Below are 56330 nucleotides of genomic sequence, written 5' to 3' on the forward strand. Positions count from 1 at the left end.
CGCCGCGGGCGTTCCGGCCCGGGGGGGGGGGGCCGCGCGCGCCCCCCCCCGCCCCGGGGGGCCCCGGGGGGGGGCGGGGCCCCCCCGGGGCGCCGGGCGCGCCCCCCCCCCCCCCCCCGGGAGGGGGAGGGCGCTGCGGGGGCGCTCAGCTCTCCGCCGGGGCCGTCCGCTCGGGGTGGGCGACCGGTTTGCGGGTGAACGCCTCCGGGTTGCGGGCGCGCAGGACGTAGTAGGAGGCGACGAGGAGGGCGGCCCAGATGGGGGCGCCGTACAGGGAGACCCTGTTGTCCTTGTCGATGCCCATCATGACGATGACGAGGCCGAGGAAGGCGAGGGCGAAGTAGCTGGTCCAGGGGGCGCCGGGGGCGCGGAAGGTGGAGAGCGGGAGTTCGCCGCGGTCGGCCTTGCGGCGGTAGCGGATCTGGCAGAGCAGGATCATGATCCAGGCCCACATGCCGGAGATGGTGGCGAAGGACACGACGTAGTCGAAGGCCTTGCCGGGCCACTGGTAGTTGATCCAGACGCCGACGAGCATGAGGGCGGCGGAGAAGGTGGTGCCGACGAGCGGGGTGCCGCTGCGGGTGAGGCGGGTGAAGAGGGCCGGGCCCTGTCCGTTGAGCGCGAGGTCGCGCAGCATGCGGCCGGTGGAGTACATGCCGGAGTTGCAGGAGGAGAGCGCGGCGGTCAGCACGACGAAGTTGACGATGGCGGCGCCGACGCCGAGGCCCATCTTCTGGAAGGCGGCGACGAACGGGGAGACGCCGGGCTCGAACTCGCTCCAGGGCACGACGGACAGGATCATGATCAGGGCGCCGATGTAGAAGACGGCGATGCGCCAGGGCACCGTGTTGATGGCCCTGGGCAGGGTCTTCTCCGGGTCCTTGGACTCCCCGGCGGTGACGCCGACGAGTTCGACGGCGAGGAAGGCGAACATGACGATCTGGAGCGTCATGAGGGTGCCGGAGATGCCTTCGGGGAAGAAGCCGCCGTCGCTCCACAGGTGGCTGACGGAGGCGGTGTCCCCGGCGTCGGAGAAGCCGACGGTGAGGATGCCGAGACAGATGAGGATCATGCCGACGATCGCGGTGACCTTGACCATCGAGAACCAGAACTCCAGCTCGCCGAAGAGCTTCACGGAGATGAGGTTCACGCCGTAGAGGATGACGGTGAACAGGAGCGCGGAGACCCACTGCGGGACGGCGAACCAGTACGTCATGTACTTGGCGGCGGCGGTGACCTCGGTGATGCCGGTGACGACCCAGAACAGCCAGTACGTCCAGCCGGTGACGAAGCCGAAGAAGGGGTTGAGGAACTCGCGGGCGTACTCGGAGAACGAGCCGGAGACCGGCCGGTACATGAGGAGTTCGCCCAGGGCCCGCATGATGAAGTAGATGACCAGGCCGGCGGCCGCGTAGGCCAGGATGAGGCTGGGCCCGGCCTTCGAGATCGCGGTGCCCGCGCCGAGGAAGAGGCCGGTGCCGATGGCGCCGCCGATGGCGATCATCTGGATCTGGCGGGAGCCGAGCCCACGCTGGTAGCCCTCGCCGGGTGGTGGTGAGCCGGGCGCCGTGCCGCCCTTGACGGGCTCCGGCGCGTCCTCGCCGGGTGTGTCGATCTGCGTCGAAGTCATATGGTCTGCGCCTTTCTCCATGTCGATCCGCGCAGTCGTCCCCGCGACCGCGGATCGGGTCCCGATCCCCCCGGATGGATGGAGCTGGTTGCCGGCCGGGTTCTTCCGGCCTGGGCGCCCCCGGAACGTCATGGGTGGACGCTCCGGGCGGATGAGCAGATTTACCACGCCGGAGCGGGGGATCGCCGGGAGCCGGTGTGGCGAAGTCCACGGGGAGGAGCGGAGGAAAGCGACGCGAGCGGGCAGACGCGACAGCGGCGGTGACCTGATCGTTATCCGGATTTGAGTGTCCGCTGAGCGTGCGGGCGGGCGCTCGCGCGCAGGTCAGACGCGGTCCGGGCGGACGCGGGCAGGCTGGGGGCCACCGGACGCGGGCTCCGTTTCCCGGCCGCCCACCGGCGCGTCCGCCCCAACCCGGGACGGCCGCCGTGGCGGAGCGCGGGAAGACGCACCGGCGTGTCCGCCCCATCCCGGGGAGGACGCGGACCGCTTCCCGGCCACGGCCTCGGGGCGCTGCGGGAGCCGGCATTGCGAGGGACGGGGCGAGGCGGGCACCGGCCTCCCGGCAGGGCGAGACACACGCCGGCCTCCCGGCAAGGCGCGACACACGCCGGCCTCCCGGCAGGGCGCGACGCACGTCGCCCTCCCCGCGAGGCGGTACGTCCGCCGCGCCCGCCCCGCGTCAGGTCAGGGCAGCAGCGTCTCGACGAGGGTCTCCTGGAGTCCGCCGAGCCACAGGTAGGCCATGACCATCGGTTTGCGGGGGTCGCTGTCCGGGAGGCGGTAGAGGGCGTCGGTGTCGTCCTCGGCGGTGATGTCGAGCCGGGTGCTGAGGGCGAGCCGCAGGTCGTTGAGGGTGCGCAGCCAGGTCTGGGCCGCCGGCCCCTGGACATGCAGGCGGCCGCTGCCGTCCGAGGCGGTCGGCAGGGCGTCGAGGGCGTGGACGACGGCGAGCGCGTCCTCCCGCTTCTTCGCGCGCAGGTCGTTCTCGGTGTAGCGGCGGAACTCGGCGGCCGCCTCCTTCAGCTCCTGGGTCTCCCGGTCACCGGGACCGCCGTACGCGTCGGGGAAGAGGCGGCGCAGTACGGGGTCGGAGGGCGGGGCGCTCGGACCCTCGGCGAAGAGTTCGGCGAAGGGGTCGTCGGAGGGCTCGGTGCCCGGTCCGACGAGTTCGAGGAGCTGGACGGACAGGGAGCGCAGGATGCTGATCTCCACCGGGTCCAGGGTGAGGGCCGCGCCGCCGTCCGGGGTGCGTTCGAAGAGCCCCGGCATCAGTCGCGGTCCTGCTGGAGGGTGGCCCACAGGCCGTAGCCGTGCAGGGCCTGGACGTCGCGTTCCATCTCCTCGCGCGAGCCGGAGGAGACGACGGCGCGCCCCTTGTTGTGGACGTCGAGCATCAGTTTGGTGGCCTTGTCCTTGGAGTAGCCGAAATAGGTCTGGAAGACGTAGGCCACGTAGCTCATCAGGTTGACGGGGTCGTTGTGGACCAGCGTGATCCAGGGGACGTCCGACTCGGGGACCTCGAAGACCTCGCCCTCCGCTTCGGGGCGCTCGACCTCCATCGGTGCGGGGGAGGCCGCGCGGGCCGTCGCGGGACGGGGGCGGGCGGGGGCGGGCGGGAAGGAGAGGGACGCACTCACGGTGCCCATGCTGCCACTCCGGCGGCGGGGCCGCACGAACGGCCCACCCGCCCGGATGCGGCGTGCGGATTCCGCCGATTTGAAATCGTCACTCTGACGTTAATTGGGGTAGCATCCCGTCGTATGAACACAGCGGACCTTGGCCTGCCGGTGGATGTCCCGTCGACAGCGCTCTTCACGGATCACTACGAGCTGACGATGCTCCAGGCCGCGCGGGCCTCGGGCACGGCCGACCGGCGTTCGGTCTTCGAGGTCTTCACCCGGCGGCTGCCCGAGGGGCGCCGCTACGGGGTGGTGGCCGGTACGGGCCGGGTGCTCGACGCGGTGCGCAACTTCCGCTTCGAGCCCGACATGCTGGAGTACCTGCGCGCGCACCGGGTGGTCGACGAGGCCACCGTGGACTGGCTCGCGGACTACCGCTTCTCCGGCGACATCTGGGGCTACCCGGAGGGCGAGGTGTACTTCCCCGGCTCCCCGCTGCTGCGCGTCGAGGGCACCTTCGCGGAGTGCGTGCTGCTGGAGACGGTGATCCTCTCGATCCTCAACCACGACTCGGCGATCGCCGCCGCCGCCTCGCGGATGGCCTCGGCCGCGGGTGGCCGGCCGCTCATCGAGATGGGCGCGCGCCGCACCCACGAACTGGCCGCGGTCGCCGCCTCGCGGGCCGCGTACGTCGGTGGTTTCTCGCTGACCTCGAACCTCGCGGCCGGTTTCCGCTACGGCATCCCGACGACGGGCACCAGCGCGCACGCCTTCACCCTCGTCCACGACGACGAGCGGGACGCGTTCCGCGCGCAGGTGGCCTCGCTGGGCGCGGACACGACGCTGCTGGTGGACACGTACGACGTGACGCAGGCGGTGCGGACGGCGGTCGAGGTGGCGGGGCCGGGGCTGGGCGCGGTGCGCATCGACTCGGGCGATCTGCTGCTGGTCGCGCACCGGGTGCGTCAGCAGCTCGACGAGCTGGGCGCGAAGGACACGAAGGTCGTGGTGACCTCGGACCTCGACGAGTACGCGATCGCCTCGCTGGCGGCGGCGCCGGTCGACGCGTACGGGGTGGGCACGCAGCTCGTGGTGGGCAGCGGGCACCCGACGTGCTCGATGGTCTACAAGCTGGTGGCGCGGGCCCGCTCGGCGCGGCCGGACGCCCCGCTGGAGCCGGTGGCGAAGAAGTCGCTGGGCGGCAAGACCTCGATCGGTGGCCGCAAGTGGGCGGCGCGCCGCCGCGACGAGCAGGGCGTGGCCGAGGCCGAGGTCGTCGGGACGGGCCCGGTGCCCGAGGAGCTGGCCGGTGACCTGCTGCTGGTGCGGCTGGTGAAGGACGGCGAGATCCTGGCGAGGGAGCCGCTGGACACCGTGCGCGACCGGCACCGCGCGGCCCGTGAGAGCCTGCCGCTGTCCGCGATCCAGCTCTCGCGCGGCGAGCCGGTCCTCGCGACCGAGTACCGGTGAGGCGCCGCCCGCCACCGCCGGGGGGCGGCCGGGCGCGGGCGGGCGGTGCGCACCCCTCCCGGCCGGGCCGTCGAGTGGCTACGCTCGGCAGCCGGTTCCCCCTCCCCCGCACTCCAGCCGAAGGGCACGTCTCATGCGCCGCGCGTTGATCGTCGTCGATGTCCAGAACGACTTCTGCGAAGGGGGCTCGCTCGCGGTGAGCGGTGGGGCGGACGTGGCCGCCGCGATCACCGAGCTGGTGGCGCAGGCCCCGGCCGGCTACCAGCACGTGATCGCGACCCGGGACGCGCACATCGCGCCGGGCGACCACTTCTCCGAGCACCCGGACTTCCGCCACTCGTGGCCGCCGCACTGCGTGCAGGGCACCGAGGGGGTCGGCTTCCACCCGAACTTCGCCCCGGCGGTCGCCTCGGGGGCCGTCGACGCGGTCTTCGACAAGGGCGCGTACGCGGCGGCCTACAGCGGTTTCGAGGGCGCCGACGAGAACGGGGCGAACCTCGCGGACTGGCTGCGGGCCCACGAGGTGACCGAGGTCGACGTCGTGGGCATCGCGACCGACCACTGCGTGCGGGCGACGGCGCTGGACGCGGCCCGTGAGGGTTTCCGCACCCGGGTGCTGCTGGAGCTGACGGCCGGGGTGGCCCGCGAGTCCACCGAGGAGGCGCTCAAGGAGCTGGACGCGGCCGGGGTGACGCTGACCGGGAAGCCCGTCGTGGCCTGAACGGCCTGGGCCGCCTGGACGGCCTGAAGGGCCTGGGCAGAGGCCCGGAAGGTGTCCCGGCCCCCGCTCGGGCCCCGCTCAGGCCAGGCCCGCCGGGCGCAGCAGGGCCGCTATGGGGTGCCACAGTTCGCGTACGTCGTCCGGGGCGGTGCGCCACAGCAGCCCCTCGGGGTGGTGCAGTACGGCGGTGATCTCGTCCGGGGTCGGCGGGTGGGCGTTGCCCCGGAGGTAGACGGCGCGCAGCCCGAGGTTGCGCAGCCTGGTGAGGGCGCGGGCCCGGTTCTTGGCGTGCACGAGCACGCGTACCTTGCTCTCGCCGCGGCCCTCGCCCGTGGCGCCGCCGCGGCCGCCGCCGCGTTCGCCGTGCGGGCTGGGCAGGGTCAGGGCGACGACCACGTCACCGCCCGGCAATATGCAGAATCCTGAGCCGGCCATATCGCTGTCACACCCCCGTGAGACGTCGCGTCAATAAGGACTTCACTGACGCATTGAAACGCGATCGGCCGCCGCCCGCTAGAGGGCGACGGCCGATCATGCTCTGACCTGCGGTGTTACTTCTTCAGTGTGGCCCGGTCCACGTGCACGGTGATCGTCGAGCCGCTCAGCGGCTGGCTCAGGATGGAGATCGTCGTGTTGGTGTCAGTGACCTTGACGCTGCCCGTCTTGTTCGCCGGGTCGTAGTAGGTGTTGCGGTGGTCGTCGAAGACCGGCACGCCGGCCTTGGCCTTGATCTTGGCCGCGACGCCGTTCTTGTGCAGGGTGAAGCCCGCCGACGGGTACCAGCTGAAGGCGGCGTCGTAAGGCTGGATGCGGTTGCGCATCAGGGTGCCGTCCGACCACTTCTCGGCCTTGGGGTGGGAGTCCACGGGGAGGATGAGGCCCTCACCGGGGTGGTCCGAGGTGTTGTTGTCGGCCTGGGAGGTGTCCCACTTCCAGATCACGAGTCCGGGCTGGTACGAGAAGTGCTCGACCCAGTCGGGGCGGGTGGTGGACCAGCCGAAGTTGTACGGGCCGGTCTTCAGCGTCGTGTCGTAGGACTCGTACTGGCGGTTCTCCGCGATGTAGTACTGCGCGTAGTCCTTGGTGAAGGACTCGCCGATGCGGGAGAAGCCCTTCGCGCTCCAGCCGTTGTCGCCGTTCTCGGCGTCGTCCGAGAACAGCGTGGCGCCGTCCGCGGTGATCGCGAGGTCGTCGGCCGCGAAGCCCTTCTGCGCCACGCCGCCGTCGGTGAGGTAGCGGAAGCGCAGGTCGATCTTCTTGCCCGCGTAGGCGTCCAGCGGGTAGGAGAGGTCGAGGTAGGAGCCGGAGGTGCCGCTGAGGGCCGGCTTGTCGCCGCCGTCGCGCGGGAGCGGCTTGCCGTTGGCGGTGCCGTCCAGCGGGGTCCAGTTGGCGCCGCCGTCGGTGGACGCCTCGGCGTACAGGAAGTCGTAGTTCTGCTCGATGTCCCACCAGCCCTTGAGGTTCAGGGCGGCGGTGGACTTCCCGGTGAGGTCCACGGAGCGGGTCAGGGTGTTGGACAGGTTGTCGCCGCTGCCCGACCACCACTGGCTGGAGCCGCTGACCGGCTTGACCACGGTCGTGGTCACCTGCTTCTCGGGCAGGTTGACGACGAGGCCCTGCTTGTCCTTGGTGTTGTACTCCGCGACGCCCAGCTTGTGGGTCGAGCCCTTCGCGGCGTTGGCCGTGCCGTAGTTCAGCCAGCCGAGCTGGAGCTTGTCCCAGGCGTTCATGTCGCCGGGCAGGTCGCCGATGGCGTCCTTGCCGCGGCCGAGCCAGGAGCCGGAGGACATGAGCGACCAGTAGGCGACGGAGTTGTCGTCCTTGCCGGTCGTGTCGTAGAGGTCCGGCAGACCGAGGTCGTGTCCGTACTCGTGGGCGAAGACGCCGAGGCCGCCGTTCTCCGGCTGCATCGTGTAGTCGCCGACCCAGATGCCGGTGTCACCGATCTGGGTGCCGCCCGCCTTGTTGTCGGCCGGGCCGGTGGCGCCGGCGTTGCTGCCGTACGCGTACCAGCGGTGCGCCCAGATCGCGTCCTCGCCCTGGACGCCGCCGCCCGCGGACTCGTCCTCACCGGCGTGCACGATCTGGAAGTGGTCGATGTAGCCGTCGGGCTCGTTGAAGTTGCCGTCGCCGTCGTAGTCGTAGCGGTCCCACTGGTCGTACTCGGCCAGTTCCGCCTTGATCTGCGCGGTGCTCTGCCCGGCGGCCTTGCGGTCGGCGACCCACTGGTTGACGCCGTCGCGCACGAGGTCCCACACGGTGGGGCAGGTCGAGTCGCCGCAGTAGTTCGAGCCGTAACGGGCCTCGTTGTAGGGCACCTTGACCCAGGCGGAGACCTCGCCGTCCACCGAGTAGCGGCCCGAGGACTGCTTCTCGTAGTACTTCTTGAGGGACTGGACGCTGTCCGACTTGGCGTCCGAGAAGTACAGGTCCTGGTAGTGCTTCTGGTTGAAGTCGGGGAGCCAGTCGGTGGAGTTGTCGTTCTTCCGGTCCGGCTCGGCGATCTGGTTGTGCAGCGGGCCGGGCTGGCCGCCGTACTTGGGATCGACCTGATCGCCGAACTCGGCGAGGATGGTGAAGATCTTGTCGGTCTTCTCCCGGCCCAGCTCGACGTACTTGTTCTTGCCGAGCTTCAGGACGTTCGAACCGCCGCGCGCGGTGGTCTTCTTCTCGCCCGAGAGGACCTGCTCCAGGGCCTCCTGGCGCTGGGCCTCCTGCGTCTTGCTGAAGGGGCCCTTCAGGTCGTGCTGGGCGTCCTTGTGCGCGAGCCCCGGATCGCGGCGCTCGATCTTCTGGCCGTCCTTGCTGCCCACCTGGCCGTCGGCGGCCTGTGCGACCCCGAACGTCGCGGCGGTGGCGCCTATCACCGCGGTCGCCACCGTGACGGCGGCCGCTCTGACGGCTCTCCGTTGTCTGCTCACCTGTGCGCTGTCCTCCCCGGGAACCGAGTTCCGGCCGGAGTCGACGGAGCATCAACCGCTCCTGGACGGACCGGAACACACGTGCGGTACACGTGATTCGGTATTCGACCGGAGATACGAAGGAAAAGACAGACCTTGACTTGGACCAGTCGAATAGGTTACTCACAGCAAAGTTTCAGGTCCTTTGTCGTAAAGAAACAGGAACGAGGGGTTCCGTCAGGCGGGAGGTTCCGCACGGCGCGGGGCCCCGGGCGCCGGGGCGTCCCCCGCGACGGGGGCCGTTGCGCGTCGGTTCCGCGACGTTCCGCGCCGGTCCGCGAACGGCGGACAGGCGGCGCTCGCGGGCGTGGTGAGGCGGAGTGAATCCGTGCGCCCCCTGTGCCCCCGCGCCGTCCGTCAGGTCGCGCTTACCCGCCGGGCGGCTCGGGCATGGAGCCGGAGAGAGCCGCGCCCCCGACCCCTCGTGCGGTTCCCCCTCATCCCCCGTTTGCCTCTAGGACGGTTACGCCATGCCGCGTCCGACGTACGCACAGCTTGCCTACGGCTCCGCCACCGTCGTCCTGACGACGCTCGCGACGCTGCTGCTCTCGGGTACGAGTGCGGTGATCCCGGTCGCCGTGACGGCGGTGGTCGCGCTCGCCCTCGGCGTGCTCGTCGCGGTCGTGCTCCCCCACCGGGGCGCGGCCGCGCGGCGGCACCGGGCGGACACCCCGCCCACCCCGCCCCGGCGGCGACCGGCCCCGGCCGCCGCCCCGGAGACCCGGCGTTCGGCGCACTCGCTGCACAGCTGAGCCCGCCCCGCCGGTTTCGCGGACCGCGGGCGAGGGCCGGTCAGGGCGCCAGGACGACACCACCGCCGGGTCCGGGCCCCTCCCCGTCTTCAGCGGTACGGCGAGCGCGTCCACGCGCAGCGCGCCGGAGCTGATCTCCCGGGCGGGGCAGGGCAGTTCGGCGACGGTCCCGGCGACCGTCACCGGGCCCTGTCCGCTGCCCAGGGCGGTGCGGGCGGACCGCGGCTGACGTACGGGGCCGGGCGGTGGGACCTTCCCGGGCCGCCCGGCACACCCCCGCCCCCGCCCGCTGTCACACGGACACGACGACCGTCTTCGCCGCCTTGTCGTGCAGGCCCTGCTTGTACGGCTTGTCGATGAAGCTCCAGCCGCCGCAGATCGCCGTCCACACGCAGGCGCAGCAGAAGGCGAACGGCAGCCACAGGACGGCGGCGCGGGTGAACAGCGCCTGGGTGGTGGGCGTCGCGCCGTTGTCCAGCCGCGCGACGCGCAGCTTCATGATCCGCTTGCCGGGGGTCTGGCCGCCGCGACCGGTGAGGATCACGTCGTACGCGATGTAGAGGACCGCGGCGAGCAGGGACTGGCCGAACCAGGAACCGCGGCCACCCCGGTCGGGGTTGGTCTCGGAGACGTTGAAGAGCAGGGACAGCAGGTAGACGACGATCCCGACGATCACCATGTCGATGATCCGGGCGATGACCCGCTTGCCGCTCGGCGCGAGCGGCGCCATCCCGGCGAGCGGATCGCCCCCGCCGGGGGCACCGCCGTACGGGGAGCCGGGCTCCCCGCCGTAGGGCGGCGGCGTCCCGCCGGGCGGCCCGTACGGGGAACCGGGGCCCGGCGGGTCGTAACCGGGGCCCGGCGGGTCGTACGGGGAGCCCTGGCCGTCCCCCCGGGCGCCGGGCGGCGGGTCGTAGCCCCGGCCCGCTCCGGGCTCGCCGTACGGGGAGCCCTCGCCGGGCGGCGGGTCGTACGGGGAGCCGGAGGCGCCGCCCTGGCCGGCGGGCGGCTGCCGCTTGCGGAAGGGGTCGTCGTCCGGCTCGTCGCCGGAGCCGGGCGGAGGCGGTGCGCTCGTCATGGCCCGAGTCGAGCGCGCGGGTGCCGGGCGCGCATCCGCCGGTGGGCCAGTCGGCGGCCTAACGTGCTACGAACGTGTGAGCCGCCTTGTCGTGCCAGCACTGACGCCAGGGCCGGTCGAACAGTGCCCAGACCACGCCGACCACCCCGATCAGCAGCAGCCCGGGGACGCTGAAGACGAGCCAGCGGCGCAGGGCGGCGCCGAAGGTGGGCGGTTCGTGCTCCTCGATGTCCCGCACCTGGAGCCCGAAGAGCCTCTTTCCGAGGGTGCGGCCCCATTTCGCGGTCGGCCACACGTCGTAGAGCAGGCCGAGGACGAGCAGGACACCGATCGCGGCACCGAGGTAGGCGCCGGTCGTGGAGTCGAGGAGCCACACCTCCACGGTGCGTCCCGACTGTTTCGCCGCGTCCACCTTGGCCTGCACGTGGTCGGCGGCGCGGCCGGCCAGCGGGAGGACGGCGGCCCCGGTCAGGAGGCCGAGCAGGAGTCCGTCGAAGATCCGGGCGAGCAGCCTGCGGCCGGGGCTCGCGGGCCGCGCGGCGGCGCGGGCCTGGGCGGCGGCCACGAAGGGGTCGGTGGTGACCGGCTTCCACGGCACGACCCGCTCGCCGCCGTCCTGGGCGGTCTGCCCGCCGCTTCCCGCGCGCTCGGGCCCGGCGAGCGCCGACACCTGCTGCACCCAGGAGGGCCCCGGCGCGGGGGCCGGTGCCGGGGCCGGTGCGGGGGCGGGAGCCGGTGCGGGAGCGGGGGCCGGTACGGCGGCGGCCGGTGGCGTCTGACGGGGGATCGGGTCGGCGGTCTGCGGGGTGGCGGGCCGCGGGTGGACCGGTCGCGGATCGGCCGGCCGGGGGTGGACGGGCCCTGGGTGGACGGGTTCCCGGGAGAGGGGCGGTGGGTCGGCCCGGTCCTGCTCGGCGGCGCGCAGCGACATGGTGCCCTCGCCCCGTGACGTACCGCCGGTGACGGCGCGCGGGGCGCGCGGGCCGGGCGGCAGCGCGGCGGCCTCCTCGGCGCGACGCGGCGCGGGGCGCCCGGTGGCCGGCGGTCCGGCCGGCCGCCCGCCCGGGTGGACGGGTTCGACGGGTCCGGCGGGCCGGTGCAGGGCGACGGTGCCCTCGGGGCGCTGCCGGGTGTCGGGGCCCTGCGGGCGTACCGGTTCCAGCGGCGGCCGGTCCTGCCCGGTGGCGCTCTCGCGGGATTCCGCCGGACGGGGGACGCGGCGCTCGGGCGTGCGATCGCCGTCCGGTGCCGTGTGGGGGTAGGGCCGCGGGGTGGAGCCCCAGGAGACGCGCTGCTCGGCGTCCGCGCCGTACCCGGGCTGGTCCTCGACGTCGACGCCCCAGGTGGGGGCGGGTCCGAAACCGCCGGGCGGTACGGCGGGGGCGGCGTGCTGCCCCTGCGACTCGGGGCCGAACTGGCGCGGCCCGTCCTCGCTCTGCGGCCCGTCGAAGAACAGGGGCCCGGTCTCTTCCGGAGCGGCCGCCCGCGGGGCGGGCGCGGGGGCGGGGCGCGGGTATCCGGGCGGCGGGGTGAGCGGGGCGCCGTCGGCGGGGGCGGGGCGGCTGGTGCCGGGGACCCAGCCGGTGCCGCCCCAGTAGCGGACGTACCCGGGGATGGAGGGGTCCGGGTAGTAGCCCTCTGGTGGACTGGGGTCGCCTGCTGCCGAAGTGGGGGCGCTCATGATCCGCTCGTCCCGTATCTGCTCGGTGAGTGGGGTGAGGTCCACATTTACCAGAACAGGGGCCCGGCGCGGGCGGGTCCGGCCGGACCGGGGGCAATACCGGCGGTTGATGAAGAAAACCCGGCGAACCCGCGTAATGCTTGCCCCAGACCGCCCTCTCCCCCTGTACGGGCCTGCTGTGGGGCCGTCTTGAGGACAAGGAACAGAGGTAGCCGTGTCGCACTCCGAGGTGGAACGTGAACTCGAACTCAAGCTGGTGCTGTCGCCCGAGCGCAGTGTCGCGGTACCGGCGCTGCTGACGTACCGGACGGCCGATCCGTACGCGGTGCACATCGTGTTCCACCTGGGCTCGGAGCGTCCGGTGGCGTGGACCTTCGCCCGGGAGCTGCTGGTGGAGGGGGTGTTCCGGCCGTGCGGGCACGGGGACGTGCGGGTGTGGCCGACGAAGGTGGCGGGCCGTGAGGTCGTGCTGATGGCGCTGACCTCCCCGGACGGGGACGCGCTGCTGGAGGCTCCGGCGCTGCCCGTGACGGCCTGGCTGGAGCGCACCCTGCGGATCGTCCCGCCCGGTACGGAGGCCGAACACCTCGGTATCGAGGACGGCTTGCGTCACCTGCTGTCCCCGATGCCGGTGGACGACCTGTGGCTGGGCGACCCGTGGCCCTCGGACGAGTCGGCCGAGGGCGAGTGAGGGGCGGGGGCCGGTTGGGGCGCCGGCTGCGGGGCCGTCCGACGGGCGCCGGCCACGGGCCCGGGTGGTTCAGAAGACCTTGCCGGGGTTGAGGAGGCCGAGCGGGTCGAAGGTGCGTTTGATGCCCCGGTGCAGTTCGAGGGCGACGGGGCCGAGTTCGCGCGCCAGCCAGTCCTTCTTCAGCAGCCCGACGCCGTGTTCGCCGGTGATGGTGCCGCCGAGTTCGAGACCGAGGGCCATGATCTCGTCGAAGGAGGCGCGGGCCCGTGCGGTCTCCTCGGGGTCGGTGGCGTCGAAGCACACGGTGGGGTGGGTGTTGCCGTCCCCGGCGTGCGCACACACGCCGATGGTCAGGGCGTACTTGCGGGCGACGCGGTCGATGCCTTCGAGCATCTCGCCGAGCCGGGAGCGCGGTACGCACACGTCGTCGATCATGGTGGTGCCCTTGACCGCTTCGAGCGCGGTGAGGGCCAGCCGCCGTGCCTGGAGCAGGAGTTCGGACTCGGCGGCGGTGTCGGCGGGGACGACTTCGGTGGCTCCGGCGGCGCGGCACAGGGCGGCGACGGCGGCGAGGTCGGCGGCCGGGTCCGGGGTGTCGAAGGCGGCGAGCAGGAGGGCCTCGGTGGTCTCGGGCAGGCCCATGCGGGACAGCTCGTTGACGGCGCGGACGGTGGTGCGGTCCATGAGTTCGAGCAGGGAGGGCACGTGGCCTTCGGCGGTGATCGCGCACACGGCCTCGCAGGCGGCCGAGGCGGAGGGGAACTCGGCGGCGAGCACGAGCTGCCGGGGCGGGGCGGGTTTGAGGGCGAGGACGGCGCGGACGACGACGCCGAGGCTGCCCTCGGAGCCGACGAACAGGTGGGTGAGGTCGTATCCGGCGACGCCCTTGGCGGTGCGGCGGCCGGTGCGCAGGAGGCGGCCGTCGGCGAGGACGACGTCGAGGCCGAGGACGTACTCGGCGGTGACGCCGTACTTGACGCAGCACAGCCCGCCGGAGGCGGTGCCGATGTTCCCGCCGATCGTGCACGTCTCCCGGCTGGAGGGGTCGGGCGGGTAGTACAGCCCCCGGGCGGCGACGGCGCGGGCGAGGTCGGCGTTGACGACACCGGGTTCCACGACGGCGACCCGGTCGACCGGGTCGATCTCCAGGACGCGGTCCATCCGGACGAGGGACAGCACGACGCAGCCCTCGTCGGCGTTGGCCGCTCCGGACAGCCCGCTGCGTCCGCCCTGCGGTACGACGGGCACGCGCAGCGCGGTGGCGGTGCGCATGACGTGCTGGACCTGTTCGACGGTGCGGGGCAGGACGACGACGGCGGGTGCCCCGGCGGGGCAGAAGCTCGCCATGTCGTGGGCGTATCCGGCGAGTACGTCGGGGTCGGTGAGCACGGCGTGCGCGGGCAGCCCGGCGCGCAGGGCGGCGTGCAGTGCGGCGGGGTCGGTGGGGTGGGTCCGCTGCTCCCTGGTCTGCGTCATGATCCCAGCGTGGCACCGGGGCGGGGCGCTGGGAAGCGGTGTGCGGCACCGGGGGCCGGTGCCGCACACGCTCGCGGCGGTCCGGGTGTCACAGGTTGCCGCGGCGCTCCTGCTCGCGTTCGATCGCCTCGAACAGGGCCTTGAAGTTGCCCTTCCCGAAGCCCATGGAGCCGTGACGTTCGATGAGTTCGAAGAACACGGTGGGCTTGTCCTGGACCGGCTTGGTGAAGATCTGGAGCAGGTAGCCGTCCTCGTCGCGGTCCACGAGGAGCTTGAGTTCCTGGAGGGTTTCGAGCGGGACGCGGGTCTCGCCGGCCCACTCGCCCAGCGTCTCGTAGTACGAGTCGGGGGTGTCGAGGAACGCGACGCCGTTCTCCCGCATGGTGCGCACGGTGCGCACGATGTCGTTGGTGGCGAGCGCGATGTGCTGGACCCCGGCGCCGCCGTAGAACTCCAGGTACTCGTCGATCTGCGACTTCTTCTTGGAGACGGCGGGCTCGTTGATGGGGAACTTGACCTTGAGGTGGCCGTCGGCGACGACCTTCGACATGAGGGCGGAGTACTCGGTGGCGATGTCGTCGCCGACGAACTCCTTCATGTTGGTGAAGCCCATGACCTCGTTGTAGAAGGTCACCCACTCGTTCATCCGGCCGAGTTCGACGTTGCCGACGCAGTGGTCGATGGCCTGGAAGACGCGCTGGCGCGGCGCGACGACCGGCTCCGCGGCGACGAAGCCGGGCAGGTAGGGGCCGTCGTAGCCGGTGCGCTCCACGAGGGTGTGGCGGGTCTCGCCGTAGGTGGCGATGGCGGCGGTGACGACGGTGCCGTGCTCGTCCTTGGACTCCTGGGGCTCGGCCAGCGAGCGGGCGCCGTGCGCGAGGGCGTAGGCGTGGGCGGCGCGGGCGTCGGGCACCTCGATGGCGAGGTCGACGACGCCGTCCCCGTGGGCGGCGACGTGCTGTTCGAGGAAACGGCCCCAGTCGGTGGACGCCTTGACGACGGAGGTCAGGACGAAGCGGGCGCCGCCCGACTCCAGGACGTAGGTGGCGGTCTCGCGGCTGCCGTTCTCGGGCCCGGAGTAGGCCACGAGGGTCATGCCGAAGGCGGTCGAGTAGTAGTGGGCGGCCTGCTTCGCGTTGCCGACGGCGAAGACGACGGCGTCCATGCCCTTGACGGGGAACGGGTCGGCCGCGCGGGCGGTGGCGGGGTCGGTCGTCAGGGGGGTCTCGGAGCTGTGCGTCGGGGTAGCTGCCATGGCCGCAGAGTCCCGCCGTTTCGCAGGGTGTGCAAGAGTTGCGGATTTCGCTGGGCATCTTGTACAGCCGGACGGGCGCATGGCTGAATGCCCTGTACAGCGTGACCACCGGACACGACGGGCGAGGGGGCCGGGGGCGTGCCGGCCCCGGTGCGGGCCTGCACGCCCGGAGGCGGACCGTGCCGAAAAAGGGGGCTCTTCCTGGTGATCGACGAACTCGACGGCCGGTTGCTCGTCCTGCTCGACCAGGAGCCGCGGATCGGGGTGCTGGAGGTCTCGCGGCGGCTGGGGGTGGCGCGGGGCACGGCGCAGGCGCGGCTGGACCGGTTGCTGGCCCGGGGGGTGATCCGCGGTTTCGGCCCGCAGGTCGATCCGGCGGCGCTGGGCTATCCGGTGACGGCCTTCGCGACGCTGGAGATCAAACAGGGCCGGGGCGGACAGGTCAGGGCGCATCTGGCGCGGGTGCCCGAGGTGCTGGAGCTGCACACGATCACGGGTCAGGGCGACATGCTGTGCCGGCTCGTGGCTCGCTCGAACGGCGATCTCCAGCGGGTGATCGACCGGGTTGTGGGTTTTGACGGCATCGTCCGGGCCGCCACCTCGATCGTCATGGAGAACCCGGTGCCGCTGCGGGTGATCCCGCTGGTGCGGCAGGCGGCACGGCCGGGCCCGGCGCACGAGGACGGGAGCGGCCGGGGGGCGTACGGGCAGGAGGGCGGCGGGCCCCCGGGCTGAGCCGTCCGGCGGTGGCCGGGGAGTCAGGAGCGTACGGACGTGGATTTCTGGACCTACCTCGGCAACCGGCACGAGCAGTTGCTCAACGACGCGTACCAGCACGCGAGCGTCGTGTTCCCGTGCGTGGTCCTGGCCACGGCGATCGGGGTGCTGACCGGGATCGTGACGTACCGCAGCGCGTGGGCGGGCGGCCTCGCCACGACGACGACCTCGACGATCCTCACGGTGCCCTCGCTCGCGATGATCGGCCTGCTCATCCCGGTCGTGGGCCTGGGCGTCGCGCCCACGGTGGTGGCGCTCGTGCTGTACGGGCTGCTGCCGGTCGGGCGCAACGCGATCGTGGGGCTGCGCGGGGTCGACGCGACGCTCGTGGACGCCGCGCGGGGCATCGGGATGTCGCGGGCCTCGCTGTTGCTGCGGGTGGAGCTGCCGCTGGCCTGGCCGCCGATCCTGACGGGCATCCGGGTGTCCACGCAGATGCTGATGGGGATCGCGGCGATCGCCGCGTTCGCCTCGGGTCCGGGGCTCGGCAACGAGATCTTCCGCGGCATCAGGACCCGCACGACGTGGCCCGGGACTGGCTGGTCGAGGTGGGCTTCGTGACGGAGGGGCGGGACTGAGCCGGCCCCGGGACAGGGGATGCAAAGATATTTTGCAAAAAACCCTTGCAGAGATTCTTTGCACCTCTTAGTCTTCCCGTATGCCGAAGGACAGCACCGAGAACACCGAGCACCGGCCCGCCGGGGGGAAGGGCGGCACGGACCGCCCCTCCCCCCGGGTCCTCAACGAACGCTCCCTGCGGGGACTGGCGCACCCACTGCGTATCCAGCTGCTCAACGCGCTGCGCCGCAACGGCCCCGCGACCGCCTCCCAGCTCGGCAAGCGGCTGGGCGAGTCGAGCGGCGCGACCAGCTACCACCTGCGCCAGCTCGCCGAGTTCGGCTTCGTGGAGGACGCGCCGGAGCACGGCAAGGGGCGGGAGCGGTGGTGGAGGGCGGTCGAGGGGGGCATCACCTACGACGGCCGGCTGGTGAACCAGCGGGACCCGGAGATCCGGGGAGCGGCCGACGTCCTCATGCACGAGGTCGCCGCCGAGCACTACCGGGAACTGACCGGCTGGATCGCGGACCGCGCGCAGTGGACGGAGGAGTGGGCCGAGGTCGGCGACATGAGCGACATCACGCTGCGCCTCACCGCCGGCCGCCTCGCCGAACTGACCCGGAAGCTGCACGAACTGGTCGACAGCTTCGAGTCCCCGGCCCTGGCCGGGGAGGAGGGCGCGGAAGAGGTACGGGTGCACCTGCACGCCCTGCCCTTCCGCCCGGTCCCACCCGCCCGGGACTGAGCGGGGCCCGGCACCGCACGTATCGCACCGCACGTTTCGCACCGCACGTCACGCACGTCTCCGGCACGTCCACGCGCACCACGACACGGAAGGCAGCCCGCCATGACGCACCCCGACACCCACCTGTTCCTCGCCGCCCACCGCGACCGTGAGCTGCGCGCCGAGGCCGCCGACTGGGCCCGCGCCCAGGAGGCCGTACGCCACCGCGCCGGGCGCCCCGCGCTGCGTACCCGGGTCGGGTGGACTCTGGTCGACTTGGGGCTGCGTCTCGCGACCACGCCCCGCACGGCGGTGGCCGCCACCGCCCGCGCCTGAGCCCCCGGGCTCAGCAGGCGGGTACGGACCCGCCCGAGGACAGCTTGCGCAGCGAGTCGACGGTGCCCTTCAGCGTCGTCACCGGTACGAGCCGCAGCCCCTTGGGGAGTTCGGACCGGGCGTCGGAGCACTCGGCCTTCGGGACGAGGAAGACGGTGGCCCCGTCGCGGCGCGCGGCCTGTGTCTTGAGGGCGACCCCGCCGACCGCGCCGACCTTGCCGTCCGCGGTGATGGTGCCGGTGCCGGCGATGGTGCGGCCCCCGGTGAGGTCACCGCCCCCGCCGTCGCCGTCGAGCTTGTCGACGATGCCGAGGGAGAAGAGCAGTCCGGCGCTCGGGCCGCCGACGTCGGCGAGTTTCAGCGTCACCTTCACGTCGCTTTCGTCGCGCCCCAGGTAGGACAGGGCGGCGGCGGTCGCGCTGTCCTGCGACTCGCGCATGTCGGCCAGGTTGTGCTTCTCGATCTCCTTGACGTCGCCGCCCGAGGGGTACACCGAATCGCGCGGCATGACGGCGCGGTCGGTGCGGAACCAGCCGTCGAGGACGTCGCCGAGCTTGACCGTCGCGTCGGGCGAGGTCGCCAGGATCGTCGTCATACGCAGCTGCCCGGTGGTCTTCCGCTCGGGCGCCCCGCTGATGGTGATGACCCGGTCCCCGGCGTTCTTCCCCAGCACGTCGGCCGTCGTACCCGGCTGGGCCACGGCGAACGGCAGCGGGGCGAGCGCGGCCACGAGGAGCAGCGCGAGCACCGGGAGGGCGCAGAGCAGGAGAGCACGGGGGCGCGTGAGGCGGAGGGACACGCCCACAATCTAACGTGACGGGCGACGGCTCCCGCGCAGGGCATGGCTCCGCCCCCGGGGCCCCGGCCCGGCGACCCGGCCCGGATCTCCCCGCGGTCCCGGACCCGTGGACGCGCCGGGCCCGGGGTCGCGCGGTGTCTTCAGTGCAGGGCGTCGGCGACCTCGCGGGCGGCGTCCACCACGCGCTCGCCCACCCGTTCGGGGACCGAGTCGGGCAGCATGACGACGCCGACGCTGCCCTCCAGGCCCGGGACGCCGAGCAGCGGGGCGGCGGCTCCGCACGCGCCCGCGTCGAGTTCGTCCCTGGTGAGGGTGCAGGTCGGCAGGGTGCGCCCCGAGGGGGTGCGGGCGGCGAGGATCGCCCGGCCGGCCGCGCCCTGGTCGAGGGCGTGCCGGAAACCGGTGCGGTAGGCGACGTGGAAGTCGGTCCAGGTCGGTTCGACGACGGCGACGGCGAGCGCGTCGCTGCCGTCGACGAGGGTGAGGTGGGCGGTGGCCCCGATGTCCTCGGCGAGGGAGCGCAGCGCGGGCAGCGCGGCCTCCCTGACCAGGGGGTGGACCTGCCGGCCGAGGCCGAGCACGCCGAGCCCGACTCTGGCCCGGCCGCCGAGGTCACGGCGTATCAGCATGTGCTGCTCAAGGGTGGCGAGCAGGCGGTAGACGACCGTACGGTTGACGCCGAGCCGGGCGGACAGCTCGGTCACGGTGAGGCCGTGGTCGGTTTCTGCGAGCAGTTTGAGGACTCTGAGCCCTCGGTCGAGCGTCTGAGAAGTCTCCGCGGTCACGACGCCCACTCCTTCGGATGAGGTGCGGCGGCCTCCCGGTGCGGCGGACGTGCCGCCGGTCCCGTCCGGCGACGCCCGTCAGCGGCCGCCGGTCTGTCGCACCGGCTGCGCTCCGGGGCCACGCTGCCACGGGGCGTGTGCGTTGCCCGGACACTAGCGAGCGAGTCCGCTCAGCGGAAGTCTGCGTCCAGTATCCGGGCAGTAACGGAGGTGAACCGTCCGTATTGCCCGGAGACGGGGTCGGGAACGCGGGCGCGCGGGCCTCTTCGAAGAGCGCTTCCCGTGCGCCGCCGCCCGCCGTGCGCCGCGTGGATCACCGCCCGCCCGCGCCGCGTGGATCACCGCCCGCCCGCGTCGCGTGGGGCCCGGTCGTGGGACCGGGCCCGCGGGCGGTCACTTCATCCGGGTGGCCCACTCGCGGACCTTGTCGATGCGCTGGCGGATCTGCCCCGCCGTGGCCTCGGCGCTCGGCGGGCCCCCGCACACGCGGCGCAGTTCGGTGTGGATGACGCCGTGCGGCTTCCCGCTCTGGTGGACGTAGGCGCCGACCAGCGTGTTGAGCTGCTTGCGCAGTTCGAGCATCTCCTTGTGGGAGACGACGGGGCGGCGCTCGGCCGGCAGTTCGAGGAGGTCGGCCTCCTCGGCGGGCTTCTTACGGCTGCCCGCGATCTGCTTGGCCTGCCGCTTCTGGAGGAGTATCTGCACCTGATCGGGTTCCAGCAGGCCGGGGATGCCGAGGTACTCCTGCTCCTCCTCGCTGCCCGCGTGGGCCTGCATCCCGAACTCGGCGCCGTCGAACAGGACCCGGTCGAAGACCGCCTCGGACTCCAGGGCCTCGAAGGCGAACTCCTCCTGCTCCCCGGTGTCCTCGTCCTCCTGCTTGTTCGCCTCGTCCATCTCCTTCTCGGACTCGGCGTACGGGTCCTCCTCGCCCTCCTTCCTCGGCTTGTCGAGGACGTGGTCGCGCTCGATCTCCAGCTCGTTGGCGTGGGTGAGCAGGTCCGGGACGGTGGGCAGGAACACGGAGGCGGTCTCGCCGCGCCTGCGGGAGCGCACGAAACGGCCGACGGCCTGTGCGAAGAACAGCGGGGTGGAGATCGTCGTGGCGTACACGCCGACGGCCAGGCGCGGGACGTCGACGCCTTCGGACACCATGCGCACCGCGACCATCCAGCGGTCCTCGCTCGCGCTGAAGTCGTCGATGCGCTTCGAGGCGCCGGTGTCGTCGGACAGGACGACGGTCGCCTTCGTGCCGGTGATCTCGCGGATCAGCTTGGCGTAGGCGCGGGCCTGGTCCTGGTCGGTGGCGATGACGAGGCCGCCCGCGTCCGGGATGCCCTTGCGGACCTCGCTCAGCCGCTGGTCGGCGGCGCGCAGCACGTTCGGCATCCACTCGCCGCGCGGGTCCAGCGCGGTGCGCCACGCCTGCGAGATCGCGTCCTTGGTCATGGGCTCGCCGAGCCGCGCGGCGATCTCGTCGCCCGCCTTCGTACGCCAGCGCATGTTGCCGCTGTACGAGAGGAAGATGACCGGCCGCACGACGCCGTCGCCCAGCGCGCTGCCGTAGCCGTACGTGTAGTCGGCGGCCGAGCGGCGGATGCCGTCGTTGCCCTCCTCGTACGTCACGAAGGGGATCGGGTTGGTGTCGGAGCGGAAGGGCGTCCCGGTGAGCGCGAGACGGCGGGTGGCCGGCTCGAAGGCTTCGAGGCACGCCTCGCCCCAGGACTTGGAGTCCCCGGCGTGGTGGATCTCGTCGAGGATGACGAGGGTCTTGCGCTGCTCGACGCGGTTGCGGTGCAGCATCGGGCGTACGCCGACCCCGGCGTACGTGATGGCGATGCCCTGGTACTCCTTGCTGAGCGGGCCCGCGCTGTAGTCCGGGTCGAGCTTGATCCCTATGCGCGCGGCGGCCTCGGCCCACTGCTTCTTCAGGTGCTCGGTGGGCGCGACGACGGTGACCTGCTGCACGACGTGGTGGTGCAGCAGCCACGAGGCGAGGGTCAGCGCGAACGTGGTCTTGCCGGCCCCCGGGGTCGCGACGGCGAGGAAGTCGCGGGGCTGCTCCTGGAGGTACCGGTCCATCGCGCCCTGCTGCCAGGCGCGCAGCTTCCCGGCGGTGCCCCAGGGGGCGCGCCCGGGGAAGGCGGGAGAGAGGCTGTGGGAGGAGGTGGGGGTGGTAGTCACGTTCTCCGCGTATCAGGCTCGGCTTCTGGGGACGACGAGCCACCCTACCTGTGTCCGGCGGTGCGGCCGGGGGGACTTGGCGGGGGCGGGGGCGGGTGGGAGATGGGTCACACGGCGTCCCGAAGGGACCGCAGACGGGCTGCGATCAGCTGGACGTCGTCCAGGTCTCCCGTGGCCACCTCGATGACGAGTTTGTAGGCGTCGTCCTGGTCGACCGCCAGCGTCTCCGTGCCGTTGAAGTCCAGGAACACCACCGTGCACATCCATGCCAGACGCTTGTTGCCGTCGGTCAGCGGACGGTTCACCGCCAGCGACTGGAGGAGACCGGCGGCCTTCTCGCAGAGATCGGTGTACGCCTCCACCCCGAACACCTGGGACTGCGGCCGGTGGAGGGCGGAACTCAGGAGCCCGAGATCGCGCACGGCGATCCGCGTTCCAGGACAGGCGAGCTCCGCCAGCTCCAGTGCTTCCGGGACTGTCAAGTACTTCACTACTCGCCCAGCCTTCGCAGACTGCCGCATCACGCCGAAGGCTCCCGTACCCGCGCGGCCACCCACACCCCCGCCGCCGCGACCGCCGCCATCGGCAGGAACACGGCGGCGAAGGCGGCCGGGTGGGAGCCGGTGGCGGCCCCGGCCACCGGGTGCGCCCCGCCCACCTCTCCCCCGCCGAGCGAGGCGAAGGCCGCTCCCCCGGCGGCGAGCAGCAGGACGTTGGAGAGGCCGTCCGCGATCTGGAGTCCGGCGGAGTTGGCGCCCGCCTCCTCGGGGGCGGAGAGCTGGAGCAGCAGGACGCTCGTGGAGGAGACCACCACGCCCATGCCGAAGCAGCCGAAGGCCCAGGCCACGGCCACCGTCCAGACCGGCACGGCGGGGACCAGGACGCTCGGGGCGGTGGCGACGGCCGCGGCCACGAGCACCATGCCGAGGATCATCAGGCGCGGGCGGTGGGCCTCCAGGCGCGGGCGGGACTGGAGGAAGCTGCCGAGTGCCCACGTGCTGCCGCCGAACGCGAGGGACAGCCCGGCGAGCGTCGGGGACAGTCCGCGCTCGGTCACGAGCATGAGCGGTACGAAGGACTCGGCGGCGATGAAGGACCCGGCCGCGACCCCGCGCAGCAGGACGACGGAGGGCAGTCCGCGCGCCGCGCGCCAGGTCCCCGCGGGCAGCAGTACGCGCACGGCGGGCACGAGCAGCGCGGCCCCGGCGAGGGCGGGCGGCAGGGACAGCCACCGCAGGTCCTGGGCCGCGTACTGGAGCAGTCCGGCGCCCAGCGAGATGCCGAGCGCGAAGCGGAGGCGGCGGCCGTCGGGGAGGGCCTTCCCGGCGGCGTGCGGTCCGGCGGCCCTGCGGCGTATCTGCGGCAGGGCGAGGGCGAGCGGCGGCACGACGAGTACCGGGATGCCGAGGAACACCCAGCGCCAGCCGAGGTGCTCGGTGACGGTTCCGGAGACGAGGGGCCCGACCACCGAGGGCACGACCCAGCAGGCCGCGAAGGCCGCCAGGACGGAGGGCTGGAGGCGGCGCGGGTAGGCGCGGCTCACCACGACGTACAGCGCGACGACGACCAGTCCCCCGCCCAGCCCCTGCACCGCCCGGCCGAGGACGAGAATCCACATGGTGGCGGCGGTGCCGGACAGCAGGAGCCCGGCCGCGAAGGCGCCGATGCCGACGGTGATGGGCGCGAGCGGCCCGGCGCGGTCGGCCCACTGCCCGGCCAGCACCATGCCGAACAGGCTGGTGGTGAAGTACGCGGAGAAGGCGAAGGCGTAGAGCGGCACCCCGTCGAGTTCGCGCGCGGCCACCGGCATGGCGGTGCCGACGGCGGTGGCCTCGAAGGCGATGAGCAGCACCACGGAGACGATGCCGAGGCTGAGGGCGAGGAAGCCGGGGCCGAGGACGCCGGTGCCCCGGCCGGAGGGGGCGGGACCGGAGGCGGCGGGGCCCTCGCCGCACCCGGGCACGGCGGTCTCCGCGGCCTCTTCGCCGCGCGGCTCGATCACACTCATGCGGCCAGCGTAAGTGGCACAACGGGGTTTGACCCCTGTCGTACGGAGGGCGGGGACTCGTCCCTTGGTCGTAGGGCGCGCGGCAGGAGGCCCTACGGCCCAGGGCCCCCGGGGGCCCTGGGCCTCCTGAGCGGCGGGGGTCTTGAGGGGCCGGGGCACTGGGCGGCGGACGCGGGAACGCGGGGTCCGGGCGGGCGCGGAACGGCGGGCGGCGGCCTGGACGGCGGGCCCGGGACGGCGGGCACGGGACGGCGGGCACGGGCTCGCGACTACCGGCGCCGACCGCGACGACCGGCGCCGACCGCAACGACCGGCGCGGGCCTCCCCCGTATTTCGTCGACGGCCGAAGTGTCCGCCGCCTACCTTCTGCTCATGAGATCGTCTTCCCGCGCCGCCCTGCTCGCGGCCGCCGTCACCGTCGTGCTGTGGGCCTCCGCCTTCGTCTCGATCCGCAGCGCGGGGGCCGCGTACTCCCCCGGGGCGCTCGCGCTCGGCCGGCTGCTGACCGGGGCGCTGGTCCTGGGCGCCCTCGCGCTCGTCCGCCGCACCGGGTGGCCGCCGCGCGCCGCCTGGCCCGGCATCGCCGTCTCGGGGGTGCTGTGGTTCGGCGCGTACATGGTGCTGCTCAACTGGGGTGAGCGGGAGGTCGACGCGGGGACGGCGGCGATGCTCGTCAACGTCGGGCCGTTGCTGATCGCGCTGCTCAGCGGCCGGCTGCTGGGCGAGGGGCTGTCGGGGAGGCTGCTCGCGGGGCTCGCGGTGTCCTTCTCGGGCGCCGTGGTCGTGGGGCTGTCCACCTCCGGCGGCGGGCACGCCTCGCTGCTCGGCGTCGTGCTGTGCCTGTGCTCGGCGGTCGCGTACGCGGGCGGGGTGGTCGCGCAGAAGCCGGCGCTCGCGCACGGGGGCGCGCTCCAGGTGACGGCCTCCGGGTGCCTGGTGGGCGCCGTGGTGTGCCTGCCCTTCGCGGGCGGGCTCGTGACCCAGGCGGCCCACGCCCCGCTGCCGGCCACGCTCAACATGGTCTACCTCGGCGTCTTCCCGACCGCGGTGGCCTTCACGACCTGGGCCTTCGCGCTGGCGAGGACGACGGCGGGGCGGATGGGCGCGACGACGTACGCGGTGCCCGCGCTGGTCGTGCTCATGGCGTGGGCGCTGCTCGGTGAGGTACCGGGGCCGCTGACGCTGGCCGGGGGCGTGCTGTGCCTGGCGGGCGTCGCGGTGTCGCGGCGCCGCGCGGTGCGGCCCGTGGTGCGGGGCGCCGTATGACGGGGTGGGAGATGCTCGCGGTGTTCGCGGCGGGGACCGGGGCGGGCGCGATCAACACGGTGGTCGGCTCGGGCACGCTGCTGACCTTCCCGGTCCTGCTGGCGACGGGGCTGCCGCCGGTGACGGCCACAGTGTCCAACGCGCTGGGCCTGGTCCCGGGGTCGGTGAGCGGGGCGATCGGCTACCGCTCCGAACTGGCCGGGCAGCGGCGCCGGGTGCTGCGGCTGGCCGTGGGCGCGGCGGCGGGCTCCCTCGTGGGGGCGACGCTGCTGCTGGTGCTGCCGGCCGCCGCCTTCGAGCTGATCGTGCCGGTGCTCGTCGGGCTCGCGCTGGTCCTCGTGGTGCTCCAGCCGCGGATCAGCGCGCGGGTGCGGCGGCGGGCCGCCGGGCAGGGGGAGCGGAAGGACGGTCCGCTGCTCTCGGCGGGCATCACGCTGGCCAGCGTCTACGGCGGCTACTTCGCGGCCGCCCAGGGCATCATCTACCTCTCCCTGATGGGCTCCCTGCTGGACGAGCCGCTGCAACGCCTCAACGCGGTGAAGAACGTGCTGACCGCCGTCGTCAACGGGGTGGCCGCCGTCTTCTTCCTGTTCGCCGCCGCCTTCGACTGGACGGCGGTCGCCCTCGTCGCGGCCGGTTCCGCGCTCGGCGGGCAGCTCGGGGCGCGCTACGGGCGCAGGCTCAGCCCGCGGGCGCTGCGCGTCTTCATCGTGACGGTGGGCCTCGTGGCGATCACCCAGCTCGTCCTGCGCTGAACCGGGCCGGGGCCCCGCGCGGCCGGGCGTGAACGGCGTATGTCAGTCGCGTGGCGGCGCCCGCCGGGCCCTTGTCCGCCACCACGGCCCGGCTCTACGGTCGGGGAGTCGGGAGGTTCCGGGGCGCGCGAGCGGTCCACGGGTCTTCTTCTCGGCCGTGTGCCCGAGTGGTTCAGGGGCCGGCCTGCAAAGCCGGTTACATCGGTTCGAATCCGATCACGGCCTCCGCCGCGAGGGCGGGACGCACCGAGGGGTGCGTCCCGCCCTTTCGCGTACGTCATCGCCCCCTGGAGCGCGCACGGGAGCAGACGCCTCACCCACGTGTTCATGTCCGCCGGGTACCCGCGAAACCACCGACGGACGAAGGCACTTGACGGCGCCGGAGGCTACGGGTTCGCCACCGCCTGCTGGGGCCGGATCGGGAGGCGGTTGACCAGGCGGCCGGTCGCGGCGCGGACCGCCGAGGCGATCGCGGCCGGGGAGGTCACCACGGGGACCGCGCTGACCGCCTTCGCGCCGAACGGGGCCACGACGTCGCGTTCCTCGATCAGCTCGACGATGCGGATGTCCGGGGTGTCCAGCGCCGTCGGCAGCGGGTAGCCCGTCAGGTCGGGGTGGCGCACCAGCCCGCGCGGGGTGCGCAGGTTCTCGGTGAGCGCCGTGCCCACGCCGAGCGTGACCCCGGCCTCGATACGGGACCGGAGCTGCGCGGGGTTGAGGACCCGGCCGACGTCCTGCGCGACGGCCAGTTCCACGACCCGGATCGCGCCGAGTTCGATGTCGACGTCGACGACCGCGCGGATCGCGCAGAACGCGAGGCCCACGAAGGCGTCGCCCTGACCGTCCGCGTCGAGCGGTTCGGTGGGGTGCGGGCGGCACTGCGCGGTCGCCCACAGCTCCTTGCCGTCCAGGGCCTCCGCTACGGTCGTGGACAGCACGCCGTCGTAGCTGGTGATCTTGCCGTCGGCGATCTGGAGCAGCTCCACCGACATCCCGAAGGTGGCCGCGAGCGGCTGGAGGAGCTGGGTGCGGACCATCTTCGCCGCGCGCTCCACCGCCCCGCCCGAGACCCACGTGTGCCGCCCGTGGCAGGCCGGTCCCGCGGGTGGCTGGTCGGTGTCGACGGGGGCGACCCGTACGTCCTGGATGCCCAGCGTGTCCTGCACGATCTGCCGGGCGAGCGTCGAGAAGCCCTGACCGGTCTCGACGGCGGCGCAGATGACCGTGGCCATGCCGTCGTGGACCTTGACAGTCGCGGTCGCGACCTCGTCGGCGCCCTCCGCGCCCAGCATGTGCACCATGCCCAGGCCGTAGCCGACGCCGCGCCGCACGGCGGCCGGATCGCCCGCGCCCTCGGGGCCGCCGGGCAGCAGCCACTCGTCCGCCGGGGTGTCCTTCGGCAGCGGCGGCAGCTCCGCGTCACGCACCGCCCGCAGCAGTTCGGCGACGGGGGCGGGGCAGGTCACGGACTGGCCGGTGGGCAGGAGGTCACCGGTCGACAGGGCGTTGCGCAGCCGCAGTTCGGCCGGGTCCACCCCGGTCTTCTTCGCGAGCTTGTCCATCTGCGCCTCGTACGCGGCGCACACCTGCATCGCGCCCTCGCCCCGGACGTGGCCGGAGGGCGGGTTGTTGGTGCGCACCGCCCAGCCCTCGATGAAGGCGTTCGGCACGACGTACGGGCCGCAGGCGAAGGACACGGCGGCGGCCAGGGCGTCCGCCGAACTGTCCGCGTAAGCACCGGCGTCCAGCAGGATCTGCGCCTCGACCTTGACGAGCCGGCCCTCGGCGTCGGCGTGGTGGCGGTAGCGCAGCAGGGTGGGGTGGCGGTGCGCGTGGCCGAGGAAGGACTCCTCGCGGTTCGCGGTGAGTTTGACGGGGTGGCCGGTGCGCATCGCGAGCAGACCGAGCGGCAGCGTGAAGCTCGGGTCCTCGCGGTCGGCGCTCGCCCCGGGCACCCCGGTCACCACGACCTTGACCTGATCGGGGCTGAGCCCGTAGCAGGCGGCGGCCAGTTCGCGGTCGCCGTGCGGATCGGTGGAGGCCGTGTACAGCTCGACGCCGCCGCCGGGTCTGGGCACCGCGAGCCCCGCCTCGGCGCCGATCGGCGCGGGGTCCTGGCGGCCGATGCGGTACAGCCCGTCCACGACGACCTCGCCGACCGCCTCCGGGTCGCCCGAGCGCAGCGGGATGTGCCGGATCAGGTTGCCGTCCGGGTGCAAGGGCGGCGCCTCGAAGGACTGTTCGGGGTCGGTGACCGGTTCGAGCACCTCGTACTCGACCATGATCGCCGCGACCGCCATCCGGGCCGTGTCGGGGTGGTCGGCGGCGACGGCCGCGATGGCCTCGCCGTGGTGGCGTACGAGGGTGGAGGCGAACACCGGCCGGTCGGCGACCCCGCGCCCGTAGGGCACCCCGGCGGCGGGCAGGTCCTCGTGGGTGAGGACCGCGCGCACCCCCGGCATGCGGCGGGCCTGCGAGGCGTCGACGGAGACGATGCGCGCGTGCGCGTGCGGGGAGCGCAGGACGGCCGCCCACAACAGCCCCTCGGCCCACAGGTCGGAGGCGTACGGGAAGGTGCCCTCGGTCTTGGCGCGCGCCTCGGTCGACCTCAGCGAGGTGCCGAGCCCGAAGGGTTCCGGTTCGGGGGGCGCCACCGGCTCGGGGACGCTCTCCTCGGCGGTGGCCACACCGCTGTCCTCGCTCATGCCTGCCCTCCGTCCCGGGACGCGCCGTCCTGCCCGTAGGGGCCCTGCGGGTACGCCTCGCCCTGCCCGTAGTCGTAGACCGTCCGGTCCGCGCCGTGCGGCTCGCCCGGGTAGTCGGTGCCGTGCGGCGGGGTGGTGTGGTCGGTGCCGTGCGGCGGGGTCGCCCCGGGGGGCGGCGGGTACGGCGCCACGCCGGGGCCGCCGGGGGCGGGTGCCGCGTGGTCCTGCCGGTCCTGGTACTCGTGGTGCCCCAACTGGTGGGGGATGCGCGGGTGTTCCTCGTCCGCTTCGGCGGCCTGCGCGACCGCTGCCGCCGCCTCCTCCTTCGCGGCGGCGTGCGCCTCGGCGCTCTCCTTGCGCCGCTCGGCGACCTCGTTCACCGCGTCGAGCACCCCCCGGTAGCCGGAGCAGCGGCACAGGTTGCCGCACAGCGCCTGCCGGGCCTCCAGCGTGGTGGGCGCGGGGTTGCCCTCCAGGAGGTCGTGGATCGTCATCGCCATCCCCGGCACACAGAACCCGCACTGCACCGCTCCGCTCGCGGCGAGCGCCCGCTGCACGTCGGAGGGTTCGCCGTCGCTCGCGAGCCCCTCGACGGTACGGACCTCGCTGCCGGCCGTCGTCGCGGCGGGCACCAGACAGGAGGCGACGAGCCGCCCGTCCACCTGCACCGCGCAGGCCCCGCACTCCCCCTGCGAGCAGCCGTCCTTGGCCCCGGCGAGCCCGAGCCGCTCGCGCAGTACGTACAGCAGGGACTCACCGATCCACGCCCCGCTCACCGGCCGGTCGATGCCGTTGACGGTGAGGGTGTAGGAGGACAGCGGGTGTTCGTCGGGGAGCGGGAGCGCGTTCGTGTCGGCAGCGGCGTCGGCGCCGGGCACGGACTCCGGGTCGGGCGCGGGGTCCTCGGGCGCCGACGGCCCGTGCGCGGAGTCCACGGGCGCGGCGTCCTCGGGCGCGGCGTCCTCGGGCGCGGCGTCCTCGGGCGCGGTGCTGTCCGGCTCCGGCGCGGAACCGGGTTCCGGCTCCGGCGCGGACTTGGGTTCGGACTCCTGGGCGGGCGCGGGGTCCTGGGCCGGCCCGGGGGCGCCCTCCGGCGTGTCGGCGCCGGCCGGTTCGGCGCCCTCTCGCGCCGCGGCCGGGTCCTCCTCCTCGGGGGCTTCGGGGGCTCCGGGGGCCGCGGCCTCCGGTTCCGGCTGCGTCGCCCACGGGGCGAGCGCCCCGCCCGGCAGGGTCGCGGGGGCCGTGCCCGTGCCCCACTGGGAGCTGAGCTGCGAGGGCAGCGAGGAGCCCTGGAACTCCCCGGAGTCCTCGGGCAGCCGGCCGCCCGCGACGGGGATCGTCCACTCACCGGTGACGTCGGAGGCGGCGGGGGCCTGCGGCTGCGTGTCGTACGCGGCCTCGACGGCGGGTTCCGGGGTGAAGGTCCACTGCGCGGTGGTCTGCGGCGCGGTGCCGTAGGCGGGCTCCCCGGGCGCCTCGCCCTCGGACGGCACCGGGTACCCGCCCGGGTGCGGCTCCCCGGCGTGCGGCGGGACCTGCCAGCTCCCGGTCGCCGCGGGGTCGGTACCGGCCGGCGGGATGCGCGGCGGTACGTAACCGTGGCCGGGCGCGGCGAGCGGCGCCGCGTCCATCATGTCCTCGGGCAGCCGGACGAACGCGGTCGCGTCCACGTCGTACTCGGTGCGCGGCATCGGTTCCCAGCCGCCGTGCGTGGCGGGCCCTGCGCCCTCGCCGTACGCCCCGGGGCCGGCCTCGCCGTACCCGGCGGACGGGTCCTCGGCGTAGGGCGGGCGTTCGTCCTCGCCGTAGGGCCGGGGGCCGTCCTCGCCCCGCCGCTGCTCCTCGCTCATGACAGCGCCCTCCCCAGTGCTCGACGGGCCAGTGCGGCGACGGTGCGCCGCAGATGCTGTACGGCGGGCGAGAGCGGCGGGCTGGCGCCGTCCTCGCCCGGTGGGAGGTCGGGTACGCAGGCGGCGCCGACGTACTCGCCGAACGCGGCCAGCGCCTCGGGGGCGAGGCTGCGGTCCCCGTCCCAGTCGATGAGGGAGCCGACCCAGACCTCGGCCTCCAGCGGGCGCAGCGGCATCGGCGCGATCGCGCCGACCGCGCAGCGCACCCCGCGCCGGGCCGGGTCGAGGACGAGCGCGACGGAGGCGACGGCCCGTCCGGGGCCGGTGCGCCCGGTGGCCTTGAGGAAGACCTGCGGGGCGTGCAGCAGCGGAACCCGTACGTAGCCGATGAGTTCACCGGAACGCAGCATCTCCATGCCGGTCAGCAGGTGCGAGACGGGCACCTCGCGGCGGGCGCCGCCGGGGCCCGCGATGACGACGGTGGCCTCCAGCGCGGCGAGCACCGGCAGCGCGTCACCGGAGGGCGCGGCGGTCGCGATGTTGCCGCCCAGCGTCCCGGCGTTGCGGATCTGCGGGGGGCCGGCGGCGCGGGCGGCGGCGGCGAGCGCGGGGATGAGCGCGGCGAAGTCGGGGCGGCCCATGCGGGCGTGGGTGAGTCCGGCGCCGAGCAGCGCGTGCCCGTCGAGGTACTGCCAGCCGCGGATCTCGCTGATCCGGCCGAGGCCCACGAGGGCGGCGGGGCGCAGGAGTCCGGCGTTGACGGCGGCCATGAGGTCGGTGCCGCCGGCGACGGGGACGGCGGCGGGGGTCGCGGCGAGCGCCGCGACGGCCTCGTCGAGCGTGCTGGGCAGGGTGACGGTCTCCGCCTGCGATGCCTGCGTGGTCAAAGCGGCTGCCCCTTCCCGATGCCCCCGACATGTCCCGCCCGTGGCCTGTGCTGCCGTACGGTACGTCGTCACGGGCCGGACGTGGCAACTCTGGCACATTCTCGTGGTCCCCCGGCGCCGGGGTCCGCCGGGGCGGGCCCGGCGCGCGGCCCGGTACGGGGGCGCTCCGCGCCCGGAGTGCCCCCTTCCGTACCGCGTCCGGGTACTCACACGTTCGGGGGCGCTCCCTCGATCGGGCGGCCGAGAACGCCGGGCCGGCGCTGCCAGGGGTGGGGTCCCGAGGCGGGGCGGTAGGCGACGCCGAGGGCGTCCAGACGCGCGTAGTGCGCGGTGTCCATGCGGTGTTCGAAGCCCGGCCAGTCGCGTGCGGCGGGCGCGGGCAGCGTGCTCCAGGCGACCTCGGCGAGGGCGGCGAGCCGCGGGAAGGTCTGGTAGTCGCGCCGTTCGCGACTGTCCATCACCTCGCTCCAGGAGTTGCCCTGGGTGCCGATGACGTGCCGGGCCTCCTCGGCGGTGAGCTGCGGCGGGACGGGTTCGAAGCGGTAGACGTCCTCCAGGGTGCGCACGAAGCCGATCGGCACGGGCTCGTCCTCGCCGGGGGCCTGCCGGTGGTCGAGGTAGACCTGCTGTTCGGGGCACATGACGACGTCGTGGCCGGCGCGGGCGGCGGCGATCCCGCCGGAGTAGCCGCGCCAGGAGGAGACGGTGGCGCCCGGCGCGAGGCCGCCCTCCAGGATCTCGTCCCAGCCGATGAGGCGGCGTCCGCGCGCGGTGAGCCACTGGTCGAAGTGGCCGATGAACCAGCTCTGGAGCCCGTCCTCGTCGCCCACGCCGAGTTCGGCGATCCGGGCCTGGGCGAGGGCGGAGGCCCGCCACTGGTCCTTGGGGCACTCGTCGCCGCCGACGTGCACGAAGGCCGAGGGGAACAGGTCGAGCAGTTCCTCGAACACGCCCTCGTAGAACCGCAGGACGGTGTCCGTGGGGGCGAGCACGTTGGGGTTGACGCCCCAGGTGTCCCACACGTCGAGCGCCGTGGTGTCGACGACGTCCTGGTTGCCGAGTTCGGGGTAGGCGCTGATGGCGGCCTGGGAGTGGCCGGGGATGTCGATCTCGGGGACGACGGTGACGTGCCGCTCGGCGGCGTAGGCGACGATCTCGCGGATGTCGTCCTGGGTGTAGAAACCGCCGTGCGGGGTCTCGTCCCACAGCGGGGAGGCGCGGTGCCCGCGCTTGGTGCGCCGGCGCCAGGAGGCGGCCTCGGTGAGCCTCGGGTACCGCTTGATCTCGACGCGCCAGCCCTGGTCGTCGCTGAGGTGGAAGTGCAGGACGTTGAGCTTGTGCGCGGCGAGCAGGTCGATCGTGCGCAGGACGTCGTCCTTGGGCATGAAGTGCCGTGCGACGTCGAGCAGATGGCCGCGCCAGCCGAAGCGCGGCGCGTCCTCGACGGTTCCGTACGGGAGCCGCCAGGTGTGCCCGGCGTCCAGCGGGGCGCGGCGGAACGCCTCGGGGCCCAGGAGCTGGCGCAGGGTCTGGGCGCCCCAGAAGACCCCGGCGGGTCCGCCCCCGTCGACGCGTACGCCCTCGGGCCCGGCCGTCAGGACGTAGCCCTCCGCGCCGAGCCGGGCCCCAATCCCCTCGGCGTCCACCCGCAGGCGGAGGACGGTGCCGTGTTCGCCGTCGGGCAGGCCGAGGCCGGTCGCGGCGCCCACGGTGGAGCGCAGCCAGCGGGCGGTGGCGGCGGTACCGGGCCCGGCGTCGAGCACGGTACCGCCGTCGAGCACGAGCGTCCCGGGGGTGGCGGGCGGCAGGAGGCGGAGGGGGGCGGGCAGCAGGGGTGCCGTGGTCAGGGAGGACGTCATGTGGTCTAGTCCACCAGACGACACCGGCCCGCACCAGGGGCGACCGGGGGCGGACCGCTCACCGGCCGCCCGCCCCCCGGGGGCGGCTACTTCTTGCCGCCGCCGCCCTTTCCGTCCTTGCCGCCCTTGCCGTTGTCGCCGCCGGGGCCCATGGAGTCGTAGATCTCCTTGCACATGGGACACACGGGGTACTTCTTCGGGTCGCGCCCGGGGACCCACACCTTGCCGCACAGGGCGACGACGGGGGTGCCGTCGAGGGCGCTCGCCATGATCTTGTCCTTCTGGACATAGTGGGCGTAGCGCTCGTGGTCGCCGTCCCCGTGCGAGGTCTGTGGAGTCGGCTCGACGAGGGTTCCGGTACTGCCACCGCGCTCGGGCTCAAGAGTGCTCATAAATTCCAAGGGTACCCACGCCCGCCGGGCCCGCGAAGCGCCTTCGCGAGGGCGGGCGGACAGGGCACGAGGGGCGGCGGACGCCCCTGCCTCAGTTGAGGGAGGGGTCGTCCGGGTACGTCGCGATCATGGCGAGTTCGCTGCGCTGCCGGCGCAGTACGGAGCGCCACAGGCGTGCGGGGTCGGGGGCGGAGACGTCCCCCGGTTCGGAGTCGACGACGTACCACGCGCCGTTGCCGACCTCGTTCTCCAGCTGGCCGGGGCCCCAGCCCGCGTACCCGGCGAAGACGCGCAGCGAGCCGAGGGCGGCGGCGAGCAGTTCCGGCGGGGTCTCCAGGTCGACGAGGCCGATCGCGCCGTGCACCCGGCGCCAGCCGAGCGGCAGCGAGCGGCCGGCGGCCTCGCCGGGGACGACGGCCACGCCCAGCGCCGAGTCGAGGGAGACCGGCCCGCCCTGGAAGACGACGCCCGGGGCGCCGGCCAGTTCGCCCCAGCCCTCCAGGATGTCGCCCACGCCCACCGGGGTGGGCCGGTTCAGGACCACGCCGAGGGAGCCCTCGGCGTCGTGGTCGAGCAGCAGGACCACCGCGCGCTCGAAGTTCGGGTCCGCGAGGGCCGGTGTGGCGACGAGCAGTCGCCCTGTGAGCGAGGACACCTCGGTCATGCCCGCCATGATCCCGCATGAGGGCCCCGCGCGGGGAGGGGGCCCGCGGGGGCCGTCTGCCGCAGCTCAGGGCGCACGGAGGCGTCCCCCGCGCACGGCGCGCCGACGGTGACGTACGGCGTTCGGCCCCGCACCGTTCGTGTTGTGGCCGACTCATGACGGTTTGCGGCCCAGTTGGGCAGGTAACCGACCGCCCAGGGACCATTACGCTTTCTCTCGGCCCCCTGCCCACCTCTTCGGAACGCGAGATCGATGACCGTCACCGACGATGTACTCCTTGTCCACGGCGGAACCCCGCTGGAGGGCGAGATCCGGGTCCGAGGCGCGAAGAACCTCGTGCCGAAGGCCATGGTCGCCGCGCTGCTCGGCAGCGGCCCGAGCCGGCTGGGCAACGTCCCCGACATCCGCGACGTGCGGGTGGTGCGCGGACTGCTCCAGCTGCACGGCGTGACCGTGCGCCCGGGTGACGAGCCCGGGGAACTCGTGCTCGACCCGACGCACGTGGAGAGCGCGAACGTCGCCGACATCGACGCGCACGCCGGCTCCTCGCGCATCCCGATCCTGTTCTGCGGCCCGCTGCTGCACCGGCTGGGGCACGCCTTCATCCCGGGCCTGGGCGGCTGTGACATCGGCGGGCGCCCCATCGACTTCCACTTCGACGTGCTGCGCCAGTTCGGCGCGCGCATCGAGAAGCGGGCGGACGGCCAGTACCTGGAGGCCCCGCAGCGGCTGCGCGGTACGAAGATCCGGCTGCCCTACCCCTCGGTCGGCGCGACCGAGCAGGTGCTGCTGACGGCGGTGCTCGCCGAGGGCGTCACGGTTTTGCAGAACGCGGCCGTGGAGCCGGAGATCGAGGACCTGATCTGCGTGCTCCAGAAGATGGGCGCGATCATCGCGATGGACATCGACCGGACCATCCGGATCACGGGGGTGGACAGCCTGACGGGCTACCGCCACCGCGCCGTCCCGGACCGTCTGGAGGCGGCGTCCTGGGCCTCGGCCGCGCTGGCCACCGAGGGCAACATCTACGTCCACGGCGCGCAGCAGCGCACCATGATGACCTTCCTCAACACGTACCGGAAGGTCGGCGGCGCCTTCGAGATCGACGACGAGGGCATCCGCTTCTGGCACCCGGGCGGCCAGCTCAAGTCGATCGCGCTGGAGACCGACGTGCACCCCGGTTTCCAGACCGACTGGCAGCAGCCGCTGGTCGTGGCGCTGACGCAGGCGACGGGCCTGTCGATCGTGCACGAGACGGTGTACGAGTCGCGGCTCGGGTTCACCTCGGCGCTCAACCAGATGGGCGCGCACATCCAGCTGTACCGCGAGTGCCTGGGCGGCTCCGACTGCCGCTTCGGCCAGCGCAACTTCCTGCACTCGGCCGTGGTCTCGGGCCCGACCCGCCTCCAGGGCGCCGACCTCGTGATCCCCGACCTGCGCGGCGGCTTCTCCTACCTGATCGCCGCCCTCGCGGCCCAGGGCACCTCGCGCGTCCACGGCATCGAGCTGATCAACCGCGGCTACGAGAACTTCATGGACAAACTCGTGGAACTGGGCGCGAAGGTCGAACTCCCGGGCACCTAAACCGGTCTCCCCTCCGGGGCGGCCCCGCCACCTCTGGGGCGGCCCCACCACCGCCAAAGCGGCCCCGGCCCACCGGCCCCGTCCGTCTTCCAAGCCCCTCCGGCGCTTGAGGAGCAAGGACCCAGGGGCGGAGCCCCCGAACCCCCGCACGGCCCACTCACACCCCCGCCCCCCGAAGCCCGCGGCACGCGAAAGGGCGGTCACCCACCGACAGATGGGTGACCGCCCCGGAACGCCGGCCTTACTTGCCCTTGGCCGCTTCCTTCAGCTTGGAACCCGCCGACACCTTGACGCTGTATCCGGCGGCGATCTGGATCGGCTCGCCAGTCTGCGGGTTGCGGGCCGTGCGAGCGGCACGGTGCGTGCGCTCGAAGGTCAGGAAGCCGGGGATGGTGACCTTCTCGTCGCCCTTGGCGACGATGTCACCGACCACCTCGGCGAAGGCGGCCAGCACCGCGTCGGCGTCCTTGCGGGTCACCTCGGCGCGGTCGGCCAGGGCGGCCACCAGCTCACTGCGGTTCATGTTGTGTACTCCCGTGTTCTTCTTGCCGTTGAGGCGTGAGATCGAAGCCGATGCTGCCAGGGTCCACGACGGTCCCCCGGACCCGGGTCTCCGTAAGACCCTCGCGCCCAGAGAGGCATCCTGCCCCCACCTGCGGCGGGAAAGCCAATCCGGGTCCGCCCGAGTCACACGAAAAGCGCCACTGCCTCGCTGTGGTGACGCTCTGTCCGCTCCCGGCAGCGGACCGCAGGGCTCCGGGCTTACTGCCCGCCACCCTAGAGCGCGGTCCGGGGACCCGCGATCCACGACGCGCCGGGGTACGGGTCCCGGCCCGGGGCGCTCCTTGCGAACGTACCGCCCGGACCTGCGGCTCTTGTGCCCGGGATGCCCGTCCCCACGCGGGGGGGGTGGCACGTGTCACCCCCCGCGGCCCCCGGCGCCCGGACGGGTGGCCGAGGGGTGACCGGAGAGTGACGACGTACGGTTACTGCTGCGCGGTCGCGGGCTCGGCGGAGACCCCGGCGGCCTTCGCGGCGTCCCGGACGGCCCCGGCGACGGCGCCCGCGACCTTGTCGTTGAAAACGCTCGGAATGATGTAGTTGCGGTTCAGCTCGTCGCTGGTGACGACGTCCGCGAGGGCCTCGGCCGCGGCGAGCATCATCTCGGTGTTGACGGTGCGCGACTGGGCGTCCAGGAGCCCGCGGAAGACGCCCGGGAAGACCAGGACGTTGTTGATCTGGTTCGGGAAGTCCGAGCGGCCGGTCGCGACGACGGCGGCGGTCTGGCGGGCCACCGCCGGGTCCACCTCCGGGTCGGGGTTGGCGAGCGCGAAGACGATCGCGTCGTCCGCCATGGCGGCGACGTCGTCGCCGTCCAGGACGTTCGGGGCGGAGACGCCCACGAAGACGTCGGCGCCGCGCACCGCCTCCCGCAGGGTGCCCGTGAGGTTCTCCGGGTTGGTGTTGTCGGCGATCCAGCGCAGCGGGGAGTCGGGGGCCGCGTCCACGAGGTCCTCGCGGCCCGCGTGCACGACACCGTGGATGTCGGCGACCACGGCCCGTTTGACGCCCGCGGCCAGCAGCAGCTTCAGGATGGCCGTACCGGCCGCCCCGGCGCCCGACATGACCACGCGGACGTCCCCAACGTCCTTGCCGACCACGCGCAGCGCGTTGGTGAGCGCGGCGAGCACGACGATCGCGGTGCCGTGCTGGTCGTCGTGGAAGACCGGGATGTCCAGCGCCTCGCGCAGCCGGGCCTCGATCTCGAAGCAGCGGGGCGCGGAGATGTCCTCCAGGTTGATCCCCGCGAAGCCCGGGGCGATGGCCTTGACGATCTCCACGATCGCGTCGGTGTCCTGGGTGTCCAGGCACAGCGGCCACGCGTCGATGCCCGCGAAGCGCTTGAACAGGGCCGCCTTGCCCTCCATGACGGGCAGCGCGGCCTTCGGGCCGATGTTGCCGAGCCCGAGGACGGCCGAGCCGTCGGTGACGACGGCGACGGAGTTGCGCTTGATGGTCAGCCGGCGCGCGTCCTCCGGGTTCTCGGCGATCGCCATGCAGACCCGCGCGACGCCCGGCGTGTAGACCATGGAGAGGTCGTCACGGTTGCGGATGGGGTGCTTGGACTGCATCTCGATCTTGCCGCCGAGGTGCATCAGGAACGTACGGTCGGAGACCTTGCCGAGGGTGACCCCCTCGATCGTGCGCAGTTTGCTGACGATCTCGTCCGCGTGCGCCGTGGAGGACGCGGCGATGGTGACGTCGATACGGAGCAGTTCGTGGCCCGAGGCGGTGACGTCGAGGCCGGTCACCGAGCCCCCCGAGGACTCCACGGCCGTGGTGAGCTGGGAGACCGCGGTTCCGCTCGCGGGCACCTCCAGCCGGACCGTCATCGAGTAGGAGACGCTGGGCGCCGTTGCCATGCCGACTTCCTCTGCTTTCACCTGATGTTTCAGCGCGTCCCACACCCCTGTGCGAGGGGTGGGACGCGCCGGACGTGCCTACCGATGGTCGCACCTACCGATGAGTACGTGGTAGTGCCCTCCGCACAGTCCGGCGGCCGGTCTTCACCGTGGTTGCGACAGTTTTCCCGTTTCCGCTACCCGCATCGCGGAAAAACGATTCCACTCTACGGTACGAGTGACCGGGGTCACCTGATACCCGGCGTCGTACGGCGGAGCGGCGGGAGGCCGGGGATAGCCTGCGCGCATGACGACGCACTCCCCCGCAGGCGGTGTCGCGGGCCCCGTCCGCGAGGTCCGGCTGGACCGGTACCCGGGCGCCGAGGGGGTCACCGAGCGGGACTTCGCCGTCTTCCCGGTGACCGCGCCCGCCTCGCCCGGTCCGGGCGAGGCGCTGGTGGCGCTGCGCCGGCTGGGCATGAACGCGGGACTCGCGAGCCGTATCGGCGGCCCGGACACGGCGTACGGGCCGGGGGTGCGCCTCGGCGACGTACCCGGGAGCGACGCGGTCGTGGAGGTCGTGGCCTCGCGGGACCCCGCGCTGCGCCCCGGGGACCTCGCGGTCGGCAAGGTGCCGTGGCGCACCCGTTCCGTCCTGCCCGCGAGCGCCCTGCGCAAGCTGCCCCCGGACGCGGCGGACCTGGGCCTGGAGTCCTTCCTGACCGTGCTCGGGCATGTCGGGTTCACGGCCTGGACGGGGCTCGTGCGCGTCGGGCGGGTGCGCGAGGGGGAGACCGTGTTCGTGTCGGGCGCGGCCGGCGGGGTCGGGAGCTGCGCGGTGCAGTTCGCGCGGGCGCGGGGGGCGCGGGTGATCGGCTCGGCCGGTTCGGCGCGCAAGCTCGCGCTGCTGACCGGGGTGCTGGGCGCCGAGGCGGCGTTCGACCACCACGAGGGCCCGGCGGCCGACGCGCTGCGCGCGGCCGCCCCGGGGGGAATCGACCTGTTCTTCGACAACGTCGGCGGTGAGCAGCTGGAGGCCGCGCTGGAGGTGCTGCGGTTCCGGGGGCGCGCGGTGCTGTGCGGGGCGGCCTCGCAGTACGCGCGCCGCGAGGTGCGCGGGCCCGCCAACTACGTGCGGATGATCTACCAGGAGCTGACAGTGCGCGGTTTCACGGTCACCGCGCACGAGGAGCTGCGGCCCGCCTTCGAGGAGGAGGTGGGGGCGCTCGTGCGGGACGGGGTGGTGCGCGGCGTGCACACCACGGCGGAGGGCTTCGACGCGGTGCCCGCGGCCTTCGCGGGGACGCTCGCGGGGCGCGGCCTGGGACGCACGATCGTTTCCGTGGACTGAGCGGGGACCGGGGGGCTCGCCGGTCCCCTGGGTTCCCGGCGGGGACCAGAGCGGTCCCGGCGGGGACCGGGGCACGCCGCGCGCGTCAACACGGGCCCGTCAACGCACTGTCCCCGGCCGGGTGAACCGGCCGGGGACAGTGGGACGTCAGCGACACCGGCCCGCCATGCTCGCCTCGCGGCAAGTGGGCGCTCGAAGCGCCTATGGTTGGGCCCGGGGGCTTGGATCGAGCCGGTGCCACCTCCAGGCTAACAAAGGATCCGGGCGAGGCAATTCCCGCGCGCGAGTTCGACCCTGACGGTCACCTTTCCTCCCCGGGATTCCCCCGCGCGAGGGGTTTGCGAGCGGGTTCGTCCTTGACGCGAGGCGGAGCCCGCGCTGGACGGAACGCGGCCGAACCCGGCGGAATGCGACGGATCCCGGTGGACCCCGGCGGAGGCGGAGGGGCCGCTTCTCACTCCTCGGCCGCGTCGACCGCCGCGCGCCACTCCGGGGCGAGGGCGATGCGCCTGAGCCGTCCGGTGTCCAGGGCGGGGACCTCGCGGGTGCCCGGGAGTCCGTAGGCGGCGGCGTTCAGTTCCGTCACGGCGACGCGGAGCCCGTCCGCGCGCAGGGTGTCGACGGTCCACTCGGCCGGCTTCCCGCCTTCGGGGCGGACCCGTCGGCCGACGGTGACGCGCGTGCCGTCCGCCCGCCGGCCGGCCTTCGCGAAGACCTCCTCCATCGCGGCGTCCCCCGGTTTCCACTGCTGCACGGTGACGGCCACCAGGCTCTTTCCGTGGCCGTCGTCCACCGTCACGTGGCCGAAGCCCGTGGTCCCGCCCGCGTCCGCGACGCGCAGGCCCCGCGGCACCCCGTCGCCGATGGCGCGCGCGATGCGGACACCGGAGAGCCGGCCCGGAGTGTGCGCCGCGGTGGAGGGTGCCTTCTCCAGCCGCGCCAGCAGGGGCCGCCAACTGGCCGAGGAGACGAGCTGTTCGAGCCGCCGCCGGGTGAGCGGCGGGTCCTTCCTGGTCGGGGGCGTGCTCTCCCCGGTGGAGTTGATCTCCGTCACGCCGATCCGTGTGCCGTCCCGTGCGGTCCGGAACACCGTCCAGCGCTGGACGCCCGCCGGTCGCGACTCGTCCGCCGGGGAGCGGTCGAAGTCGAGGCGCGCCCCGTCGCCCGTACGCGCGCCCTCGCACCGGCTGTGCGGGTGGTAGGCGGTGTCGGGGCACGCGGAGTAGTCCTCGGGCAGGGGCAGCGGGAGGCGGTCGAGCACGACCGCGATCCGCGCGCGCCCCTTCCCGTCGTCGTAGAGCACGGCGGCGCCGGGCGTCCGGCTCGCGGGCCCCGGCGCCCCGGACGGCCGGGAGGTGCCGCCGGCGGGCAGGAGCCCGGCCAGGTTGGCCACCGCCTCCCGGGGGGCCGGGGCCGCCTCACGCGGTTCCGGGGGCCGGGTGTCCGCTCCCCCGGAGCCGCAGCCGGACAGGAGCGCGGCCACGCACAGGGCGAGCGCCCCGAACGCGGTCGGACTCGCCGTGCGGCGCGGCGGCGACGCGGCGGACGCTCGCTGACGCACGGCGCTCCCCTGGTGATCCTCCCGGGGGCCCTGACCGGGCCCCCTTGACTCGTCCGGCTCAGGGCCGGGTGGCGGCCTCTCGCCCCTCGGCGGTGTCACGGCCGGGCGCGTATCGGGGAGATCGAGTCGTTGCCGGGGCGGCCCAGGGGGTTCCCGGCGCGGGGGCCTCGTACGGGTGCGGGCACGGGAAGGGGTGCGGGCAGGGGTGCGGGCAGGCAGGCGCACTTCGGCCTCCGGGTCACGGGGGTGTGCCTCCTGACGGAGGGTCAGAGAGTCGCCGCCTCCGGGGCTTTCGGCCCCGGAGGCGGTGCGTCCCGTACACGGGCTCCGCCCCCCGGAGGGTTCACTCCGGGCCGTGCGGCGGACCGGGCCGTTCAGTCCCTCAGCAGGTCCGGCACCCCGTACTCGTCGGGGTCGTCGCGTTCACCGGCGACGACGGTGAGCTGCTGGGTGGCGCGGGTCAGCGCGACGTACAGGACGCGCAGTCCGGCCACAGACTCCTCGGCGATCTCGGCGGGCGTGGCGACGAGCGTCGCGTCGTACTCCAGCCCCTTGGCCTCCAGGCTGCCGAGGGCGACGACGCGGTCGCCGAGACCGTCGAGCCAGCGGGCGGCCTCGGCGCGCCGGTTCATCGCGACGACGACGCCGACGGTGCCCTCGACGCGGCCGAGGAGCCGTTCGGCCTCGGCGCGGACGGTCGCGCCGAGGGAGCCGTCCCCGGGGACGACGGCGAAGCGGGGCTCGACGCCGGTGGAGCGGACCGCGCGCGGCGGCTCGCTGCCGGGCATCGCGAGGGCGAGGACGCGGGAGGCGAGATCGGCGACCTCGGAGGGGTTGCGGTAGTTGACGGTGAGCGTGAAGCGGCGGCGCGGGCGGTTGCCGAGGGCCTCGTCGCGGGCCTCGGCGGCCTCGTCGGGGTCGGGCCAGGAGGACTGCGCGGGGTCGCCGACGACCGTCCACGTCGCGTGCCGGCCCCGGCGGCCGATCATGCGCCACTGCATCGGGGTGAGGTCCTGGGCCTCGTCGACGATGACGTGCGTGTACTCGGTGCGTTCCTCGGCGAGGCGTTCCGCGCGTTCGCGGCGGCTCTCCTCGCGGCGCGGCATCAGCTCCTCCAGGCCCGTCAGTTCGTCCAGCGGGTCGTAGTCGCGCGGCTTCCTGCGCGGGCGGGCGGGGGCGCCGAGGATCGCGTTCAGCTCGTCGAGCAGCGCGACGTCGTGCACGGACAGCGGCCCCGCCCCGGTCTCCGGGTCGAGGCGGCGCAGGGAGCGCGCGACGCGCCGCGCCTCGCCCTGGTTGAGGACGCGCCGCGACCAGCGGGCCAGCCGCCGCTCGTCGGCCATGACGGCGAGGACGCGGCGCGGGGTCAGCTCGGGCCACCACGCGTCGAGGAAGGCGGTGAAGGAGTCCTCCGAGGTGATGTCCTCGTCGAAGCCGGAGCGCAGTTCCGCCGCGAGTTCCGGGTCGGTGTGCCGGTTGCCGCCGCCCGAGCGCTCCCACAGGGCGTCCAGGAGGAGTTTGCGGGCGCGGGGGCGCAGCAGGTTGACGGGGGCGGTGCCGCTGAGCGCCAAGCGCCGTACCGCGTCCAGGGCCTGGGCCTCCAGTTCGACGCGGCGGCCGAAGGCGACGACTCGCAGCCGGGTGGGCGTCCGGGCGGGGGCGGTCAGGCCGAGCGAGAGCTGTCCCGCCTCCTCCTCGGCGTCCGGCTCGGGGGCCGGGGGCGCCGGCGGGATCTCCAGGGCGCCGCGCGCGGCCCTGCGCAGGACGGTGAGCATGCGCGCGGAGCCCTTGACCCGGGCGACGGCCGGGGCGTCGTACTCGGTGGCGCCGTCCGGTCCGGCGGACTCGTCGGCGAGGCTGCCGACGGCGCGGATCGCGACCTGTCCCTCCTCGCCGAGCGAGGGCAGGACGCCCTCGGTGTAGGCGACGAGCAGCGGGGTCGGCGAGACGATGAGGATGCCGCCCGCGTAGCGCCTGCGGTCCTGGTACAGCAGGTAGGCGGCGCGGTGCAGGGCGACGGCGGTCTTCCCGGTGCCCGGCCCGCCCTCGACGAGGGTGACGGAGGCGGCGGGCGCGCGGATCACGAGGTCCTGTTCGGCCTGGATGGAGGCGACGATGTCCCGCATGGAGTGACTGCGGGCCTGGCCGAGCGCGGCCATGAGCGCGCCGTCGCCGACCACGGGCAGGGGCTCCCCGTCGAGGCGGGCGGTCAGCTCGGGGCGCATCAGGTCGTCCTCGACGCCCAGGACGCGGCGGCCCTTGGAGCGGATGACGCGCCGCCGCACGACCCGGCCCGGGGCCACCGGCGTGGACCGGTAGAACGGGGCGGCGGCGGGCGCGCGCCAGTCGATGACGAGGGGCGCGTAGTCCGCGTCGAGTACGCCGATGCGCCCGATGTGCAGGGTCTCGGCGATGTCGGCGGTGTCGTCCGGACGGATGGCGTCCTCGGCGGGTTCGACGGAGGTGAAGGCGCCGTCGGGGCCCTTCTTGCCGTCCTTGCCCGCGAGCAGGTCGATGCGCCCGAACAGGAAGTCCTCGAACTCGTTGTTGAGCCGGTTGAGGTGGATACCGGCCCGGAACACCTGTGCGTCGCGTTCCGCGAGCGCCCCCGGTGTGCCGACATGGCCGAGCTGAGCGGCGTCCCGCATCAGGAACTCCGCCTCGTCGATCTTCTCGACGAGACGCCGGTAGGCCCGGTCCAGATGCTGTTGTTCTACGCCGATCTCGTGGTCGCGTACGTCGGCCACCGAGGCCCCCTTCTCACGTGCTCTGAGCAGCCGTCCACCGTACGCGAAGCCCGGGGGCCCCGTGCACGCGCCGTGCCTGTGGAGAGGGGGGCGAGGGGGCGGGCGGTTCAGGCCGGGGCGTGGGCGGCGGCGCGGCGCCGGTGGCGGGCGACGCGTTCCCGGTTGCCGCAGGTCTGGCTGGAGCACCAGCGGCGGCGCCGGCCGCGCGAGGTGTCGAGGTAGACGAGGGGGCAGTTGTCGCCCGCGCAGCGCCGCAGCCCGGAGCGGGCCCGGGGGTCGGTGAGCAGGTCCAGGGCGTCCCGTGCGACGGCGGCGAGCAGCGCGGCGCAGCCGGGGTCGGCGTGCAGGGCCCGGACGAGCCGGCCCTCGGCGGTGCGCAGGGCGCGGGGCGCGGGGGGTGCGGCGAGGGCGGCGGCGTTGACGTGGGCGAGGGAGCGGGCGGCGGGCCGCCCGTCGAGTTCCCCGCGCACGAGGTGCCCGACGTGGGCGCGCAACTCGCGGAAGGCGTGCAGCCAGGGCGTACCGGCCTCGGCGAGCGGGGTGCCGGGCGGGACGAGCCCGGCACCCAGGCACCAGGAGCGGAGCCGGTCGACGCCGTCGATCCGCTCCACCGGATGCGTGGTGGCCAGCAGATCGAGGCAGATCCGGCCCGCGTCGAAACGGAGGGGGGTGTGGGGGTACGGAAGTCCGGCCGCGCTCATGAACGGGTCACCGCCTGGTGGGGTCGAAGGGGCCACCCTCCAATGTGCCTGGCGCTGCGCGCGGCGTGTAGTCCCTTGACGCGGTGCGGCCGTGTCCCGAATCGGCCCGCGGCCGTGTCCTCAAACGCCGGACGGGCTTGATTCTCCCCGGCGACCACCATCCGCCCAGACCGGTCCGGCGCCTGAGGACGAGGCCGACAATCAAGCCCGCCCAACGCCTGAGGGCGAGGCCACAGGCCAATAATCAAGCCCGTGCGGCGCTTGAGGACGAGGCCAATAATCAAGCCCGTCCGGCGCTTGAGGACAAGGCCGCAGGCCAATAATCAAGCCCGTCCGGCGCTTGAGGACGAGGGAGGCGAAGCCGACCGATCGCCTCGCCCCCCTACTCGCTCTCTCCCGGATCCACCGCGAGCCGGTACCCCCGCTTGACCACGGTCTGGACCAGCGCCGGGTCGCCCAGCGCCCCCCGCAGCCGGGCCATCGCCGTCTCCACCGCGTGCTCGTCGGTGCCCGATCCCGGCAGGCTCCGCAGGAGGTCGGCGCGGGAGACGACGTGGCCGGGCCGGCGGGCGAGTACCCGCAGCAGGGCCATTCCCGCGGGCGGCGGGACCCGCAGCTCCCCGTCGAGCAGGACCGCGTGCCCCCGTACCTCCAACCGCTTGCCCGAGACGGCCAGCACCCGGGCCCGGGACGGCAGTTCACCGCACAGGAGCTGAACGAGGGGGCCGGTCCTGAAGCGTTCGGGCTGGACGGTCGCGACCCCGTGCGCCTGGAGCGGCTGCGCCGTGACCGGCCCGACGCACGCGGCCAGCACCCCGTCCCGGAACGCGTCCAGCAGGGCCGGGAGTTGACCCCGCGCCTCGGCCCGCTGGAGCAGGGAGGCGGCGGCCGGCGCGCTCGTGAACGGCAGCGCGTCCACCGCCCCGGCGAGGGTCGCGTCGAGCAGGCGGTCGAGGGGGGCCAGGTCCTCGGGCTCCGTCCACCGGTACACCGGTACGCCCACGACCTCGGCCCCCGCCTCCCGCAGCGCCTCCACGAAGCCGGTCAGCGGCTCGCCGTGGAGCTGCACCGCGATCCGTCGTCCTTCGACGCCCTCGGTGAGCAGCCGGTCGAGGACCTCGGCCATCGACTCGGAGACCGGGGACCACTCCTCGCTGAGCCCGGCGGCGCGCAGCGCCCCCTTGACCTTCGGTCCGCGCGCGAGCAGACGCGTCCCGCCGAGCACGGTCCGCAGCTCCTCGCCCAGGCCCCAGCCCTCGGCCGCCTCGACCCAGCCGCGGAAGCCGATCGCGGTGGTCGCGACGACGAGGTCGGGGTGGGACGCGAGCAGTCGCCCGGTGGCGTCGCGGAGTTCGCTGTCGTCGGCGAGGGGGACGGTCCGCAGGGCCGGGGCGTGCAGGACCTGCGCGCCGCGCCGCTCCAGCAGCGCCCCCAGCTCCTCCGCCCGGCGGGCGGCGGTCACCCCGACCGTGAACCCCGCGAGGGGGCCGTACTGCTGCTCGCTGCTCATCGCTGTTCGTCCCGCGCTCGTCGAGTCTTCCCCGCGCGCCGAGGTACGGCGCGGTCGGCCGAGCCTGCCAAGGACAGATGACAGACCCGGTTCCACGGTATTCCGCCGAGGTTACGGAAGTGATCGCGCCCTGCCCCGTACGGGTTTGGGCCCGGCCCAGCGGGCGGGGCGGCGGCCGGGCGGGCCCGCGAAGGTATACGGCCCCGGGTGCGGGGTGCGCACCCGGCGTAGCGGCCGGGAACGAGCCGGAGGGCGCCGGCCGCCGTCCGGGCGCCCGGGGTCCGCTCAGTCGCGGGCCTCCCGTGCGCGCTCCTCGCGCCCGGCACCACGCCCCTCGTCGCGCCCCTCGTCGCGGCGCTTGTCCCGCCCCTTGTCCCGTCCGTCCGGCCACAGGCGCGGGCGGCGACGCGCGGCGAGGTCCTCTACCCAGCCGACGAGCACGATCACGAGGGCGATGAGCGGCCACACCAGGAGGAACATCCAGAAGGAGTACGTCTCACCGAGCAGCGTCCCCACCGCCCCGTCGGCGAACGGCAGCCGCCACGCGAGGTCGATCACCGGCACGGTCGCCATGATGAGCAGGTTGTGCCACAGGTAGATGGTCACCGCCCGGTTGTTGCTGAGCGTCACGAACCGGTCGAACCGGGCCAGCCTCCCGGGCAGTCGCCGCCAGGACGGCGCGTACTGGAGCAGGATGACCACGAACCCGAAGGACCACAGGGCCTGCGCGAGCGGGATGTCGTTGAGGTCGAGCCCGTCCTCCCCGGGGTGGCCGGCCGCCCACCACAGCCCCAGGGCCATGAGGAAGGCGGAGAGGGAGACCGCGAGATAGCGCGGCACCTTCGCGAGCATCCCCTCCTGGTACGCCATGCCGAGCACCCAGCAACTCCCGTACTGCGCGAAGTCGGTGACCGCGAGCCCCGTCTCCCCGGGGAGCGTCACCAGGGAGGTGCCGAGCAGCGCGGTGAGCGCCAGGGGGGCGAGCAGCGTCGCCCAGGGCAGCCGGCGCAGGGCCCTGAGCAGCAGCGGGGAGGCGATCACGAACCACAGGTACGCACGGATGTACCACAGCGGCCCGGCCGCCTCGTCGGGCCAGGCGGACTCCAGCCAGCCGCTCTCGGAGCCGAGCCCCCCGGGGTAGGGCGGGGCGCCGACCGGTACGAGGTAGGCGGCCAGCCGCAGCCACCAGCCGAGGGCCTCCCCGCGCGGCGCGCGCCACCCCGCGTACAGCATCATCGGGACGACGAGGGCGGCGAACACCCAGACGGGCGGCAGCAGTCGGCGCAGCCTGCCCCGGATCACGCCGAGCGCGGGCCGGGCCAGGGAGCGCGCCATGAGCGAACCGGCCAGGGCGAACATGACGCCCATGGACGGGAAGACGACGCTCAGCCAGGCGTAGCCGAAGACGTGGTAGAAGACGACGCGCACGAGGGCGAGGCAGCGCAGCAGATCGAGGTAGCGGTCACGGCCGGGCCGGGTGGGCGCGCTCGGCGGTCCGGGGTCCCGGCGGGACAGCGGCGCGGTGTCCGTGGCTCCCGGGCGGGCCGCGGCGGCGTGGGGCGGTGGGGCGCCTCCCACGTTCCCGTACGGCGGGGGCGGGGTCCGTGGTGCGCGGCTCATCCGACCGGCCTCCGTTCCTGGGCGCGGACGTCGTCCGCGCCGGTCCGTCCGGGTTTCCCGGGCGCGGGCCGGGGGGTACCGGTGGCGTCGAGAATCCCGGTGCGGCGCAGTTTCTGCCAGCGCAGCCGGCCGCCGGTCAGCGCGGTGATCCAGGACTGGAGCAGGACGACGTACATGAGCTGCCGGTACAGGATCTGCTGGAGCGGCAGCGACACGAGGTGCGTCATGCGTTCCCGGTCGAGCCGGAACGCGTAGGCGGCGCACACCACTTGGAGCGCGAGGACGCCGAACCAGGCGCCCAGCGTCCGCGCGGTGGGCCCGAAGACGAGCCCGTACACCAGGAAGACGTCGATGAGCGGGGCGAGCAGCGGGGCCAGCACCATGAACAGGGACACGAGTGGCAGCCCGACGCGGCCGAAGCGTCCCGAGGCGCCCCGGTCGAGGAGGGCGCCGCGGTGCTTCCAGATCGCCTGCATCGTGCCGTAGCTCCAGCGGTAGCGCTGCGACCAGAGCTGCCGCACGGTCTCGGGCGCCTCGGTCCAGGCGCGGGCCCTCTCGGCGTACACGACGCGCCAGCCGTCGCGGTGGATCGCCATGGTGATGTCGGTGTCCTCGGCGAGGGTGTCCTCGCTCATCCCGCCGACCCGCCGCAGCGCCGACATCCGGAACGCGCCGACGGCGCCGGGGATGGTCGGCATGCAGCGCAGCACGTCGTACATGCGCCGGTCCAGGTTGAAGCCCATGACGTACTCGATGTGCTGCCAGGCGCCGATCATCGAGTCCCGGTTGCCGACCTTCGCGTTCCCGGCGACGGCGCCGACGCGCGGGTCCGCGAAGGGCTGGACGAGTTCCCGTACCGTCGCGGGCTCGAAGACGGTGTCGCCGTCCATCATGACGACGATCTCGTGACGGGCGTGCGCGATGCCGTTGTTGAGGGCGGCGGGCTTGCCCGCGTTGCGCTGCCGCACGACGCGGACCTCCGGCAGTCCCAGCCGCTCCACGATGCCGGCGGTGTCGTCGCCGGACCCGTCGTCGATCACGACGACCTCGACGGGGTGGTCGCTCTTCGTCAGCGAGGTGACCGTCGCGACGATGCACTTGGCCTCGTTGTACGCCGGTACCAGCACCGTCACGGGTTCGGTGACCTCCGGGCCCCAGCGGAAGCCGCGCCGGCGCACCTTGCGGGAGTGCGCGAAGGACAGCACGAGCATGAGCACGAAGCGGCCGATGACGAGGCTGCCGGTGACGGCGAGACCGACGACGAGCACGGAGGTCAACCGGTCGGAGGCGGCCACCAGCCACACCCAGGCCCTGCCCTTCCACAGCTCGGGCCCGGCGACCGGGGCGAGCGCGCTGGGCGCGTCCAGGGCCTCCGTGAGGTTGCTGAACCGGTAGCCCTGCGCCTGGAGTCGGGGCAGGTAGCGGTCGAGTGCGGCGAGGGTCTGGGCGCGGTCGCCGCCCGAGTCGTGCATGAGGACGACGGCGCCCTTGCCGTCCTTCGGTGTCGCGTTGCGGATGATCGTGCCGACGCCGGGCCGCTTCCAGTCCTCACTGTCGTAGTCGTTGACGACGGTGAGGTAGCCGCGCTCCCCGACGTACCGGGTGACGGGCCAGGACTTGTCGTCCATCGCGTCGGCGAACGAGGAGTACGGGGGCCGGAACAGCGAGGTGCGCACCCCGGCGGCGCCCGCGAGGGCGAGCTGGTTCTGCGACAGCTCCCAGTCGATACGGGTCTTCGACTGGTAGGAGAGATCGGGGTGGTTGAAGGTGTGCAGTCCCACCTCGTGCCCCTCCTCGACCATGCGGCGCACCAGCCCGGGGTAGCGCGAGGCCATGGTGCCGGTGACGAAGAAGGTGCCGTGCGCGTGGTGCTTCTTGAGCACGTCGAGGACCTTGGGCGTCCACTCGGGGTCGGGACCGTCGTCGAAGGTGAGGACGAGTTGGTGCCCGGGTATCCGCAGCGACTTGGCCTGTCCTGCCCGGGTGTCGATGACGGGCCCGCCGTCGGTGATCCGCTCGGGCACCCGGTCGGTCGGGGCCTCGGGGCGGACGCGGTGGTCGGCCATGATCTCGCTGTGCACGTAGCCGCGCAGCATGAGCATCGCGAGGACCGCGAAGAGGAAGAGGACGGGGAGCAGGTAGCGCAGCGGGAGGCCCCGGCGGCGTGGGCGTTTCCGGGGCGGCCGGGGCCGGGGCCGGGGAACTCCGGAGCGGGTGTGCGCTGCCCGCGAGCGGTTGGTCATGAGCGGATGAGCCCTTCCGGGGCCTGGCGGCCGGCCCGTCCGGGCGGCCGGAGTTCCGACGGGGAACGAGAGACGGGGAACGGGAGACGGGGAAACGAGAACGGGGAGGGAGCGCGCGAAGAAGAGGGTGACGAGCGACGAGCGGGGCGCGGGGCGCGGGAGAGTGTCAACTGCGCTCTCGGAGCGGCCGGTTCAACGCCCGCACGGAGGCGGAGACGGCGCCGGCGCCGGCGCGGTGGCCGTGGCCGGCGGGGACGGCGCCAGTCCCGCGTCGCGGCCCCGCTCGACCAGCGCCGTTCGCCCTCCGGTCGCCGCTCACCTCCGCGACGTCACGGCTACGGAGAAGACGTCACGGCTACGGAGAAGGAGAGCGAGGCGGGCGCGGCGGACGGGGAGGGCGAGGCGGACACGTCGGGCCGGGGGCTGCCGCCGCCGCGCCCCTCGGGGCTGCCCGGCCCCCCGGGGTCGCCGGTACCGCCATCGGCGTCCTGCGTGCCCGAGGGCTCGGGGAGCGGGCTCTCGCCGCCGGTCTGCGGGACGGTGCCGCCGCCCGGCTCCCCGGCGGGCGGGCCGCTCGGTTCGCCGCCGCCGGTCTCGGTGCCGCCGCCCGGCTCGGGGCCGGTGCCGCCCGTGCCGGTGCCCGGCTCGGTTCCGCCGGTCCCGGAGCCCGGGTCGCCGGTGCCCGCGCCGGGGTCGCCCCCGCCCGGTCCGGGATCGGGCCTGGTGCCGCCGCCTCCGGTCCCACCGGCCCCGGTGCCGGGCGTCTGACCGGCCGGGCCCCCCGCCGAACCCGTACCGCTACCGGAGTCGCCGCCCTTTCCGGGGGCGGGGGTGCTCCCGCTGGAGCCCTTGCCGGGCCGCGCCGAGGCGCCGGGCCTCGGCGCGTCCCCCGGGGCCTCGGGGAGGCGGACGCCCACGGCGGCGTCCTCCCCGGGCAGGGCCGGTACGGCGAGGCCGGGCGCGGCGCCCGCGACCGGCAGGCCCGTGGCGCCGGGGGCGGGAGCCGCCGCCCCGTCGTTCACACCCTCGGCACCCCCGGCGCCCTCGGCCGGTCCGGGCACGGTCTTCACCGTGCCCGCCGGCCGGTCCTTGACGGGTCCCGGCAACGGCAGCCACGGAGCGTGCGCGTTGCCGGACAGCAGGGTCGCGACGATCACGACCGCGTAGACCCCGCAGGCCACGCCGAGCAGCAGGCCGATCCGGCGGTAGCGCCTGCCGCGCCGCCCCGAGGAGTCCACGAAGACCGGCCCCTCAAGACCGGCGGAACCGGCGACCGCCGGGTCCCGCGCGGGCGGTTCCCCCACCCTGCGCCCGAGTCCGTCGAGCTGGACGGTCACCTCGTGCGGCTCATGACTGCGCCCGGTTGAGGCGTCTTCTCGCCAGGTTTCCACGTGTGCGCACTTCCCCCATGGTGGCTGTAACGGGTGCGCAGGCGATCCGGGCGCCGCCTCAGGCCGGACCGGGCCCCCACCCGGTCCGAGCGCCCCCCATTTGTCCTACTGCGCCCGGGGAAGCAAAGTAGCGCAGCGAAGAATGGTCATACGACGTTTTCCGCCCGACTCACCATGATGAGTGCGTCTTTGGTCGGAAGCCATGCGGAATCCGCTCGAATAAGCCATGATTCCTCGCTCGCCAGATCACGGGCGGCGCGGCGCAGCGCGTCGAGCGCGGGGTCCCGTCTCCCTCTGCGCCAGACCAGGGACACGGGAGAGAGCGGTACGGGCTCCACGAGCGGCCGGCACACGGTGCCCGTCATGGCCGGGAATCCGCGCACGGCGAGCACCGGGCACCTCCGCTTGGCCATGATCCGGACGAACTCGGCCTCCCCGACGGCGAGTGGGGCGGGCGGGGCGAGCAGGACGCCGTCCTCCTCGCGGGCACGGCCACGGCCCCGACGTTGATCACGGCGATGACCCGGGTCCAGCACCGCACCCCGCCGGGCCGCCTGAACGAGGGCATGACCCTCGCGGTCACCGCGATCCTGACCGGCTCGGCGACCGGCTCGGCCCTGTCCGGCCTCGTCGCCGACCACCTCACCCCTTCCCTCGGCTACGGCATCGCGGTGGCGGGGGCGGCGGGGGCTTGGGGGGGTGGCCGCACCGAGACGATAGAGGGCGCCGACAACGCGGCCCGGCTCCGCGAGCTACGCCCGCCCCCGCACCCAGGCCGCCAACTCCCGCGCCAGCGCCGCCGAGGCTCCGCCCAGGTGGACGAGCGGGCGGTTCTCGAAGCCGGGGAAGTCGCCCCGCAGCGAGGGGAGCGTGATCCCCGCGAGTTTCAGCGCCTCAGCGAGGTCCCTGGCGGCGAGGTCACCCTCGCGGAGGGCCTCGTCACCGCTCGGACCGGGACGCCCGGTCGCGTCCGTGCCCGGCCCCGACCGCGAACCGTACACACTCGGCCGTACGTGGCTGTCGTCCATCACTCATCTCTCTTCTCGACGTCAAACGGGCAGATGCGGGGTTTTGCCGGGCACGGCGAGGACGAAGTACACGGCCTTGCCGGGCGCCGCGCCCCGTACTCCCCACTCGTCCGCGAGCGTGTCGACGAGGAACAGCCCCCGCCCGCCCGGCTCGGGTTCACCGCTCCCCTCGTGACGCATCGACGGGATGCCGTTCCCCTGATCGACGACCGTCACCGTGAAGGCCGCCCCCGACAGCTCGCACGTCACCCGGCAGTCGTCTCCGCCGTCCGCGTGCAGCACGGCGTTGGTGACCAGCTCACTCGCGAGCAGTTCGGCCGTGTCCGCGAGGCCGGCGTCGAGCCCCCACCCCAGCGCGCAGTACCGGTCGGCTCGACGGGCCGGAGGGACGGACTCCTCGACAGCGGGACAACGAAGTTCCTGTCTGCTCTTCCACACCAGGGACGCACCTCTCGGTGTGTGACGCGTGCCGTCAGCCCCAAGGCGTCCGGACGCACCACGCGGCGGCATCACACATCGCCACCACTCATGACTTTGCGTGACCAACGGACATCAACGTAGTCGTGCATATACCCTCCTTGCAAGTCCCTGATTGATGGATACCCCAGGAGAGTTGCTTGCGGCGCAGGTGAGCAACCGGGCAAACTGACGCGACACACCTTCAGGGAGCGTGATGGGCCAGACGATCAGGAGCCGCCGGCTGGGTTCGGACCTGCGGCAGATGCGGCGCGGGCTGAACCTGACGGCCGAGGCGGTCGCCGAGGAACTCGGCTTCTCCCAGTCGAAGATGAGCCGGATAGAAAAGGGCGAGGTCCGCGTCTCCCGCACCGACCTCAAGGCCCTGCTCGCGCTCTACGGCGTCACCGACGAACGGCAGGTGGCCGCCTACGTGGAGACCGCCAAGGACGCGCGCCAGCAGGGCTGGTGGATCGCCTACGAGGACGCGTTGCCGCGCGAGTACCGGGACTTCATCGAGCTGGAGGGCGCGGCGACGGGAATCCGGTCGTTTGAGGGCATGGTTGTGCCGGGCCTCCTCCAGACCCCCGACTACATCCGGCACATCACCGCAGCTTCGCCCGCGATCCTGCCTCCTGGTCACGCCGACTCCCTCATCAAGGCGCGGCAGGAACGTCAGATGATCCTGGAGGCGGAAGAGCCACCACGCTTCTGGGGCATCGTGACGGAGGGGGCCCTACGGCAGTTGGTCGGCGGGCGTGACGTCATGGTCGAGCAACTCCGCCACCTCAAAAGGATGATGGAACGCAACAACGTCACCCTCCAGGTCCTCCCCTTCGAGGCGGGCGCGCACGCCGGCTCACACAGTGCGTACGTCATCTTCGACTTCCCGGCAGACGCCAGCATCACCTGCGTGGCGAACCTGACTGGAACGTTGTTCATGGACAAGCCAAGCGAGATCGCGGCGTTCTCCGGAGCGTTCGATAATCTGCGGGCAAGCGCCCTGAGCCCCGCCGACTCCTACGCCCGCATCACGGCCGTCATGGACGAGTTGCGTCAAGAACAGACAGACAAGAGGTCGTCACCATGAGCAACCCCACCGTCGTGGGCCCCTTCGTCAAGGCCGCCGCGAGCGGTCCCCAGGACAACTGCGTCGAGGTGGCCCCGCTGTCCGACGGCGGACGCGCGATCCGCGACAGCAAGCGCAGGACCGGCCCGCTCCTCCTCGTCACCCGCACCGGCTGGGACACCTTCACCGACAGCCTCAACGGCGGCGACCTCGGCTGAAACGGCCAAGCACCGGGTCCGGGCCCCTCGGGGCCCGGACCATTTTGCTTCACCGGCTCCGACACCGGTGGCAGGGGCGGACGACCACGCGATCCGGACGGCCGTCGTAGGGGACGCCGAATACCCGACCACCGGCCAGCCGCTCTCGCTGCGGACGACGAACGGGTACGAGGCGTACTACATCGTGGACGGCATCGGGAACCCGGTGCAGTTCATCAACCAGTCCACCGTCCAGTCCACCGTCTACGACTACGACCCCCACGGCGCCGTCCAGACGACCAAGGAGACCGGCACGGCGGGCGCTCAGAACCCCTACCGGTTCGTCGGCGGCACCTACGACCGCACCACCGGCTATGTGAAGTACGGCCAGCGCCGGTACGACCCCACCACCGGCCGCTTCACCACCCAGGACAAGTACAGCTTCCTCGCCAACCGGGGCGCGGGAACCGCTACGCCTATGCGGGCGACGACCCGATCAACAACATTGACCCCAATGGAAGTTCATTCTTGGGGAAGGCGACCGATGCCTTCGGAAAGATCAGCGACGCCATGGACTATGGCGAGCTGGCCGGTCAGGTGATTACGGGAGATCGGAAAGGTGCTGCAGTAACGGAAACTGGAATCTGGCCAGTCGCAGTTACCGAGGTCGCTTGCGAGGCCGGCCTCGCTGCACTTTCCGTACCCACCGCCGGGACTGCAGGTGTTGTGGGGCAGGCAGGCTGCGCCGCAGCTTCCTATTACGTCGGGGACTGGGCGGAAGGGCAAGCTGGAAGAATCTATAGGATAGGGGTAAAGCATGCCGCATGGCGAAACTCTTGCTCGCGGGGTTGTAGGCCCTGATCTGCCGGGATGGGTGATCATTCCCATAGTGGCCGTATTGCTCGGTGTCGTGCTTTACAGTGTGGTGCGGAAGAAACGACGCTGATTGTCGCAGGGCGGCAGAGGGTGGCATCCCCTCTGCCGCTATGTCGGTTGGAACCACTTTTCCGTGAGCTATTCATGCGCGCCCCTCAAGCCGGTCCACATTAGTTTCGAATGAGCTGTGGGCAACGCCGTTGAAGGTGCCTGCGTGGTCAGCGGTCGCCTTTCTCCACCGTGCGAAGCGGAAAGGTCCGGGCCCCGAAGGGCCCGGACCGTTTTGCTTCACCGGCTCCGACACCGGCGGCAGGGGCGGACGACCACGCGATCCGGACGGCCGTCGTAAGGGACGCCGGATCACTGGTCTCCGACCGGCTGAACAACGATCCTTCTCGCCTCCTGGCCGGTCGTCCAAGGCACGATCAGAGCACTAGCTTCGGCTGCGCAGCATCGGCATCAGCAGCCCGTGGGTCTCCTCGTCAGCGGCGACCACAAGCCCACGACCCGTCTCACCGGTCGGGGCACCGTCGATGCCGGTGACAACGCAGCCAGCAGCTCGGCACAGAGCGATGCCGGCCGCGAAATGCACGCTCCTGGCGAGGTCACCGCCATCGGTGACATACGCGGCGCGTTTGCCGGAAGCCACCCAGGCAAGCGCCAGCGTCGTGGATACGACACGCGGCCGGAAAAGCTCGACGAACTCGGGGCGGGCCAGCAGATCCACGGCCCGGAAGCCCGGCGCGCCTGGGAACGGGGGATCCAGGTTGACGTCCACCAATCGGGTAGACGGCGTGGGCGTCAGCAAGGCGTCGTCGGCCCCGTCACGCCGCACCCAGGCGGTTTCCCCGTCGGTGAGGAAAACCTCGCCGCTGAACGGGTCGGCCACGGCCGCCGCCCCACCGCGCAACGCCACATTGACGGCCACCAGCATGGTGCCGACGGCGTAGTTCAGCGTGCCGCACAGGGGGTCCACCAACCACTGGCGCACAGCGTCGGCTGCACCATGCTGCCCGCATTCCTCTCCGAGCACCGCATCATCGGGCCGTGCGGCCCGGATGACGCCGAGGATCGCCTTCTCTGCCTCCACATCGGCGGCAGTGGCGAAGTCCCCGGCACCCTTGTCGATGCGGCTGAGCCGCTGGCCGTACATCTTGCGGACCACGTCCGCGCCGGCCCGCGCCGCGGCTGTCGCGACCGCGGCGTCGTCGGAGCTCGTACATGGGTCGATCATGGCGTGCAGACTATCGAGGCGAAGCTACCGCCCCGGCGGGGCCATCTCGGTCAGGGGCGTGCTCGCTGCTTCTGTGGCGGCCGGCCGCGTCGTAGGTGTGACCGGTGGGCGTGATCTGGTTGACCGCGTCGTACGCCAGGGACTGGTCCGTCGTGCCGTCGGAGGACGTCTTGCGGTTGCCGCGGGCGTCGTAGCCGTAGGTGTACGTCCTGCCACCCCCGTCGGACACGACGTTCGTCAGCCAATTCGCTTTGTCGTACGTGTACTTCGTGGCCTTGCCCGAAAGATCGCCCTTACTCCACCGGGTCGAGGTCCGGTTGTCGGCCTTCGTCGTGGAGCAGAGCACGACAGAAAGCCGTGGGGGGGGGGCCCCCCGGGGGGGGGGGGGCCCCCGGGGGGGGGGGGGGGGTGGGGGTGGGGGGGGGGGGCCCCCCGCCCCCCCCCGGGGCCCCCCCCGCGGGCCCCCGCCCCCCCC

General features: G+C 73.5%; 47 protein-coding genes, 1 tRNA gene and 2 pseudogenes. 17 read left to right on the top strand and 33 right to left on the bottom strand.

Features of this window, described 5'->3' with window-relative positions:
* Positions 1-145: 145 nt before the first annotated feature.
* From ACFYMP_RS29860 to clpS, 3 genes are all read right to left on the bottom strand, one after another.
* Positions 146-1630: an amino acid permease gene (locus ACFYMP_RS29860; RefSeq protein ID WP_388863377.1), complete on the bottom strand. Its 1485-nt coding sequence runs from the start codon at positions 1628-1630 to the stop codon at positions 146-148.
* 687 nt (positions 1631-2317) lie between these two features.
* Positions 2318-2902 carry a DUF2017 domain-containing protein gene (locus tag ACFYMP_RS29865; protein WP_388863379.1) on the bottom strand — a complete coding sequence of 195 codons (585 nt, stop codon included), beginning with the start codon at positions 2900-2902 and terminating at the stop codon, positions 2318-2320.
* Positions 2902-3192 (bottom strand): ATP-dependent Clp protease adapter ClpS, encoded by a 291-nt coding sequence (gene clpS / locus ACFYMP_RS29870; RefSeq protein WP_388863464.1) that lies wholly within the window; start codon positions 3190-3192, stop codon positions 2902-2904. Before clpS ends, ACFYMP_RS29865 begins: the two co-directional genes overlap by 1 nt.
* A gap of 201 nt (positions 3193-3393) precedes the next feature.
* On the opposite strand from clpS, the gene ACFYMP_RS29875 reads away from it, so the two are divergent.
* Together ACFYMP_RS29875 and ACFYMP_RS29880 are read left to right on the top strand one after the other, a co-directional pair.
* Complete coding sequence (locus ACFYMP_RS29875) at positions 3394-4722, top strand: nicotinate phosphoribosyltransferase (RefSeq protein ID WP_388863381.1); 1329 nt, start codon at positions 3394-3396, stop codon at positions 4720-4722.
* A gap of 133 nt (positions 4723-4855) precedes the next feature.
* Positions 4856-5443, top strand: a complete 588-nt coding sequence (locus ACFYMP_RS29880) for an isochorismatase family protein (RefSeq protein ID WP_388863383.1) — start codon at positions 4856-4858, stop codon at positions 5441-5443.
* 78 nt (positions 5444-5521) lie between these two features.
* Here ACFYMP_RS29880 and ACFYMP_RS29885 read toward each other — a convergent pair whose 3' ends face one another.
* Together ACFYMP_RS29885 and ACFYMP_RS29890 are read right to left on the bottom strand one after the other, a co-directional pair.
* Positions 5522-5878 (bottom strand): hypothetical protein, encoded by a 357-nt coding sequence (locus ACFYMP_RS29885; RefSeq protein WP_388863385.1) that lies wholly within the window; start codon positions 5876-5878, stop codon positions 5522-5524.
* A 116-nt stretch (positions 5879-5994) separates the two neighbouring features.
* Complete coding sequence (locus ACFYMP_RS29890) at positions 5995-8364, bottom strand: immune inhibitor A domain-containing protein (protein WP_388863387.1); 2370 nt, start codon at positions 8362-8364, stop codon at positions 5995-5997.
* A 509-nt stretch (positions 8365-8873) separates the two neighbouring features.
* Here ACFYMP_RS29890 and ACFYMP_RS29895 point away from each other — a divergent pair.
* On the top strand, positions 8874-9155 hold the full coding sequence (locus ACFYMP_RS29895; protein ID WP_388863389.1) for a hypothetical protein: 282 nt from the start codon (positions 8874-8876) through the stop codon (positions 9153-9155).
* A gap of 292 nt (positions 9156-9447) precedes the next feature.
* Here ACFYMP_RS29895 and ACFYMP_RS29900 read toward each other — a convergent pair whose 3' ends face one another.
* Together ACFYMP_RS29900 and ACFYMP_RS29905 are read right to left on the bottom strand one after the other, a co-directional pair.
* Positions 9448-10233 carry an RDD family protein gene (locus ACFYMP_RS29900; RefSeq protein ID WP_388863391.1) on the bottom strand — a complete coding sequence of 262 codons (786 nt, stop codon included), beginning with the start codon at positions 10231-10233 and terminating at the stop codon, positions 9448-9450.
* Positions 10234-10291: 58 nt separating this feature from the next.
* Entirely contained in the window at positions 10292-11959 is a 1668-nt protein-coding gene (locus ACFYMP_RS29905; protein ID WP_388863393.1) for an RDD family protein, read from the bottom strand.
* Between the two features lie 169 nt (positions 11960-12128).
* On the opposite strand from ACFYMP_RS29905, the gene ACFYMP_RS29910 reads away from it, so the two are divergent.
* Complete coding sequence (locus ACFYMP_RS29910; protein ID WP_388863395.1) at positions 12129-12605, top strand: SsgA family sporulation/cell division regulator; 477 nt, start codon at positions 12129-12131, stop codon at positions 12603-12605.
* A 69-nt stretch (positions 12606-12674) separates the two neighbouring features.
* On the opposite strand, the gene ACFYMP_RS29915 is transcribed toward ACFYMP_RS29910, so the two are convergent.
* Positions 12675-14081 (bottom strand): FAD-binding oxidoreductase, encoded by a 1407-nt coding sequence (locus tag ACFYMP_RS29915; RefSeq protein WP_388863397.1) that lies wholly within the window; start codon positions 14079-14081, stop codon positions 12675-12677.
* Between the two features lie 88 nt (positions 14082-14169).
* Positions 14170-15336 (bottom strand): 4-hydroxyphenylpyruvate dioxygenase, encoded by a 1167-nt coding sequence (gene hppD / locus ACFYMP_RS29920; RefSeq protein WP_388863399.1) that lies wholly within the window; start codon positions 15334-15336, stop codon positions 14170-14172.
* Between the two features lie 201 nt (positions 15337-15537).
* Here hppD and ACFYMP_RS29925 point away from each other — a divergent pair, with 201 nt between their 5' ends.
* From ACFYMP_RS29925 to ACFYMP_RS29940, 4 genes and pseudogenes are all read left to right on the top strand, one after another.
* Positions 15538-16071, top strand: coding sequence for an Lrp/AsnC family transcriptional regulator (locus ACFYMP_RS29925; protein WP_388863466.1), 534 nt, complete (start codon positions 15538-15540; stop codon positions 16069-16071).
* 39 nt (positions 16072-16110) lie between these two features.
* Positions 16111-16623, top strand: a pseudogene (locus tag ACFYMP_RS29930) (ABC transporter permease); the annotation flags it as partial.
* Between the two features lie 148 nt (positions 16624-16771).
* Positions 16772-17416, top strand: coding sequence for an ArsR/SmtB family transcription factor (locus ACFYMP_RS29935; RefSeq protein WP_388863401.1), 645 nt, complete (start codon positions 16772-16774; stop codon positions 17414-17416).
* Positions 17417-17518: 102 nt separating this feature from the next.
* Complete coding sequence (locus tag ACFYMP_RS29940) at positions 17519-17731, top strand: hypothetical protein (RefSeq protein ID WP_388863403.1); 213 nt, start codon at positions 17519-17521, stop codon at positions 17729-17731.
* A gap of 10 nt (positions 17732-17741) precedes the next feature.
* Here the strand turns inward: ACFYMP_RS29940 and ACFYMP_RS29945 are convergent, their stop codons facing one another.
* From ACFYMP_RS29945 to ACFYMP_RS29965, 5 genes are all read right to left on the bottom strand, one after another.
* The gene (locus ACFYMP_RS29945) at positions 17742-18530 is read right to left on the bottom strand and encodes a S16 family serine protease (protein ID WP_388863405.1); all 789 of its coding nucleotides are present in this window, start codon (positions 18528-18530) and stop codon (positions 17742-17744) included.
* A gap of 140 nt (positions 18531-18670) precedes the next feature.
* Positions 18671-19315, bottom strand: coding sequence for an IclR family transcriptional regulator (locus ACFYMP_RS29950; RefSeq protein ID WP_388863407.1), 645 nt, complete (start codon positions 19313-19315; stop codon positions 18671-18673).
* Between the two features lie 393 nt (positions 19316-19708).
* Positions 19709-21499: a DEAD/DEAH box helicase gene (locus ACFYMP_RS29955; RefSeq protein ID WP_388863409.1), complete on the bottom strand. Its 1791-nt coding sequence runs from the start codon at positions 21497-21499 to the stop codon at positions 19709-19711.
* 107 nt (positions 21500-21606) lie between these two features.
* The gene (locus tag ACFYMP_RS29960; RefSeq protein ID WP_388863411.1) at positions 21607-21990 is read right to left on the bottom strand and encodes a type II toxin-antitoxin system death-on-curing family toxin; all 384 of its coding nucleotides are present in this window, start codon (positions 21988-21990) and stop codon (positions 21607-21609) included.
* A 29-nt stretch (positions 21991-22019) separates the two neighbouring features.
* Positions 22020-23507: an MFS transporter gene (locus ACFYMP_RS29965; protein WP_388863413.1), complete on the bottom strand. Its 1488-nt coding sequence runs from the start codon at positions 23505-23507 to the stop codon at positions 22020-22022.
* 372 nt (positions 23508-23879) lie between these two features.
* On the opposite strand from ACFYMP_RS29965, the gene ACFYMP_RS29970 reads away from it, so the two are divergent.
* The 3 genes from ACFYMP_RS29970 to ACFYMP_RS29980 all read left to right on the top strand — a co-directional run bounded on the left by ACFYMP_RS29970 (position 23880) and on the right by ACFYMP_RS29980 (position 25753).
* Positions 23880-24773 (top strand): DMT family transporter, encoded by an 894-nt coding sequence (locus ACFYMP_RS29970; RefSeq protein ID WP_388863415.1) that lies wholly within the window; start codon positions 23880-23882, stop codon positions 24771-24773.
* Complete coding sequence (locus tag ACFYMP_RS29975) at positions 24770-25528, top strand: sulfite exporter TauE/SafE family protein (RefSeq protein ID WP_388863417.1); 759 nt, start codon at positions 24770-24772, stop codon at positions 25526-25528. The genes ACFYMP_RS29970 and ACFYMP_RS29975 overlap by 4 nt, the downstream gene beginning before the upstream one ends.
* Before the next feature lie 153 nt (positions 25529-25681).
* Positions 25682-25753, top strand: a tRNA-Cys gene (locus ACFYMP_RS29980).
* Between the two features lie 161 nt (positions 25754-25914).
* On the opposite strand, the gene ACFYMP_RS29985 is transcribed toward ACFYMP_RS29980, so the two are convergent.
* The 6 genes from ACFYMP_RS29985 to ACFYMP_RS30010 form a co-directional block, all read right to left on the bottom strand.
* Complete coding sequence (locus ACFYMP_RS29985; protein ID WP_388863419.1) at positions 25915-28233, bottom strand: xanthine dehydrogenase family protein molybdopterin-binding subunit; 2319 nt, start codon at positions 28231-28233, stop codon at positions 25915-25917.
* Entirely contained in the window at positions 28230-30083 is a 1854-nt protein-coding gene (locus ACFYMP_RS29990; RefSeq protein ID WP_388863421.1) for a 2Fe-2S iron-sulfur cluster-binding protein, read from the bottom strand. Before ACFYMP_RS29990 ends, ACFYMP_RS29985 begins: the two co-directional genes overlap by 4 nt.
* Positions 30080-30970: an FAD binding domain-containing protein gene (locus ACFYMP_RS29995; protein ID WP_388863423.1), complete on the bottom strand. Its 891-nt coding sequence runs from the start codon at positions 30968-30970 to the stop codon at positions 30080-30082. The genes ACFYMP_RS29990 and ACFYMP_RS29995 overlap by 4 nt, the downstream gene beginning before the upstream one ends.
* Positions 30971-31176: 206 nt before the next feature.
* Positions 31177-32829 carry a beta-N-acetylhexosaminidase gene (locus ACFYMP_RS30000; RefSeq protein WP_388863425.1) on the bottom strand — a complete coding sequence of 551 codons (1653 nt, stop codon included), beginning with the start codon at positions 32827-32829 and terminating at the stop codon, positions 31177-31179.
* Between the two features lie 86 nt (positions 32830-32915).
* On the bottom strand, positions 32916-33221 hold the full coding sequence (locus ACFYMP_RS30005) for a DUF3039 domain-containing protein (protein ID WP_388863427.1): 306 nt from the start codon (positions 33219-33221) through the stop codon (positions 32916-32918).
* Between the two features lie 91 nt (positions 33222-33312).
* Positions 33313-33885, bottom strand: coding sequence for a YqgE/AlgH family protein (locus ACFYMP_RS30010; protein ID WP_388863429.1), 573 nt, complete (start codon positions 33883-33885; stop codon positions 33313-33315).
* Between the two features lie 252 nt (positions 33886-34137).
* Between ACFYMP_RS30010 and murA the strand changes: the two genes are divergently transcribed.
* Positions 34138-35469, top strand: coding sequence for a UDP-N-acetylglucosamine 1-carboxyvinyltransferase (murA, locus tag ACFYMP_RS30015; RefSeq protein ID WP_363148783.1), 1332 nt, complete (start codon positions 34138-34140; stop codon positions 35467-35469).
* A 241-nt stretch (positions 35470-35710) separates the two neighbouring features.
* Here murA and ACFYMP_RS30020 read toward each other — a convergent pair whose 3' ends face one another.
* The gene (locus ACFYMP_RS30020) at positions 35711-35992 is read right to left on the bottom strand and encodes an HU family DNA-binding protein (protein ID WP_363148784.1); all 282 of its coding nucleotides are present in this window, start codon (positions 35990-35992) and stop codon (positions 35711-35713) included.
* Positions 35993-36455: 463 nt separating this feature from the next.
* Positions 36456-37892, bottom strand: coding sequence for an NAD-dependent malic enzyme (locus tag ACFYMP_RS30025; protein ID WP_388863432.1), 1437 nt, complete (start codon positions 37890-37892; stop codon positions 36456-36458).
* Positions 37893-38178: 286 nt separating this feature from the next.
* On the opposite strand from ACFYMP_RS30025, the gene ACFYMP_RS30030 reads away from it, so the two are divergent.
* Entirely contained in the window at positions 38179-39222 is a 1044-nt protein-coding gene (locus ACFYMP_RS30030) for a zinc-binding dehydrogenase (protein ID WP_388863434.1), read from the top strand.
* A 454-nt stretch (positions 39223-39676) separates the two neighbouring features.
* Here ACFYMP_RS30030 and ACFYMP_RS30035 read toward each other — a convergent pair whose 3' ends face one another.
* The 7 genes from ACFYMP_RS30035 to ACFYMP_RS30065 form a co-directional block, all read right to left on the bottom strand.
* Positions 39677-40783, bottom strand: coding sequence for a hypothetical protein (locus ACFYMP_RS30035; protein ID WP_388863436.1), 1107 nt, complete (start codon positions 40781-40783; stop codon positions 39677-39679).
* 374 nt (positions 40784-41157) lie between these two features.
* Complete coding sequence (locus ACFYMP_RS30040; protein WP_388863438.1) at positions 41158-43530, bottom strand: HelD family protein; 2373 nt, start codon at positions 43528-43530, stop codon at positions 41158-41160.
* 107 nt (positions 43531-43637) lie between these two features.
* The gene (locus ACFYMP_RS30045; protein ID WP_388863440.1) at positions 43638-44231 is read right to left on the bottom strand and encodes a CGNR zinc finger domain-containing protein; all 594 of its coding nucleotides are present in this window, start codon (positions 44229-44231) and stop codon (positions 43638-43640) included.
* Between the two features lie 382 nt (positions 44232-44613).
* Positions 44614-45741 (bottom strand): uroporphyrinogen-III synthase, encoded by a 1128-nt coding sequence (locus ACFYMP_RS30050; RefSeq protein WP_388863442.1) that lies wholly within the window; start codon positions 45739-45741, stop codon positions 44614-44616.
* Positions 45742-46026: 285 nt separating this feature from the next.
* Positions 46027-47361, bottom strand: coding sequence for an acyltransferase (locus ACFYMP_RS30055; RefSeq protein ID WP_388863444.1), 1335 nt, complete (start codon positions 47359-47361; stop codon positions 46027-46029).
* Positions 47358-49604 carry a polysaccharide deacetylase family protein gene (locus ACFYMP_RS30060; protein WP_388863446.1) on the bottom strand — a complete coding sequence of 749 codons (2247 nt, stop codon included), beginning with the start codon at positions 49602-49604 and terminating at the stop codon, positions 47358-47360. The genes ACFYMP_RS30055 and ACFYMP_RS30060 overlap by 4 nt, the downstream gene beginning before the upstream one ends.
* 335 nt (positions 49605-49939) lie before the next feature.
* Positions 49940-50941 (bottom strand): translation initiation factor IF-2, encoded by a 1002-nt coding sequence (locus tag ACFYMP_RS30065; protein WP_388863448.1) that lies wholly within the window; start codon positions 50939-50941, stop codon positions 49940-49942.
* Between the two features lie 524 nt (positions 50942-51465).
* Here ACFYMP_RS30065 and ACFYMP_RS30070 point away from each other — a divergent pair.
* Positions 51466-51687 (top strand): annotated as a pseudogene (locus ACFYMP_RS30070) (MFS transporter); the annotation flags it as partial.
* A 60-nt stretch (positions 51688-51747) separates the two neighbouring features.
* On the opposite strand, the gene ACFYMP_RS30075 reads toward ACFYMP_RS30070, so the two are convergent.
* Together ACFYMP_RS30075 and ACFYMP_RS30080 are read right to left on the bottom strand one after the other, a co-directional pair.
* Positions 51748-52023, bottom strand: coding sequence for a hypothetical protein (locus ACFYMP_RS30075; protein WP_388863450.1), 276 nt, complete (start codon positions 52021-52023; stop codon positions 51748-51750).
* Between the two features lie 21 nt (positions 52024-52044).
* Positions 52045-52461 carry an ATP-binding protein gene (locus ACFYMP_RS30080; protein ID WP_388863452.1) on the bottom strand — a complete coding sequence of 139 codons (417 nt, stop codon included), beginning with the start codon at positions 52459-52461 and terminating at the stop codon, positions 52045-52047.
* 235 nt (positions 52462-52696) lie between these two features.
* Here ACFYMP_RS30080 and ACFYMP_RS30085 point away from each other — a divergent pair, with 235 nt between their 5' ends.
* The 3 genes from ACFYMP_RS30085 to ACFYMP_RS30095 all read left to right on the top strand — a co-directional run bounded on the left by ACFYMP_RS30085 (position 52697) and on the right by ACFYMP_RS30095 (position 54346).
* Positions 52697-53569: a helix-turn-helix domain-containing protein gene (locus ACFYMP_RS30085; RefSeq protein WP_388863454.1), complete on the top strand. Its 873-nt coding sequence runs from the start codon at positions 52697-52699 to the stop codon at positions 53567-53569.
* Positions 53566-53766 (top strand): DUF397 domain-containing protein, encoded by a 201-nt coding sequence (locus ACFYMP_RS30090; protein ID WP_388863456.1) that lies wholly within the window; start codon positions 53566-53568, stop codon positions 53764-53766. Before ACFYMP_RS30085 ends, ACFYMP_RS30090 begins: the two co-directional genes overlap by 4 nt.
* A gap of 67 nt (positions 53767-53833) precedes the next feature.
* On the top strand, positions 53834-54346 hold the full coding sequence (locus tag ACFYMP_RS30095; RefSeq protein ID WP_388863458.1) for an RHS repeat-associated core domain-containing protein: 513 nt from the start codon (positions 53834-53836) through the stop codon (positions 54344-54346).
* A gap of 708 nt (positions 54347-55054) precedes the next feature.
* Here the strand turns inward: ACFYMP_RS30095 and ACFYMP_RS30100 are convergent.
* Positions 55055-55855 carry an inositol monophosphatase family protein gene (locus ACFYMP_RS30100; protein ID WP_388863460.1) on the bottom strand — a complete coding sequence of 267 codons (801 nt, stop codon included), beginning with the start codon at positions 55853-55855 and terminating at the stop codon, positions 55055-55057.
* Positions 55856-55865: 10 nt separating this feature from the next.
* The gene (locus ACFYMP_RS30105; RefSeq protein WP_388863462.1) at positions 55866-56201 is read right to left on the bottom strand and encodes a hypothetical protein; all 336 of its coding nucleotides are present in this window, start codon (positions 56199-56201) and stop codon (positions 55866-55868) included.
* Positions 56202-56330 lie beyond the last annotated feature (129 nt).

Source organism: Streptomyces sp. NPDC007088 (assembly GCF_042869355.1).
Lineage (GTDB): Bacteria > Actinomycetota > Actinomycetes > Streptomycetales > Streptomycetaceae > Streptomyces.

Coding starts and splice junctions, on each gene's coding strand:
- ACFYMP_RS29860 (WP_388863377.1), bottom strand. CDS start 1,630: ATGACTTCGACGCAGATCGACACACCCGGCGAGGACGCGCCGGAGCCC.
- ACFYMP_RS29865 (WP_388863379.1), bottom strand. CDS start 2,902: ATGCCGGGGCTCTTCGAACGCACCCCGGACGGCGGCGCGGCCCTCACC.
- clpS (WP_388863464.1), bottom strand. CDS start 3,192: ATGGAGGTCGAGCGCCCCGAAGCGGAGGGCGAGGTCTTCGAGGTCCCC.
- ACFYMP_RS29875 (WP_388863381.1), top strand. CDS start 3,394: ATGAACACAGCGGACCTTGGCCTGCCGGTGGATGTCCCGTCGACAGCG.
- ACFYMP_RS29880 (WP_388863383.1), top strand. CDS start 4,856: ATGCGCCGCGCGTTGATCGTCGTCGATGTCCAGAACGACTTCTGCGAA.
- ACFYMP_RS29885 (WP_388863385.1), bottom strand. CDS start 5,878: ATGGCCGGCTCAGGATTCTGCATATTGCCGGGCGGTGACGTGGTCGTC.
- ACFYMP_RS29895 (WP_388863389.1), top strand. CDS start 8,874: ATGCCGCGTCCGACGTACGCACAGCTTGCCTACGGCTCCGCCACCGTC.
- ACFYMP_RS29900 (WP_388863391.1), bottom strand. CDS start 10,233: ATGACGAGCGCACCGCCTCCGCCCGGCTCCGGCGACGAGCCGGACGAC.
- ACFYMP_RS29915 (WP_388863397.1), bottom strand. CDS start 14,081: ATGACGCAGACCAGGGAGCAGCGGACCCACCCCACCGACCCCGCCGCA.
- hppD (WP_388863399.1), bottom strand. CDS start 15,336: ATGGCAGCTACCCCGACGCACAGCTCCGAGACCCCCCTGACGACCGAC.
- ACFYMP_RS29935 (WP_388863401.1), top strand. CDS start 16,772: ATGCCGAAGGACAGCACCGAGAACACCGAGCACCGGCCCGCCGGGGGG.
- ACFYMP_RS29940 (WP_388863403.1), top strand. CDS start 17,519: ATGACGCACCCCGACACCCACCTGTTCCTCGCCGCCCACCGCGACCGT.
- ACFYMP_RS29965 (WP_388863413.1), bottom strand. CDS start 23,507: ATGAGTGTGATCGAGCCGCGCGGCGAAGAGGCCGCGGAGACCGCCGTG.
- ACFYMP_RS29970 (WP_388863415.1), top strand. CDS start 23,880: ATGAGATCGTCTTCCCGCGCCGCCCTGCTCGCGGCCGCCGTCACCGTC.
- ACFYMP_RS29975 (WP_388863417.1), top strand. CDS start 24,770: ATGACGGGGTGGGAGATGCTCGCGGTGTTCGCGGCGGGGACCGGGGCG.
- ACFYMP_RS29985 (WP_388863419.1), bottom strand. CDS start 28,233: ATGAGCGAGGACAGCGGTGTGGCCACCGCCGAGGAGAGCGTCCCCGAG.
- ACFYMP_RS29990 (WP_388863421.1), bottom strand. CDS start 30,083: ATGAGCGAGGAGCAGCGGCGGGGCGAGGACGGCCCCCGGCCCTACGGC.
- ACFYMP_RS30000 (WP_388863425.1), bottom strand. CDS start 32,829: ATGACGTCCTCCCTGACCACGGCACCCCTGCTGCCCGCCCCCCTCCGC.
- ACFYMP_RS30005 (WP_388863427.1), bottom strand. CDS start 33,221: ATGAGCACTCTTGAGCCCGAGCGCGGTGGCAGTACCGGAACCCTCGTC.
- ACFYMP_RS30010 (WP_388863429.1), bottom strand. CDS start 33,885: ATGACCGAGGTGTCCTCGCTCACAGGGCGACTGCTCGTCGCCACACCG.
- murA (WP_363148783.1), top strand. CDS start 34,138: ATGACCGTCACCGACGATGTACTCCTTGTCCACGGCGGAACCCCGCTG.
- ACFYMP_RS30020 (WP_363148784.1), bottom strand. CDS start 35,992: ATGAACCGCAGTGAGCTGGTGGCCGCCCTGGCCGACCGCGCCGAGGTG.
- ACFYMP_RS30025 (WP_388863432.1), bottom strand. CDS start 37,892: ATGGCAACGGCGCCCAGCGTCTCCTACTCGATGACGGTCCGGCTGGAG.
- ACFYMP_RS30030 (WP_388863434.1), top strand. CDS start 38,179: ATGACGACGCACTCCCCCGCAGGCGGTGTCGCGGGCCCCGTCCGCGAG.
- ACFYMP_RS30045 (WP_388863440.1), bottom strand. CDS start 44,231: ATGAGCGCGGCCGGACTTCCGTACCCCCACACCCCCCTCCGTTTCGAC.
- ACFYMP_RS30050 (WP_388863442.1), bottom strand. CDS start 45,741: ATGAGCAGCGAGCAGCAGTACGGCCCCCTCGCGGGGTTCACGGTCGGG.
- ACFYMP_RS30055 (WP_388863444.1), bottom strand. CDS start 47,361: ATGAGCCGCGCACCACGGACCCCGCCCCCGCCGTACGGGAACGTGGGA.
- ACFYMP_RS30060 (WP_388863446.1), bottom strand. CDS start 49,604: ATGACCAACCGCTCGCGGGCAGCGCACACCCGCTCCGGAGTTCCCCGG.
- ACFYMP_RS30075 (WP_388863450.1), bottom strand. CDS start 52,023: ATGGACGACAGCCACGTACGGCCGAGTGTGTACGGTTCGCGGTCGGGG.
- ACFYMP_RS30085 (WP_388863454.1), top strand. CDS start 52,697: ATGGGCCAGACGATCAGGAGCCGCCGGCTGGGTTCGGACCTGCGGCAG.
- ACFYMP_RS30090 (WP_388863456.1), top strand. CDS start 53,566: ATGAGCAACCCCACCGTCGTGGGCCCCTTCGTCAAGGCCGCCGCGAGC.
- ACFYMP_RS30100 (WP_388863460.1), bottom strand. CDS start 55,855: ATGATCGACCCATGTACGAGCTCCGACGACGCCGCGGTCGCGACAGCC.